Annotated in this window: 56 protein-coding genes (2 of these 56 cut by a window edge); 36 read left to right on the top strand and 20 right to left on the bottom strand. The window is 70.7% G+C overall.

The features are described 5' to 3' along the window. The 8 genes from ACN27J_RS13945 to ACN27J_RS13910 form a co-directional block, all read left to right on the top strand. Positions 1–351, top strand: the 3' portion of a protein-coding gene (locus ACN27J_RS13945) for a F0F1 ATP synthase subunit B (protein ID WP_123603393.1). Its footprint begins 192 nt before the window's first position; the window shows 351 of its 543 coding nt (coding positions 193–543); its start codon lies beyond the left edge, outside the window; its stop codon occupies positions 349–351. After that, positions 351–1,175, top strand: a complete 825-nt coding sequence (locus tag ACN27J_RS13940; RefSeq protein ID WP_421366628.1) for a F0F1 ATP synthase subunit delta — start codon at positions 351–353, stop codon at positions 1,173–1,175. The genes ACN27J_RS13945 and ACN27J_RS13940 overlap by 1 nt, the downstream gene beginning before the upstream one ends. 56 nt (positions 1,176–1,231) lie before the next feature. Continuing rightward, positions 1,232–2,878: a F0F1 ATP synthase subunit alpha gene (gene atpA / locus ACN27J_RS13935; protein ID WP_421366626.1), complete on the top strand. Its 1,647-nt coding sequence runs from the start codon at positions 1,232–1,234 to the stop codon at positions 2,876–2,878. Between the two features lie 11 nt (positions 2,879–2,889). Next, on the top strand, positions 2,890–3,819 hold the full coding sequence (locus tag ACN27J_RS13930) for a F0F1 ATP synthase subunit gamma (RefSeq protein WP_421366623.1): 930 nt from the start codon (positions 2,890–2,892) through the stop codon (positions 3,817–3,819). Next, the gene (gene atpD, locus ACN27J_RS13925; RefSeq protein WP_278171181.1) at positions 3,819–5,273 is read left to right on the top strand and encodes a F0F1 ATP synthase subunit beta; all 1,455 of its coding nucleotides are present in this window, start codon (positions 3,819–3,821) and stop codon (positions 5,271–5,273) included. Before ACN27J_RS13930 ends, atpD begins: the two co-directional genes overlap by 1 nt. A 216-nt stretch (positions 5,274–5,489) precedes the next feature. Then, positions 5,490–6,632 (top strand): LCP family protein, encoded by a 1,143-nt coding sequence (locus ACN27J_RS13920; RefSeq protein ID WP_421366621.1) that lies wholly within the window; start codon positions 5,490–5,492, stop codon positions 6,630–6,632. Between the two features lie 85 nt (positions 6,633–6,717). Next, positions 6,718–7,008 (top strand): F0F1 ATP synthase subunit epsilon, encoded by a 291-nt coding sequence (locus tag ACN27J_RS13915; RefSeq protein ID WP_123603387.1) that lies wholly within the window; start codon positions 6,718–6,720, stop codon positions 7,006–7,008. 13 nt (positions 7,009–7,021) lie between these two features. Beyond that, the gene (locus ACN27J_RS13910) at positions 7,022–7,459 is read left to right on the top strand and encodes a DUF2550 domain-containing protein (RefSeq protein WP_278171179.1); all 438 of its coding nucleotides are present in this window, start codon (positions 7,022–7,024) and stop codon (positions 7,457–7,459) included. Positions 7,460–7,481: 22 nt separating this feature from the next. Here the strand turns inward: ACN27J_RS13910 and ACN27J_RS13905 are convergent, their stop codons facing one another. Together ACN27J_RS13905 and ACN27J_RS13900 are read right to left on the bottom strand one after the other, a co-directional pair. Then, on the bottom strand, positions 7,482–7,871 hold the full coding sequence (locus tag ACN27J_RS13905; RefSeq protein WP_421366619.1) for a VOC family protein: 390 nt from the start codon (positions 7,869–7,871) through the stop codon (positions 7,482–7,484). 25 nt (positions 7,872–7,896) lie between these two features. Further along, positions 7,897–8,469, bottom strand: a complete 573-nt coding sequence (locus ACN27J_RS13900; RefSeq protein ID WP_278171177.1) for a cob(I)yrinic acid a,c-diamide adenosyltransferase — start codon at positions 8,467–8,469, stop codon at positions 7,897–7,899. On the opposite strand from ACN27J_RS13900, the gene murA reads away from it, so the two are divergent. From murA to ACN27J_RS13880, 4 genes are all read left to right on the top strand, one after another. Further along, positions 8,468–9,901 carry a UDP-N-acetylglucosamine 1-carboxyvinyltransferase gene (murA, locus tag ACN27J_RS13895; RefSeq protein WP_421366616.1) on the top strand — a complete coding sequence of 478 codons (1,434 nt, stop codon included), beginning with the start codon at positions 8,468–8,470 and terminating at the stop codon, positions 9,899–9,901. The two genes, ACN27J_RS13900 and murA, sit on opposite strands and share 2 nt — an antisense overlap. 123 nt (positions 9,902–10,024) lie before the next feature. Then, a complete protein-coding gene (locus tag ACN27J_RS13890; RefSeq protein ID WP_421366614.1) occupies positions 10,025–10,873 on the top strand; it encodes a 3-hydroxyacyl-CoA dehydrogenase family protein in 849 nt (282 codons plus the stop codon). A gap of 40 nt (positions 10,874–10,913) precedes the next feature. Then, complete coding sequence (locus tag ACN27J_RS13885) at positions 10,914–11,201, top strand: type II toxin-antitoxin system Phd/YefM family antitoxin (RefSeq protein ID WP_421366612.1); 288 nt, start codon at positions 10,914–10,916, stop codon at positions 11,199–11,201. After that, the gene (locus ACN27J_RS13880) at positions 11,198–11,485 is read left to right on the top strand and encodes a type II toxin-antitoxin system RelE family toxin (RefSeq protein ID WP_421366610.1); all 288 of its coding nucleotides are present in this window, start codon (positions 11,198–11,200) and stop codon (positions 11,483–11,485) included. The genes ACN27J_RS13885 and ACN27J_RS13880 overlap by 4 nt, the downstream gene beginning before the upstream one ends. Before the next feature lie 13 nt (positions 11,486–11,498). Here ACN27J_RS13880 and ACN27J_RS13875 read toward each other — a convergent pair whose 3' ends face one another. Both ACN27J_RS13875 and ACN27J_RS13870 read right to left on the bottom strand, forming a co-directional pair. Continuing rightward, positions 11,499–11,795, bottom strand: coding sequence for a GNAT family N-acetyltransferase (locus ACN27J_RS13875; RefSeq protein WP_421372226.1), 297 nt, complete (start codon positions 11,793–11,795; stop codon positions 11,499–11,501). A 364-nt stretch (positions 11,796–12,159) separates the two neighbouring features. Beyond that, positions 12,160–12,564 (bottom strand): DivIVA domain-containing protein, encoded by a 405-nt coding sequence (locus ACN27J_RS13870; protein WP_421366608.1) that lies wholly within the window; start codon positions 12,562–12,564, stop codon positions 12,160–12,162. Between the two features lie 326 nt (positions 12,565–12,890). Here ACN27J_RS13870 and ACN27J_RS13865 point away from each other — a divergent pair, with 326 nt between their 5' ends. The 4 genes from ACN27J_RS13865 to ACN27J_RS13850 all read left to right on the top strand — a co-directional run bounded on the left by ACN27J_RS13865 (position 12,891) and on the right by ACN27J_RS13850 (position 14,588). Then, positions 12,891–13,085, top strand: coding sequence for a hypothetical protein (locus ACN27J_RS13865; protein ID WP_421366607.1), 195 nt, complete (start codon positions 12,891–12,893; stop codon positions 13,083–13,085). Positions 13,086–13,532: 447 nt separating this feature from the next. After that, on the top strand, positions 13,533–13,751 hold the full coding sequence (locus ACN27J_RS13860) for a winged helix-turn-helix domain-containing protein (RefSeq protein ID WP_281551357.1): 219 nt from the start codon (positions 13,533–13,535) through the stop codon (positions 13,749–13,751). 340 nt (positions 13,752–14,091) lie between these two features. After that, on the top strand, positions 14,092–14,232 hold the full coding sequence (locus ACN27J_RS13855; protein WP_421366605.1) for a hypothetical protein: 141 nt from the start codon (positions 14,092–14,094) through the stop codon (positions 14,230–14,232). Positions 14,233–14,357: 125 nt separating this feature from the next. Continuing rightward, positions 14,358–14,588 (top strand): winged helix-turn-helix domain-containing protein, encoded by a 231-nt coding sequence (locus ACN27J_RS13850; RefSeq protein ID WP_278171165.1) that lies wholly within the window; start codon positions 14,358–14,360, stop codon positions 14,586–14,588. Between the two features lie 284 nt (positions 14,589–14,872). On the opposite strand, the gene ACN27J_RS13845 is transcribed toward ACN27J_RS13850, so the two are convergent. Together ACN27J_RS13845 and ACN27J_RS13840 are read right to left on the bottom strand one after the other, a co-directional pair. Beyond that, positions 14,873–15,673 (bottom strand): ABC transporter permease, encoded by an 801-nt coding sequence (locus ACN27J_RS13845; protein ID WP_421372225.1) that lies wholly within the window; start codon positions 15,671–15,673, stop codon positions 14,873–14,875. 71 nt (positions 15,674–15,744) lie between these two features. Beyond that, positions 15,745–16,605 (bottom strand): ABC transporter ATP-binding protein, encoded by an 861-nt coding sequence (locus ACN27J_RS13840; RefSeq protein WP_421366603.1) that lies wholly within the window; start codon positions 16,603–16,605, stop codon positions 15,745–15,747. A 146-nt stretch (positions 16,606–16,751) separates the two neighbouring features. Between ACN27J_RS13840 and ACN27J_RS13835 the strand changes: the two genes are divergently transcribed. Genes ACN27J_RS13835 through ACN27J_RS13815 form a run of 5 tightly spaced genes read left to right on the top strand, consistent with a single transcriptional unit; the run spans position 16,752 to position 20,417 of the window. After that, positions 16,752–17,141 (top strand): GntR family transcriptional regulator, encoded by a 390-nt coding sequence (locus tag ACN27J_RS13835; protein ID WP_421366600.1) that lies wholly within the window; start codon positions 16,752–16,754, stop codon positions 17,139–17,141. After that, positions 17,138–18,031, top strand: coding sequence for an ATP-binding cassette domain-containing protein (locus tag ACN27J_RS13830; RefSeq protein ID WP_421366597.1), 894 nt, complete (start codon positions 17,138–17,140; stop codon positions 18,029–18,031). The genes ACN27J_RS13835 and ACN27J_RS13830 overlap by 4 nt, the downstream gene beginning before the upstream one ends. Then, complete coding sequence (locus ACN27J_RS13825; RefSeq protein ID WP_278171158.1) at positions 18,028–18,753, top strand: hypothetical protein; 726 nt, start codon at positions 18,028–18,030, stop codon at positions 18,751–18,753. Before ACN27J_RS13830 ends, ACN27J_RS13825 begins: the two co-directional genes overlap by 4 nt. A 21-nt stretch (positions 18,754–18,774) precedes the next feature. Further along, entirely contained in the window at positions 18,775–19,677 is a 903-nt protein-coding gene (locus tag ACN27J_RS13820; RefSeq protein WP_421366594.1) for an ABC transporter ATP-binding protein, read from the top strand. Then, a complete protein-coding gene (locus ACN27J_RS13815) occupies positions 19,674–20,417 on the top strand; it encodes an ABC transporter permease (protein ID WP_421366592.1) in 744 nt (247 codons plus the stop codon). Before ACN27J_RS13820 ends, ACN27J_RS13815 begins: the two co-directional genes overlap by 4 nt. Positions 20,418–20,423: 6 nt before the next feature. Here ACN27J_RS13815 and ACN27J_RS13810 read toward each other — a convergent pair whose 3' ends face one another. Both ACN27J_RS13810 and ACN27J_RS13805 read right to left on the bottom strand, forming a co-directional pair. Further along, positions 20,424–21,383: a polysaccharide deacetylase family protein gene (locus tag ACN27J_RS13810; protein ID WP_421366590.1), complete on the bottom strand. Its 960-nt coding sequence runs from the start codon at positions 21,381–21,383 to the stop codon at positions 20,424–20,426. A gap of 104 nt (positions 21,384–21,487) precedes the next feature. Next, positions 21,488–22,105 carry a DUF4126 domain-containing protein gene (locus ACN27J_RS13805; RefSeq protein ID WP_421366588.1) on the bottom strand — a complete coding sequence of 206 codons (618 nt, stop codon included), beginning with the start codon at positions 22,103–22,105 and terminating at the stop codon, positions 21,488–21,490. Positions 22,106–22,174: 69 nt separating this feature from the next. Here ACN27J_RS13805 and nucS point away from each other — a divergent pair, with 69 nt between their 5' ends. Both nucS and ACN27J_RS13795 read left to right on the top strand, forming a co-directional pair. Beyond that, positions 22,175–22,831 (top strand): endonuclease NucS, encoded by a 657-nt coding sequence (gene nucS / locus ACN27J_RS13800; RefSeq protein ID WP_421366586.1) that lies wholly within the window; start codon positions 22,175–22,177, stop codon positions 22,829–22,831. 50 nt (positions 22,832–22,881) lie between these two features. Further along, a complete protein-coding gene (locus ACN27J_RS13795) occupies positions 22,882–24,267 on the top strand; it encodes a DUF2786 domain-containing protein (RefSeq protein WP_421366584.1) in 1,386 nt (461 codons plus the stop codon). 7 nt (positions 24,268–24,274) lie between these two features. On the opposite strand, the gene ACN27J_RS13790 is transcribed toward ACN27J_RS13795, so the two are convergent. Continuing rightward, positions 24,275–25,777 (bottom strand): aldehyde dehydrogenase family protein, encoded by a 1,503-nt coding sequence (locus tag ACN27J_RS13790; RefSeq protein ID WP_421366582.1) that lies wholly within the window; start codon positions 25,775–25,777, stop codon positions 24,275–24,277. Between the two features lie 330 nt (positions 25,778–26,107). Here ACN27J_RS13790 and ACN27J_RS13785 point away from each other — a divergent pair, with 330 nt between their 5' ends. The 4 genes from ACN27J_RS13785 to ACN27J_RS13770 all read left to right on the top strand — a co-directional run bounded on the left by ACN27J_RS13785 (position 26,108) and on the right by ACN27J_RS13770 (position 29,628). Then, on the top strand, positions 26,108–26,650 hold the full coding sequence (locus ACN27J_RS13785) for an FHA domain-containing protein (RefSeq protein WP_421366580.1): 543 nt from the start codon (positions 26,108–26,110) through the stop codon (positions 26,648–26,650). A 95-nt stretch (positions 26,651–26,745) separates the two neighbouring features. Next, positions 26,746–28,374, top strand: coding sequence for a 3-hydroxyacyl-CoA dehydrogenase family protein (locus ACN27J_RS13780; protein WP_421366578.1), 1,629 nt, complete (start codon positions 26,746–26,748; stop codon positions 28,372–28,374). Positions 28,375–28,409: 35 nt separating this feature from the next. Further along, entirely contained in the window at positions 28,410–28,769 is a 360-nt protein-coding gene (locus ACN27J_RS13775) for a hypothetical protein (protein WP_278171146.1), read from the top strand. Positions 28,770–28,812: 43 nt separating this feature from the next. Continuing rightward, complete coding sequence (locus tag ACN27J_RS13770; protein ID WP_421366576.1) at positions 28,813–29,628, top strand: alpha/beta hydrolase; 816 nt, start codon at positions 28,813–28,815, stop codon at positions 29,626–29,628. A 55-nt stretch (positions 29,629–29,683) separates the two neighbouring features. On the opposite strand, the gene ACN27J_RS13765 is transcribed toward ACN27J_RS13770, so the two are convergent. Beyond that, positions 29,684–30,658, bottom strand: a complete 975-nt coding sequence (locus ACN27J_RS13765) for a glycosyltransferase family 2 protein (RefSeq protein WP_421366574.1) — start codon at positions 30,656–30,658, stop codon at positions 29,684–29,686. After that, a complete protein-coding gene (locus ACN27J_RS13760) occupies positions 30,655–31,584 on the bottom strand; it encodes a WecB/TagA/CpsF family glycosyltransferase (RefSeq protein ID WP_421366573.1) in 930 nt (309 codons plus the stop codon). The genes ACN27J_RS13765 and ACN27J_RS13760 overlap by 4 nt, the downstream gene beginning before the upstream one ends. A 114-nt stretch (positions 31,585–31,698) precedes the next feature. Here ACN27J_RS13760 and ACN27J_RS13755 point away from each other — a divergent pair, with 114 nt between their 5' ends. From ACN27J_RS13755 to ACN27J_RS13720, 8 genes are all read left to right on the top strand, one after another. Further along, complete coding sequence (locus ACN27J_RS13755; RefSeq protein WP_421366572.1) at positions 31,699–32,628, top strand: glycosyltransferase; 930 nt, start codon at positions 31,699–31,701, stop codon at positions 32,626–32,628. Between the two features lie 459 nt (positions 32,629–33,087). Then, entirely contained in the window at positions 33,088–34,995 is a 1,908-nt protein-coding gene (locus ACN27J_RS13750) for a DUF4082 domain-containing protein (RefSeq protein WP_421366570.1), read from the top strand. Between the two features lie 305 nt (positions 34,996–35,300). Continuing rightward, a complete protein-coding gene (locus ACN27J_RS13745; protein ID WP_421366568.1) occupies positions 35,301–36,539 on the top strand; it encodes a hypothetical protein in 1,239 nt (412 codons plus the stop codon). 19 nt (positions 36,540–36,558) lie between these two features. Further along, positions 36,559–37,929, top strand: coding sequence for an O-antigen ligase family protein (locus ACN27J_RS13740; RefSeq protein ID WP_421366566.1), 1,371 nt, complete (start codon positions 36,559–36,561; stop codon positions 37,927–37,929). Positions 37,930–38,449: 520 nt separating this feature from the next. Then, on the top strand, positions 38,450–42,910 hold the full coding sequence (locus ACN27J_RS13735) for a DUF4082 domain-containing protein (protein ID WP_421366565.1): 4,461 nt from the start codon (positions 38,450–38,452) through the stop codon (positions 42,908–42,910). Between the two features lie 67 nt (positions 42,911–42,977). Continuing rightward, complete coding sequence (locus ACN27J_RS13730) at positions 42,978–44,192, top strand: glycosyltransferase (RefSeq protein ID WP_421366564.1); 1,215 nt, start codon at positions 42,978–42,980, stop codon at positions 44,190–44,192. Then, positions 44,182–45,759: a lipopolysaccharide biosynthesis protein gene (locus ACN27J_RS13725; protein WP_421366562.1), complete on the top strand. Its 1,578-nt coding sequence runs from the start codon at positions 44,182–44,184 to the stop codon at positions 45,757–45,759. Before ACN27J_RS13730 ends, ACN27J_RS13725 begins: the two co-directional genes overlap by 11 nt. Positions 45,760–45,770: 11 nt before the next feature. Then, the gene (locus ACN27J_RS13720; protein ID WP_421366560.1) at positions 45,771–46,886 is read left to right on the top strand and encodes a glycosyltransferase family 2 protein; all 1,116 of its coding nucleotides are present in this window, start codon (positions 45,771–45,773) and stop codon (positions 46,884–46,886) included. Between the two features lie 119 nt (positions 46,887–47,005). Here the strand turns inward: ACN27J_RS13720 and ACN27J_RS13715 are convergent, their stop codons facing one another. Beyond that, entirely contained in the window at positions 47,006–48,079 is a 1,074-nt protein-coding gene (locus ACN27J_RS13715) for a glycosyltransferase (protein WP_421366558.1), read from the bottom strand. Positions 48,080–48,316: 237 nt separating this feature from the next. Here ACN27J_RS13715 and ACN27J_RS13710 point away from each other — a divergent pair, with 237 nt between their 5' ends. Continuing rightward, on the top strand, positions 48,317–49,714 hold the full coding sequence (locus ACN27J_RS13710) for a hypothetical protein (protein WP_421366555.1): 1,398 nt from the start codon (positions 48,317–48,319) through the stop codon (positions 49,712–49,714). An 8-nt stretch (positions 49,715–49,722) separates the two neighbouring features. On the opposite strand, the gene ACN27J_RS13705 is transcribed toward ACN27J_RS13710, so the two are convergent. The 8 genes in view from ACN27J_RS13705 to ACN27J_RS13670 are tightly spaced (at most 19 nt apart) and all read right to left on the bottom strand, a layout consistent with a single transcriptional unit that may run on beyond the window. Beyond that, positions 49,723–50,589 carry a DUF6492 family protein gene (locus ACN27J_RS13705; RefSeq protein WP_421366553.1) on the bottom strand — a complete coding sequence of 289 codons (867 nt, stop codon included), beginning with the start codon at positions 50,587–50,589 and terminating at the stop codon, positions 49,723–49,725. Positions 50,590–50,608: 19 nt separating this feature from the next. Further along, positions 50,609–51,628, bottom strand: a complete 1,020-nt coding sequence (locus ACN27J_RS13700) for a hypothetical protein (RefSeq protein ID WP_421366551.1) — start codon at positions 51,626–51,628, stop codon at positions 50,609–50,611. After that, the gene (locus ACN27J_RS13695; protein WP_421366549.1) at positions 51,628–52,905 is read right to left on the bottom strand and encodes an MFS transporter; all 1,278 of its coding nucleotides are present in this window, start codon (positions 52,903–52,905) and stop codon (positions 51,628–51,630) included. The genes ACN27J_RS13700 and ACN27J_RS13695 overlap by 1 nt, the downstream gene beginning before the upstream one ends. A 14-nt stretch (positions 52,906–52,919) precedes the next feature. Next, entirely contained in the window at positions 52,920–54,050 is a 1,131-nt protein-coding gene (locus ACN27J_RS13690) for a DegT/DnrJ/EryC1/StrS family aminotransferase (protein ID WP_421366547.1), read from the bottom strand. After that, complete coding sequence (locus ACN27J_RS13685; protein ID WP_421366546.1) at positions 54,047–54,814, bottom strand: acetyltransferase; 768 nt, start codon at positions 54,812–54,814, stop codon at positions 54,047–54,049. The genes ACN27J_RS13690 and ACN27J_RS13685 overlap by 4 nt, the downstream gene beginning before the upstream one ends. Further along, a complete protein-coding gene (locus tag ACN27J_RS13680; protein WP_421366544.1) occupies positions 54,811–55,959 on the bottom strand; it encodes a DegT/DnrJ/EryC1/StrS family aminotransferase in 1,149 nt (382 codons plus the stop codon). Before ACN27J_RS13680 ends, ACN27J_RS13685 begins: the two co-directional genes overlap by 4 nt. Further along, entirely contained in the window at positions 55,956–57,011 is a 1,056-nt protein-coding gene (locus tag ACN27J_RS13675) for an NAD-dependent epimerase/dehydratase family protein (protein ID WP_421366543.1), read from the bottom strand. Before ACN27J_RS13675 ends, ACN27J_RS13680 begins: the two co-directional genes overlap by 4 nt. After that, a protein-coding gene (locus ACN27J_RS13670) for a Gfo/Idh/MocA family protein (RefSeq protein ID WP_421366541.1) crosses the window boundary here: on the bottom strand, positions 57,008–57,073 show its 3' end. The gene runs 990 nt beyond the window's last position; 66 of the gene's 1,056 nt are visible here — the last part of the coding sequence; the start codon falls outside the window, past its right edge — the gene reads right to left on this strand; its stop codon occupies positions 57,008–57,010. Before ACN27J_RS13670 ends, ACN27J_RS13675 begins: the two co-directional genes overlap by 4 nt.

The following is a 57,073-nucleotide window of genomic DNA, read 5'->3' as shown; positions in this document are numbered from 1 at the left end:
GAGGCCGCCCAGGCCGAGGCGAACCAGCTGCTGGAGCAGTACAAGGCCCAGCTGGCCGAGGCGCGTACCGACGCGGCCCGCATCCGCGACGACGCCCGGGCCGACGCCGAAGGGATCCGGCAGGACATCCTCGCCAAGGCGCGGGAGGAGTCCGACCGGATCATCGCGGCCGGCAAGGAGCAGCTCGCCGCCGAGCGGCAGACCATCATCCGGGAGCTGCGCGCCGAGGTCGGCACGCTCGCGGTCGACCTGGCCGGCCGGATCGTCGGGGACGCGCTCGCCGACGAGGCCCGCCGCAAGGGCACCGTCGAGCGGTTCATGGCCGACCTGGAGAACGCGGGGGCCCGCTGATGCAGTCCGCCACCAGCCGGGAGTCCTACGCCGCGGTGACCGAGCGACTGGTCGGTTACGTCGCCGGTGCCGCCCCGACGGCGGTCGCGACCACGGCCGACGAGATCCTCTCGGTGGCCGACCTGCTGCGCCGTCAGCCCCGGCTGCGGCGGGCGCTGGCCGACCCGGCCCGGCCCGCCGACGACCGGACCGGGCTGCTGCGCGGCCTGTTCGAAGGGAAGATCGGCGCGGACAGCCTCGACCTGCTCGACGCGGTCGTCGCAGCCCGCTGGTCGGCGCCGTCGGAGCTGCTCGACGCCACCGAGCGACTCGGCGTCGACACGGCACTGGCCGGTGCCGAGTCGGCCGGCGAGCTGGCCGAGGTGGAGGACGAGCTGTTCCGGTTCGGCAAGATCATCGACGGCGACCCGCAGCTGGGTGCCGTGGTCGGTGACGTCGCCGTGCCGGCCGACCGGCGGGTCGAACTGGTCCGCACGCTGCTCACCGGAAAGGCGCTGCCGGCCACGGTGCGCCTCGCCGAGCAGGCGGTCCGGGGCTTCGGCGGGCGATCCGTCGGTGCCGGGCTGGGCCGGCTGGTCGAGCTGGCCGCCGCCCGGCGGGACCGTCAGGTCGCGCACGTCACGGTCGCCGCACCACTGACCCAGCCCGAGGAGCAGCGGCTGGGCGCCACGTTGGCCGAGATGTACGGTCGGGAGGTATCCGTCAAGTTGACGGTCGACCCCGCCGTACTCGGCGGGATGAGCGTACGGATCGGTTCCGACCTGTACGACGGCACCGTTCGGCGCCGCCTCATCGACACTCGCAAGGCGCTCGCCGGGCGCTGATTCAGTCCATGCCGTTCCGGGTTCATCCGGGCCACTAGACATAGAGGAAGCAGAGGATGGCCGAGCTGACCATCTCGTCGGACGAGATCCGTGGTGCCCTAGAACGCTACGTCTCCTCCTACACGCCGGAGCTGTCTCGTGAAGAGGTCGGCACCGTGGCGGACGCCGGGGACGGCATCGCCCACGTCGAGGGCCTGCCCTCGGCGATGGCAAACGAACTGCTGGAATTCGAGGACGGCACGCTGGGCGTGGCGTTGAACCTCGACGTACGTGACATCGGTGTTGTCATCCTGGGTGACTACGCCGGCATCGAGGAGGGCCAGCGCGTCAAGCGCACCGGCCGGGTGCTGTCCGTCCCGGTCGGCGACGCCTTCCTGGGCCGGGTGGTCAGCGCGCTCGGTGAGCCGATCGACGGCCTCGGGGACATCGCCAACGACGGCTTCCGTGAGCTGGAGCTGCAGGCGCCGAACGTGATGGCCCGCCAGTCGGTGTCCGAGCCGCTGCAGACCGGTATCAAGGCGATCGACGCGATGACCCCGATCGGTCGCGGCCAGCGGCAGCTGATCATCGGCGACCGCAAGACCGGTAAGACCACCGTCGCGCTGGACACGATCCTCAACCAGCGGGCCAACTGGGAGTCCGGCGACCCGGCCAAGCAGGTCCGCTGCATCTACGTGGCGATCGGGCAGAAGGCCTCCACCATCGCCTCGATCAAGGGCGTGCTGGAGGAGCACGGCGCGATGGAGTACACCACCATCGTCGCCTCGCCCGCCTCCGACCCGGCCGGCTTCAAGTACATCGCTCCGTACACCGGGTCGTCGATCGGCCAGCACTGGATGTACGCCGGCAAGCACGTGCTGATCGTCTTCGACGACCTGAGCAAGCAGGCCGAGGCGTACCGCGCGGTGTCGCTGCTGCTGCGCCGTCCGCCGGGCCGTGAGGCGTACCCGGGTGACGTCTTCTACCTGCACTCCCGGCTGCTGGAGCGGTGCGCGAAGCTCTCCGACGAGCTGGGCGGCGGCTCGCTGACCGGTCTGCCGATCATCGAGACCAAGGCCAACGACATCTCGGCCTTCATCCCGACCAACGTCATCTCGATCACCGACGGGCAGATCTTCCTGGAGACCGACCTGTTCAACCAGGGCCAGCGGCCGGCGATCAACGTCGGTACGTCGGTCTCCCGGGTCGGTGGCGCCGCGCAGGTCAAGCCGATGAAGAAGGTCGCCGGCCGGCTGCGGCTGGACCTGGCCCAGTACCGCGAGCTGGAGGCGTTCTCCGCGCTCGCCTCCGACCTGGACAAGGCGTCGCGCAACCAACTGGAGCGCGGTGCCCGCCTGGTCGAGCTGCTCAAGCAGCCGAACTACTCGCCGTTCCCGGTGCAGGAGCAGGTCGTCTCGGTCTGGTCCGGCACCGAGGGCAAGCTCGACGACATCCCGGTCGGCGAGATCCGGCGGTTCGAGTCGGAGTTCCTGGAGTACCTGCGGCACTCCCACTCCGGCACGCTGGACTCGATCGCCGCGCACAACTGGGACGACGAGATCATCGCGACGCTGTCCGACGCGGTCGAGAAGTTCAAGCAGATGTTCCTGTCCAAGGACCCGGAGCGGGTGGTCAACGAGGCGCCGGCCGAGGCCCTGGAGGGCGAGCAGGAACGCGAGAGCGTCACCCGGTACGTCGCCGACGCTGACGCCGAGAAGGAATAGGGCGGTTCCGGATGCCAGCGCAGGTTCGGGTACTCCGCCAGCGGATTCGCTCGGCGAAGTCGATGAAGAAGATCACCAAGGCGATGGAGCTCGTCGCGACGAGTCGGGTCGCCAAGGCCCAGGCGCGGGTGGCGGCCTCGCTGCCGTACGCCAACGCGATCACCGGTGTGCTCACCGCGCTGGCCTCCAACGCCTCGGTCGACCATCCGCTGCTGACCGCGCGCCCGAAGGTGCGCCGGGCCGGCGTGCTGGTGATCACCAGTGACCGGGGCCTGGCCGGCGGATACAGCACCAACGCGATCAAGACCGCCGAGTCGCTGATCGCGCGGCTCAAGGCCGACGGCAAGGAACCGGTGCTGTACGTGATCGGCCGCAAGGGCGTCTCGTACTACCGGTTCCGTAACCGGCCGATCGAAGCGAGCTGGACCGGCTTCTCCGAGCAGCCCGGCTTCGCCGACGCCCGCGAGGTCGGCCAGACGCTGATCGCGGCGTTCCAGCGCGGCGCGGACGACACCGACGGCGGTGGGGCCGACCAGGTGCTCGGAGTGGACGAACTGCACATCGTCTCCACCGAGTTCAAGTCGCTGATGACGCAGACCCCGGTGCCCCGGATCCTCGGCCCGATGGAGGTCAAGGACAAGCCGAGGGAGGGTACGGAAGTCCTGCCGGCGTACGAGTTCGAGCCGAACGCCGAGGCGTTGCTCGACGCGTTGCTGCCGAAGTACATCAACACCCGGATCTACGCGGCACTGGTCGAATCGGCGGCGAGCGAATCGGCGGCCCGGCGGCGGGCGATGAAGAGCGCCACCGACAACGCCGAGGAAATGATCGAGAAGTACACGCGGCTAATGAACTCGGCGCGTCAGGCCGGGATCACTCAGGAGATCAGCGAGATCGTCGGCGGCGCCAACGCGCTCGCGGCGGCGGGAAGTGAAGTGTGATGACTGCCTCTGTAGAAACCCAGGCAACCGGAGCGACCGCATCGGCTACCGGCCGCGTGGTCCGGGTCATCGGCCCGGTCGTCGACGCCGAGTTCCCGCGCGACGCGATGCCCGACATCTTCAACGCCCTGCACGTGGACGTCGCGCTTGCTGGCGGCGAGCGGACCCTGACCCTCGAGGTCGCCCAGCACCTCGGCGACAACGTCATCCGGGCCATCTCGATGCAGCCGACCGACGGCATGGTCCGGGGCGCGGAGGTCCGCGACACCGGTTCGCCGATCATGGTGCCGGTCGGTGACGGCATCAAGGGCCGGGTGTTCAACACCATCGGTGAGTGCCTCAACCTGGCCGAGGGCGAGACGCTGCAGGTCACCGAGCGTCGGTCGATCCACCAGAAGGCGCCGGCGTTCGCCGACCTGGAGCCGAAGACCGAGATGCTGGAGACCGGCATCAAGGTGCTCGACCTGCTCGCCCCGTACGTCAAGGGCGGCAAGATCGGCCTGTTCGGCGGTGCCGGCGTGGGCAAGACGGTGCTCATCCAGGAGATGATCATCCGGGTCGCGAACAACTTCGGTGGTACGTCGGTCTTCGCCGGCGTCGGGGAGCGGACCCGTGAGGGTAACGACCTGATCCACGAGATGACCGAGTCCGGCGTCATCGACAAGACCGCGCTGGTCTACGGCCAGATGGACGAGCCGCCGGGCACCCGGTTGCGGGTCGCACTCGCCGCGCTGACCATGGCCGAGTACTTCCGGGACGTGCAGAAGCAGGAAGTGCTGCTGTTCATCGACAACATCTTCCGGTTCACCCAGGCCGGTTCCGAGGTCTCCACGCTGCTCGGCCGGATGCCGTCCGCGGTGGGTTACCAGCCCACCCTGGCCGACGAGATGGGTGAGCTGCAGGAGCGGATCACCTCGGTCCGGGGCCAGGCGATCACCTCGATGCAGGCGATCTACGTGCCCGCCGACGACTACACCGACCCGGCGCCGGCCACCACCTTCGCTCACCTGGACGCCACCACCAACCTGGAGCGGTCCATCTCCGACAAGGGCATCTACCCGGCGGTGGACCCGCTGGCGTCCTCGTCGCGGATCCTCGCCCCGGAGTTCGTCGGCCAGGAGCACTACGCGGTGGCCTCCGAGGTGAAGCGGATCCTGCAGAAGTACAAGGACCTGCAGGACATCATCGCCATCCTCGGTATGGAGGAGCTCTCCGAGGAAGACAAGATCACCGTCTCCCGGGCCCGCCGGATCGAGCGGTTCCTGTCACAGAACACCTACGCGGCCGAGGTCTTCACCGGCATCAAGGGTTCGTACGTGCCGGTCAAGGACACCATCGAAGCCTTCCGCAAGATCAGTGAAGGGGAGTACGACCACTTCCCCGAGCAGGCCTTCTTCATGTGCGGTGGGCTCGACGACCTGGAGCGCAACGCCCAGGAGCTGATGAAGGGCTGACGACGGCGAAGCCGTCGGCCTGGAGGAAGGGCTGACCCGCTCTGCGCCTGACGAGCGCCCCGCCATCGCGGCGGGGCGCTCGTCGCGTTTCACCCGACGCCCGTCGGAGACTCACCCGACGCCCGTGGCGTTTCACCCGACGCTCACCTGTGGCCCGCGTTTGTCGGCAACCGGCCGGGGTACCCGACCGGCTCTGCGGGGGACGGGGGTCGGAGCATGACGCAGCCGGATCGGAGCCGGGCACGCCCAGCGAGGCTGAGCCGTCCGGAACGGCTGGCGCTGCTCGCCGTACTCGTCGGGTTGCTTCTCGCCGGTGGGGCCGTGGTGGTGCTGAGCCGCACCGTTGCCGACCGGTACGCGGCCGCCGTACCCACTGCGGACCTGTTCGGCGACGTCGGCGTCGGCACCGGTGTGGACAGCGCTCCGGACGACCGGCTCACCGGCCCGGTCAACCTGCTGGTGGCCGGCATCGACCGGCCGACCGACCAGCCGGAGAAGGTGCCTCGAGCGGACACCGTGCTGCTGGTGCACGTGCCGAGCGGGCTGTCCCGGGCGTACCTGATCTCGCTGCCCCGGGACCTGCTGGTGGACGTCCCGGCGTTCGGTGTCAGCGGCCATCCGGGCGGCGTCGACCGGATCAACGCCGCGATGGCGTACGGCAGCCGGGTGCCCGGTGCCGAGCACCCGGACCCGGTGACCGGCTTCCAACTGCTCGCGGCGACGGTCTCGGCCCGCACCGGGATCGACCGGTTCGACGCCGGTGTGATCGTCAACTTCGCCGGCCTGGAACGCCTGGTCGACGCGGTCGGCGGGGTACGGATGACCATCGACGTCGATGTGCGCTCGGCGCACCGCCAACCGGACGGCCGGCTGCGGCCGGGCAATCCCGACGGCCCCGGGTACGTGGGTCCGCAGGCCGAGTACAAGCAGGGGGAGCAGCGGCTCAACGGCTGGCAGGCGCTGGACTACGTCCGGCAGCGGGAGAGCCTGCCGGACGGCGACTACGGCCGGCAGCGGCACCAACGGCAGCTCGTCCGGGCGTTGGCCGAGCAGGTGATCACCCGGGATCTGATCACCGAGCCGGGCCGGCTGACCGCGGTGCTGGAGGCCGCTGGCGAGGCGGTGGTGGTGGGCACCCGGGGCCGGTCGCTGGTCGACTTCGCGTTGGCGCTGCGCCAACTGCGTGCCGACGACATCGTCATGCTGGACCTGCCGGGCGTGGCTGTCACCGACCCGGGCGGCGGGTATCAGGGGGAGCGGTTCACCGACGACGCCGACGAATGCCTCGCCGCGTTGCGGGCCGGCACTCTCGACCAGTTCGTGTTGACCCGTCCTGAACTGGTCAATCGCGAAAAGTAACCGGTGCTCCGGCGGGCACCCGGCTGGGAGTCCGCGCATCGCCCCGATTAAACTCGGGTGGTCCTCGCCATCAAAGGAGTCCGCGTTGGCCAAGCAACTGCACGTCGAACTCGTCGCCGTCGAGGAGATGGTCTGGTCCGGTGAGGCCGAGATGGTGATCGCCCGCACCACCGAGGGTGAGCTCGGCGTACTGCCCGGCCACGCGCCGATGCTCGGCCAGCTCGCCGAGCCCGGCCAGGTGCGGATCACGCTGCCGGGGCGGGAACAGCTCGCCTACGACGTCGCCGGCGGGTTCCTCTCGGTGACCACCAACGGAGTGACGATTCTCGCGGAGGAAGCCACTCCGGCCGCCCCCGCCACCGCATCCGGACACTGAGCGGGCTGCGTCGATGTCGACCATCCAATGGTTCGGGATCGGCGTACTGATCCTGCTCGCCGCGATCCTGGTGCTGTTCGTCCGGCGGGCGCTGGTCGTCCGGGTGCGCGGCACCATCAAGTTGAGCTTCCGGGTCTCCACTATGGTCGACGGCCGTGGCTGGTCGTCCGGATTCGGCCGTTTTGCCGGTGATGAGCTGCGCTGGTACCGGATGTTCAGTTTCGCGCTGCGACCCAAACGTGTGCTGTCCCGGCACGGCCTGGCCGTGGAGAGCCGGCGCAGCCCGCGGGGGCAGGAGCGGCTCGCGTTGCCGCACGACTGGGTGATCCTGCGGTGCACCAGCCACCACGCGCCGGTCGAGATCGCGATGGCGGAGTCGACGGTCACCGGCTTCAGCTCCTGGCTCGAGGCCAGCCTGCCGGGCGGGAGTTCGCGCAGCCTCGCCGCCTGACCTCTCAAGGCGCATCCGGCGGTTACCCGTCGGCGACGAGCTCGACCTCGTAGCCGTACCGGTCGGCCAGGTACCCGGCGTAGGTGTCCGGCCCGCCCGCGTACGGATGCCGGTCGGCGAACAGCAGCGACCACCCGTGGGCCGGCGCCGCCGCGACCAGCTGGTCCACCCGCTGTCTGGGCCCGGCGTGAAACGCGACATGGTTCAGCCCCGGCGCGCACCGGTCGTGCCGCCGGGTGGTGAGCGCTGGGGACTCCTCCAACACCAGGTACGTCGTGCCGCACCGCCAGGAGCGGCCGGCCGGCCAGCGTTGGTACGCCTGCCAGCCGAGTTCACCCAGCAGCCAGGACCAGCCCGGTTCAGCCCCGGACAGATCGGGTACCCACAGCTCCACGTGGTGCAGTCCGGCCATCGGCTGATTCGCGATCTTGTCAGGATCAGCGCCCGCCGCCCGGTTTCCACAGCACGTCGCCGTCCGGGTTTGCGGTTCTGGACAAGATGAAGAGCAGATCCGAGAGACGATTGAGATACTTTGCCGGAAGAGCACTAGTTCGTTCCGGTTCGTGGGTGATCAGCGCCCATGCCGAACGCTCGGCCCGCCGAGCGACGGTGCGGGCCACGTGGAGCAGCGCGGCACCGGGGGTACCGCCTGGCAGGACGAAGGAGTCGAGCTTGGCCAGCCGTGAGTTGTGCTCGTCGCACCACCCCTCCAGCCGGGTGACGTACGCCTCGGTCACCCGCAGTGGCGGGTACGCCGGTTCCGGCTCGACCGGGGTGGCCAGGTCGGCGCCGACGTCGAACAGGTCGTTCTGGATCTGCCCGAGCATCCCGCGCAGCGTCTCGTCGAGATCACCGAGGGCGAGGGCGACACCGAGCGCGGCATTGCATTCGTCGACATCGGCGTACGCGCAGATGCGTGGGTCGGTCTTGGCGACCTGTTCGTTGTTGCTCAACCTGGTCGTGCCGGTGTCCCCGGCCTTGGTGTAGATGCGGGTGAGGTGGACGGCCATGAGCGACAGGGTACGGATTCTCAGCCGCGCCGGCAGCGCCACCGTCGAGCCGGCTCTGCTGCCGGCCGCGTCCGGGGACGTCATCCGGGTCGGCGGCGGTAGTCGGCTCGCCGGGATGGTGCCGGTGGAGGGCGCGAAGAACTCGGCGTTGAAACTGATGGCGGCGGCGTTGCTGGCACCGGGCCGGACGGTGATCGGCAACGTGCCGCGGATCACCGACATCGCCATCATGGCCGACGTGCTGCGCGGACTCGGCTGCGAGGTCACCATGAGCGAGTCCGACCCGCTGTCGGTTGCCGGACCGTCGTTGGCCGCCGGCTCGCGGTCGGCTGCTGGTTTGCGGCCGGTTGCCGGCTCGCCGCGCGCCGACACCGTGGTCATCGACGTACCGCCGGCACCCAGCTGTCAGCCCGACGTCGATTTGGTCCGCCGGCTGCGGGCGTCGATCTGCGTACTCGGCCCGCTGCTGGCCCGGTGCGGACGCGTCACCGTCGCCCAACCGGGCGGCGACGCGATCGGCTCGCGCGGGCTCGACATGCACGTGGCCGGCCTGGCCCGGATGGGTGCCGAGATCTCCGCCGCCGACGGCCTGGTCGTCGCCTCGGCCGCGCGGGGCCTGCACGGCGCGACGATCTGGCTGGACTTCCCGAGCGTCGGCGCCACCGAGAACCTGGTGATGGCGGCGGTACTGGCCGACGGGATCACCGAGATCGACAACGCGGCCCGCGAGCCGGAGATCGTCGACATCTGCGCGATGCTCACCGAGATGGGCGCCCAGATCGACGGTGCCGGCACCGCCACCCTGCGGATCGAGGGCGTGCCGGAGCTGCGGCCGGTCCGGCACTCCACCATCGGCGACCGGATCGTCGCCGGCACCTGGGCGTTCGCCGCCGCGATGACCCGCGGCGACGTCACCGTACGCGGCGTCGACCCGTCGTTCCTGGCGGTCGCCCTCGACAAGGTGGCGGCCTCCGGGGCCACCGTCGACACCAGCGGCGACGGATTCCGGGTACGCATGGAACGTCGGCCGAGGGCGGTGGACGTGGTCACCCTGCCGTTCCCCGGCTTCGCCACCGACCTGCTGCCGATGGCGATCGGCCTGGCCTCGGTCAGCGAGGGCGCGTCGCTGGTCACCGAGAACATCTTCGACGGCCGGTTCCAGTTCGTCGACGAACTGCTGCGGCTGGGCGCGGACATCAGGACCGACGGCCATCACGCGGTGGTACGCGGCCGGGAACGGCTGGTCGGCGGCCGGGTACGGGCGACCGACATCCGGGCCGGAGCCGGGCTGGTGATCGCCGGGCTGTGCGCCGAAGGGGTCACCGAGATCGCCGACGTGCACCACATCGACCGGGGCTACCCGAACTACGTGGCCGACCTGTGCTCGCTCGGCGTCCAGGTGCAGCGGCTGTCCGGGGCGCCGGCCGGCTGACCGCTGGGTGTGCTGTACGGCCAGCGGCCGACCGCCCCTACCGGGTTAGCGATCGTTCAGGTGCGCCGGATAAGCTGCCAGCTGGCACATCCGGTCGAGGCGCGTGGACGAGGAGATGCAGAGATGGCAGGTCAGCTGGCAGTGATCGGCGCGGGGTTGATGGGCTCGGGCATCGCCCAGGTTGCCGCCCAGGCGGGCTGGCAGGTCATCCTGCGCGACCTGGACGACACGGCGACCTCCCGGGGCGTCACCGGCATCCGCGCCTCGCTGGACAAGTTCGCCGGCAAGGGCGTGATCAGCGCCGACGACGTCGAGTCGACGATGGGTCGGATCGCCACCACCACCGAGCTGGAGGCGGCGGCCGACGCGGACGTGGTCGTCGAGGCCGTCTTCGAGCGCATCGAGATCAAGCACGAGGTGTTCCGGGCACTCGACAAGATCTGCAAGGCGGACGCGGTGCTGGCCACCAACACGTCGGCGATCCCGGTGACCCAGATCGCCGCGGTCACCGAACGCCCCGAATCAGTGGTCGGTACCCACTTCTTCTCCCCGGTGCCGATGATGAAGCTGTGCGAGCTGGTCCGCGGCTACAAGACCTCGGACGCGACGCTGGCCACCGCGAAGGCGTTCGCCGAGGAGATCGGCAAGACCTGCGTGGTGGTCAACCGGGACATCGCCGGCTTCGTCACCACCCGGCTGATCGCCGCGCTGGTCGTCGAGGCGGTCAAGCTCGTCGAGTCCGGCGTGGTCTCCGCCGAGGATCTCGACACCGCCTGCAAGCTGGGCTTCGGTCACGCGATGGGGCCGCTGGCCACTACCGACCTGACCGGCGCGGACGTGTTGCTGCACGCGGCGAAGAACATCTACGCCGACACCGCCGACGAGAAGTTCTTCCCGCCGGAGCTGCTGCAGCGGATGGTCACCGCCGGCGACCTGGGCCGCAAGACCGGCCAGGGCTTCTACAGCTACTGACATGGCCACGTGACCGAGGTTCGTGACTAGAATAGTAGTCATGACTACTATTCCGCTCGCGGACGCCAAGGCAAGGCTGTCTGCCGTTCTCGATGAGGTCCGTGATACCCATGAGCGGGTGGTGATCACCCGAAACGGACGACCTGAAGCGGTCATCATGTCGGTGTCTGACCTGGAGGCCCTCGAGGAGACCCTCGACCTGTTGTCCACGCCTGACGCAGTGGAGGAGATCCGGCAGGCTGAGGCTGACATCGCCGCTGGCCATGGCGTCGACGCTGACGAACTACTGCGCCAGCTTGCTGACCGCGCGCAGCGCGAACAGCAGTGAGCGACGAGGCGTACCGACTTTCCGTAGCGCCCGCTGCCCGGCGAGCCCTGACCGAGGGACCGCCTGTCGGTCTGCCGCTGGCCGTCGCGGCGGCTGTCGGTGCGTTCCTCACTGGCCCGTTGCTGGAAAGGCCCCATGTGGTCGGCAAGCCGTTGACCCGCGAACTGACCGATTATCACTCGGCACGACGCGGCGCGTACCGGGTGATCTACCGGATCGACGAGGACAACCGAACGGTGCATGTCACCCGCATCGATCACCGAACGGATGTCTACCGCCCGTAACGATCGCATCGGTTCAGCTGACGCGTAGTGCTGCTGCCAGAGGTGGTTGGTCGACCGGGTCGCCGGAGCGGCGCATGGCCCACAGCGGCGGCCCGCCGGCCGGCAGGTGCGCCACCCGGACGATCCGGTAGCCGTTGCGCAGGTGGAACGCCTGGGACCGTGGGCTGCTCGCCTCGACCACCGCGGGCATGCCGATCCGGTCGAGCCGGGAGTGGTGGGCGGCGAGCAGCGCCGACCCGATGCCTTGGCGGCGTAGCCAGGGCGCGGCCGCCAGGAACGCCAGATGGTGGTGTCGGCCGGTCGGTTCCAGGCGGTCGGCGGTGAAGGTGTAAGTGCGCGTACGGGCCGCCGGTCACCGCAGGCCCGCAACCGGCGCCGCTGATGTTCCGCCGACAGGAGCCGGTCTGCCGGGTGCGGGTACCAGATCGCCACGCCGTCGCAGTGCCCGACCACGTCGACGATGCCGTGCCGTACGGCGTACTCCAGCTCGGCGGTGAAGAACCGGTGCATCGTCAGGTACCGCAACGCGTGGTCGTCGATCAGCCAGGACACCACCGGGTCCAGTACGCACGCCTGTGCCAACAACTCCGCCAACGGCTCGACGTCGCCAGCGGTGGCGGCCCGTACGGTCAGCGCCGGACCGCCACTGCTGCCGGCCGCTGGCGTCGACCCAGTCACCGGCGCGCGCCGGCCTGGTAGACGCCGTGCCGAGTGGGCGTTGCCTGCGTGGACTGCCAGCGGCGCAGCGCGTCCTTGATCCGGTCGTTCTGTTCCCAGGTGCGTTCGAGTTCGGCGTACACGATGCCAAGATCGTGAGCGACGCGGTCGAGGAACGCGGCGACCTCGCCGGGGTCCAGGCCCCGGCCGCCGCCACGCCGGGGGACCGTCGGGAAGCGGTGGCTGCGGACCTGCCAGGGCCGGATTGGCCGGTACGCCGACCCGCGTTGGTTGTGGCCGGCGGGGTTGCCGGGTGTCCGGTAGACGCCGGTGGCGCTGCCGGCGGGCCAGCTGGCCGGTGGTGTGGCGGCCATCGCGCGTCGTTGCCGGCGAACCTGCCACCGGCGCCACAGTTTACGCATCTCGTCTTCCTCCCCATTGCTCGCTGCTGCTGGTGGTTCCGCTCATCCGTTGTGCCGGGTTGCCGGTGACGGGTGGACGGGGTGACCCTGCCGCTTGCCGATGCCGGCGGGACCACCCCCACCCCGATCACCGCAGCCCTCCTCGGCGGTACGGCGACCAGGGCGAACCTTGGTGGCCGGGACGCCCAGCGGCGTGACTCGCTACACGCCCCGACCGCTGCCACTCACGGGCTCATCTATGTGCCCAACAGCCTCACTTATCACTTCGACAGTGTCAAGTCGGTAAGTGCTGAAGTAGTAACACCTTGCCGACCTACGTTCAGGTCGTGAAGCTCGTCGCCCTGGCAGACATCGCCACGATGCTCGGCGGCGTGTCGAGGACGAGGGCTGTGGAGATCGTTCGCCGGCCAGGCTTCCCTGAGCCGATCGATGTGGTGGGCAACGGCCGGATGCGCATTTGGAGCCGCGTCGAGGTGGCGGCCTGGATCGCGGCCAACCGGCCAAGCCAGCGCGAGGACTGACCTCGCCGGGGTCGAGGCCCCGACCGCCGCCGCGCCGGGGGACCGTCGGGAAGCGGTGGCTGCGGACTTGCCACCGGCGCCACAGTTCACGCATCTCGTCTTCCTCCCCATTGCTCGCTGCTGCCGGTGGTTCCGCTCATCCGGGTTGCCGGTGACGGGTGGACGGGGCGGCCCTGCCGCTTGCCGATGCCGGCGGGGCCACCCCCACCCCGATCACCGCAGCCCTCCTCGGCGGTACGGCGACCAGGGCGAACCTTGGTGGCCGGGACGCCCAACGGCGTGACTCGCTACACGCCCCGACCGGAGGTGACCGCCCCAAGAGCCATCCGGGGGGCGTTCGCCATCAACCTACAATCGCCACCAGTTGTAGGTCAACGAGCAACGTACAACTGGTTGAGGTCGGAGGTAGAAGCGTGATCAAATGGGCATGCCATCCGGGGAGTGTGTATGCCCAAGCAGCAGTACCAAGTTCTGGCCGACGAGCTACGAGCGAAGATCGAGTCTGGCGAGTGGCCACCGGGCACAAAGCTGCCCAGCCGCTCACAGCTCTGCCGCGAGTACGACGTCTCGGACACCGTCGTCGGCAAGGCGATGATGATCCTCCGTGCCACCGGGCTGACCGAGACCCTCGAAGGAGTCGGAGTGTTCGTGGCCGAACCAAAGTGACTGCGTGTCGGCGTTGGGCGGGCCGGGGTGGCTCGGGCGGCCGTAGTTCATGATCAGGTGAGGCCTACGCACGTTAAAACGCGAAAATAACGCGCGTAGGCCTCACCTCGATAGCGTTCGGCAAGGCGAGGATGATCATCCGCGCCACTCGGCGGGGTGTCGGTGGCCAGTTCGGATCCCCGCTGGTGGCCAGGCGGCCGGTGGTGTGGCGGACATGGTGCGTCGTTGCCGGCGGACTTGCCACCGGCGCCACAGTTCACGCATCTCGTCTTTCCTCCCCATTGCTTGCTGCTTCCGCTGGTGTTGCTGCTGGTTCCGCTCATCTGGGTGTCGTTGGTGGGTGGACGGGGCGGCCCTGCCGCTTGCCGATGCCACCCCCACCCCGATCACCGCAGCCCTCCTCGGCGGTACGGCGACCAGGGCGAACCTTGGTGGCCGGGACGCCCAACGGCGTGACTCGCTACACGCCCCGACCGGGTGAAACCGCTCAGCGCCGACCGAGCAGCTCCGTCCACAACTTACGTTACTGGGTAACGTAACGCTACCCCGTAACGCATCTTTCCCCCGGCGTGTGGTGTCTTGTGGCTGCCGACCGAGGGAGCGCCGATGGCTACGCCGCTGTACCAGCAGATCGCCACCGACATCGCCGAGCAGATCCGCAGCGGAGTCCTCAAGCCTGGCGACAGGTTGCCGACCACCCGTCAACTCATGGCGCACTATGACGTGAGCGAGACGGTCATCCGTTTTGTGATGATCCAGCTCAAGGCAGAACGCCTCGTGTACGGCCAGCAGGGACGCGGCGTCTATGTCAGCGACTCCACTGGCCCATCGAGGTGAGGCCTACGCACGTTAAAACGCGAAAATAACGTGCGTAGGCCTCACCTCGATAGCGGTACGGCAAGGCGAGGATGATGATCCGCGCCATCTGGGTGCCTGGGGCGACTACGAGATCAAGAGACCGTAGACCCTTGACACGCGCCACTTCGCAGTGTCGACGGCTGGGGTGTCGGCGGTTGTGTCGCCTCGCGGGGTTGGTGGTATCGGTTGAGCTTGATGCCTCAGGTGCATCAAGATGCACCTGAGGCATCACGTCTTCGGCGCGCACCTTGGTGCCCCGGGAGTCAGCCGTCGCGTTTGGTGGTCCAGCGGAACGTGGTCAGGCAGAGCACCAGGCCGATGACGCACCAGACGCCGAGCACCAGCGCGACCATGCCCAGCTCGAACGAGCCGCCCGGCTCCTGGGTGCCGAACGCCTCCGGCAGGAAGACCGAGCGCAGCCCCTGGCACATCCACTTGAGCGGGAACAGCGCGGCGATCTGCTGCATCCAGCCGGGCAGCGCGGTGAAGACGAAGAAGACGCCGGAGGTGAACTGCAGCACCAGTGACACCGGGGTGGCCACCGCCGAGGCGCTGCGACCGCTGCGGGCCAGCGACGAGAACGCGATGCCGCACAGCGTGCAGGCGGTGATGCCGAGCACCGACACCCAGCCCAGGGTGAACCACTTGAACGCCGTATCCGGTAGCTGCAGATCGAACAGCAGGGTCGCGACGGCCAGCAGGAGCACCGTTTCGGCGAACCCGATCACCGCCACCATGATGACCTTGCCGGCGAAGTAGACCCATTTCGGCATCGGGGTGCCACGCAGCCGCTTGAGCACACCCCGGTCCCGCTCGATCGGGATCTGGATGGCCAGGCTCTGGAAGCCGACGGTCATCAGCCCGGTGGCGATCATGCCGGTGATGAAGTACTGGGTGAACCGTACGCCGTCGGTGATCTCCCCGGTGAAGATCGACGCGAAGATCAGGATCATGATGACCGGGAAGGCCATCGTGAAGACGACCGACTCGCGGCTGCGCATGAACTGCCGGATCTCCAGCTTGCCCTGCCGCAGCCCGAGCCGCGCCGGGCCGACCCGGGACACGGCCGCCGAGGTGCTGGAAGCGCCCGCCGACGGCGAGGTCACAGTGCCGGCGGTGCCGCCGGTGGTCGCGTTCACTTGTGTCCAATCATCCGCAGGTAGACGTCTTCCAGGGTGGGTCGGGTGACGGTCAGGCCGGGGACCTCGCCGTCGAAGCGCGCGGCCAGGTCGGCGATCAGCTTCGTCGGCGTCGCGCTCTCCTCGCGATGCGCCGTCCCGTCGGCGGTACGCCAGGAGACGGTGGCCAGGGCGTCGCGCCGGCCGCCCAGCTCGGCCGGCGGTGCGACCTCGACGAGCCGGCCGGCGGCGATCACTCCGACCCGGTCGGCGAGGGCCTCCGCCTCGTCCAGGTAGTGGGTGGTCAGCAGGATGGTGGTGCCGGCACCGGCGAGTGACCGGATCAGCTCCCAGAACTCGCGGCGGGCCTCCGGGTCGAATCCGGTGGTCGGCTCGTCGAGGAAGAGCAGCTCCGGTCGGCCGACGATGCCGAGCGCCACGTCGAGGCGACGCTTCTGCCCGCCGGACAGGGTGTGGGTGCGGGCCTTCGCCTTGTCGGCCAGGCCGACCCGGTCGATCACCGTCGCCGGGTCGTCCGGTGCCGGGTAGAAGGCGGCGAAGTGGCCGACCACCTCGGCGACGGTCAACTCGTCGAACTCGCCGGTGCCCTGCAGCACGATGCCGATCCGGGAGCGCCACTGCGGCGTACCAGGGTCGGGGTCGACGCCGAGCACTCGGACCTCGCCGGCGTCGCGGCGGCGGTAGCCCTCCAGGATCTCGACGGTGGTGGTCTTGCCGGCGCCGTTCGGGCCGAGCAGAGCGAACACCTCGCCCCGCCGCACGGTCAGGTCGACCCCGTCCACCGCCGGTGTCCCGGCGTACATCTTGCGCAGCCCGTGTACCTCGATGGCCGGCGCGTCCGCCGCCTTGTCGCTCATGGCGTCAACTATCGCCCCTGCCGTGCGAGGGGAGGCGTCCGGGTGTCGTGGTGGTGACGGACACCGCTGGCGGGCTGGACCGCACTGGTTCCTCGGTGCTACGGTTCATTACACGAGTAACGAACCAGTGAACCAGAGGTGCTCCCGTGTTCGATGATCGAAGTCCGATCTATCAGCAGATAGCCGACAAGATCAAAAACGACATCCTGAGCGGGGCGCTGCAGGAGGGCGAGCAGGTCATGTCCACCAACCAGTACGCCAGCTACTACCGGATCAACCCCGCCACCGCCGCCAAGGGCTTCCACCAGCTCATCGACGAGGGCGTGCTGTTCAAGAAGCGGGGCATCGGCATGTTCGTCAGCCCCAACGCCCGCGAGACGCTGCGCGGCCAGCGCCGCGACCGGTTCTTCACCGAGGTTGTCGACCCGATGGTCACCGAGGCCCGGATCATCGGCATCCCGTTGACCGAGGTCGTCGCCCGCATCCAGCAGACAGGGACTGCTTCGGACCAGCAGACAGGGGAGGAACACCAGTGACCGGCCTGGGCATCGAGACCCGCAACCTCACCGTCCGCTACGGCGACACCGTCGCCGTCGACTCGCTCGACCTCACCCTCGCCCCGGGCAAGATCTACGGACTGCTCGGCCGCAACGGCTCCGGCAAGACCAGCCTGCTCGCCGTACTGTCCGCTTTCCGGGCCGTCACCAGCGGCACGGTACGCATCGGCGGCGCTGACCCGTTCGAGAACGCGGCGGTCATGTCGCAGATCGCGTTCGTCCGGGACAAGGTCGATGCCCAGGACACCGACCGGGTCAGCTGCATCCTGGACCTCGCCGCGACACTGCGTCCGAACTGGGACGCCGACTACGCCGCCCGCCTGGCCGAGCGGTTCGACCTGCCGATGCGTAAGCGGCTCAACGGGCTGAGCCGGGGCATGAAGTCGGCGCTCAGCGTCACCCTCGGGCTGGCCGCCCGGGCACCGCTGACCATATTCGACGAGGCCTACCTCGGCCTCGACGCGCCCAGCCGGTACGCCTTCTACGAGGAAGTGCTCAACGACTACCTCGCGCACCCGCGCACCATCGTGCTCTCCACCCACCTGATCGAAGAGGTCGGGTCGCTGTTCGAGGAGGTGGTGGTGCTGCACCGGGGCCGGCTGGTCGCCCACGAGGAGACCGAGACGCTGCGGGCCCGGGGGACCGCGGTGACCGGCCCGGCCGCCGCCGTCGACGCGTTCGTCACCGGACGCACCGTGCTCGGCAGCCAGCAGCTCGGCGGCACCCGGTCCACCACCGTCTTCGGCGCCATCGACGACGGCGACCGGGCCGCCGCCCGCGCCGCCGGCCTGGAGCTCGGCCCGATCGGGCTGCAGGACCTGTTCGTACACCTCACGGCGGACACCACGGACAAGGAGGCCCGGCGATGAACGCCACCGCCTGGAAGGTCACCCGTACGCTGCTGCGCCGGTCGCTGCCGCTGGCCGGGTGGTACTGGACGATCATCTACCTGGTCTGGGCCGTGGTCATCGGCCTGATCGCCCGGTTCGGCACGGTCGAAGCGAGCATGTGGCAGAACATGGGCCTGCAGGCACCGCGCTGGTTCACCTTCGTGTTCGGCATCATCGCCGTCGGCACCTACCTGCCGATGTTCGTCGCCCACGGCGTCACCCGGCGGGACGCGCTGATCGGCTCCTGGGGCTTCCTCGTGCCGTACGCCCTCGGCTTCTCCACCCTGACGACGCTCGGCTTCGGCCTCGAATACCTGACCCTCGACGTCTTCGGTCTGCTCGACGGGCTCACCGAGCCGTACCTGGTCGGTTCGGCAGGCGACGCCGCCGCGATCTGGCTGGAGTACAGCCTGGTCAACCTGGGCTACATGGCGGCCGGGGTACTGACCGCGATCGTCTACCACCTGCTCAATCCGTGGTGGGGGACGTTGCTGCTGCCAGTGGTGCTGCTGCCGGCGTTCGTCGTCGAGATCGGCTTCCGTACCGAATGGACCGGGTTCGGCCTCGCCCGGATGCTCGGCCTTGACGACGAGGCACACGCTGGCACCGGGACGGCGATCGCGCTGCTGACCCTGCTGGTCGCCGGTGCCGTCACCTGGCTGCTGGTCCGCCGGCTGCCACTGAAGAAGATCTCCGGCTGAGGAGAGCTGAGGAGCGACGCCATGTCCGTCATCGAGATCGAGCATCTGCACAAGCGGTACGGCGACCTAATCGCGGTGGACGACGTGTCGTTCACCGTCGATGAGGGGGAGATCTTCGGGATCCTCGGCCGTAACGGTGCCGGCAAGACCACCACTGTGGAGTGCGCGCTCGGGCTGCGCCGGCCGGACCGGGGCACCGTACGGGTGCTCGGCCTGGACCCGCAGCGCGACGGCGCGCGGCTGCGCCAGCAACTCGGGGCGCAGCTGCAGGAGAGCCAGCTGCCGGAGCGGATCAAGGTGTGGGAGGCGCTGGAGCTCTACAGCTCCTTCTACCGGCAGCCGGCCGACTGGCGGGAGCTGCTCGACCTGCTCGGCCTGTCCGCCCGGCACGACGCCCGCTTCGGCCAGCTCTCCGGCGGGCAGAAGCAGCGCCTGTCCGTCGCCCTGGCCCTGGTCGGCGACCCGAAGGTGGCGTTCCTCGACGAGCTGACCACCGGGCTGGACCCGGCGGCCCGCCGGGACACGTGGGGACTTGTCGAATCGGTCCGCAACCGGGGCGTCACCCTGGTGCTGGTCACGCATCTGATGGAGGAGGCGGAGCGGCTCTGCGACCGGGTCGCGGTGATCGACGCCGGCCGGGTGGTCGCCCTCGACACCCCGGCCGGGCTGGCCGCCAGCGTCGACAGCGGGCAGCGGATCCGGTTCGTCCCGGACCGACCGCTCGACCTCGCCCTGCTGACCGAGCTACCGCAGGTCACCGCCGCGACCATCGACGGTCGTGAGGTCGTCGTCGACGGTGGTGCGGAGCTGTTCTTCGCCGTCGCGGCGGTGCTGTCCCGGCACGGCGTCACGCCACGCGAGCTGCGCCTGCAGCAGGCGACGTTGGACGACGCGTTCCTCGCCCTCACCGGAGGTGACCGGTGACCGCGCTACGCCGGCTCACCGTGATGGAGGCCAAACTGTTCCTGCGGGACCCGGCGGCGATCGTGATGTCGCTGGCCTTCCCGATGCTGCTGATCGTCGTGCTGGGTGTGGTGATGCCGGGCTTCCGTACCCCCGTTGCGGAGCTTGCCGGCCTGCGTCCGATCGACATCTACCTGCCGGTGGTGGTCGCGCTGGCGGTCGCCGGCGTCGCGATCAACTCCCTGCCGACGACCACGGCCGGGTACCGGGAACGCGGGGTGCTGCGCCGGATGGCCACCACCCCGGTACGCCCGGCGAAGCTGCTCGGTGCCCAGCTGCTGGTCTCGGTGGCCGCGACGACGCTCGCGGTCGGTCTGGCCGTCGCCGCGGCGACGGTCGCGTTCCGGGTGCCGCTGCCCGAGCACCCGGTGAGCTTCCTCGGCGTGTTCCTGCTCGGCGGGGCGGCCACCTTCACGGTCGGGTTGCTGATCGCGGCGCTGGCGTCGACCGGACGGGCGGCGAACGCCATCGGCATGCTGGTCTACTTCCCGATGCTGTTCTTCGCCGGGGTGTGGACCCCCGGGCCGATGATGCCCGAGACGATCCGCCGGTTGAGCGACCTCACCCCGCTCGGCGCGCTGAGCCAGGCCTTGCAGGCCAGCTGGGCCGGGCATGCGGTTCGCCCGCTGCACCTGCTGGTGATGGTCGGCTACCTGGCGGTGGTCGGTGCCCTGGCGGCCCGCTTGTTCCGCTGGCGGTGAGAACCACTACTCGGCGAGCACCTCGGACAGGGCGGCCGGGGTCAGACCCCGGTCGCGCAGGCCGACGAGGATGTGCGGCAACGCCTCGTCGGTCAGCGCCGCGTTGGCCTCGGTGACGTGCAGCACCACCACCGAGCCGGGCCGTACGCCGGACAGGACGGCGTCGACGATTGGCTCCCAGGCGGTGGCGAACGGGTCGCCGCTGATCACGTCGCCGTCGACCACGGTCAGCCCGATCGGGGCCAGCGCGGCCAGCGCGGCTCCGTCGTGGCACAGGCCCGGAAACCGGAAGTAGCGGGTCTGGCGGCCACCGTACGGCTCGATCACGTCGAACGTCCTCGCCACATCAGCGGTCATCGCGGTCGGCGGTAGCTGCGGCAGGCCGTAACAGTCGGCGGTGAACGCGGTATGGCCGTACGTGTGGTTGGCCAGCTCGAACCGGGGGTTGCCGGCGAGCCGTCGGGTCAGCTCCGGGTACTGCTCGACCCACATCCCGGTGAGGAAGAAGGTCGCCGGGACCTGCTCACGCTCCAGCAGCTCGATGACGGCCAGGTTGGCGTACGAGCGGACCGCGCCGCTGCGCAGGTCGTAGCGCATCGCCTCGGTCATGTCGGCGTCGAAGGTCAACGCGACCAGGTTGCCGGTGCGCGGTCCGTGGTCGACCACGGGTGGTCGGGTACCCGGACGGGTCGCGCCGGGCACTGTCCGCGGCGGCCCCGCCGGGTCGGCCGGCGGCGGCGATCCGGCGGGTCGGTTGCCGGCGACGGCCGCCGGAGCGGTCGGTACCATCGCCGGACCGGTCGGTACCGTCGCCGGACTGACGGTACCGGTGCTGCTGACGGCGGGTGGTCCGGCGGTCGCGCCGCAGCCGGTGACGACCGGTACGGCAGCCCCGGCCAGGGCGATCACGGTCGCCACCGCCAGGGCGACCGGACGCGATTCCGAAGTGGTCGAACGTGAGCGCACGGCGCAGATCGTCGCAGGCGACCCGGACCGGTGTCGGGCCGCCCGCAGGATCCCGACCGTTCGGGCCGCACGTCGACGCGATCAGACCGGCGCAGGGTGTCCGGTCAGACCCGGTATCCGGCGGCCCGGGCCGCCCGCCGCTCCCGGCGGCGCTGCCCGGCCCGGCGGATCAGCAGCGGCCCGCCGATCAGCAATGCCACCAGGAAGACCAGCACCAGGACGGGCAGCAGGATCGCGACGACCGACATCACCACGCTGGTGGCGTCCTCGGCGGTGCTCGCCACCGGCGCGCCGATCCCGGCGGTGGCGGTGTTGATCACCGGTCGGGCGGTCGCCTTGAGTAGATGTATGCCGAGCGCGATCAGCACACCGACCAGCACCGGAACCCACTGGTCCGAGGAGAAGAACTCCCCGGGGTCGCTGACCGTCACCGTCTCCGACGCCGACCCCGCTCCGAACGCCAGCCCGCCGGCGGTCGGCCGGACGACCGTCTGCACCACGTCGTTGACGTGGTCGACGACCGGCACCTTGTCGGCGACGACCTCGACAACCAGCAGGACGGCGAGGATGCCCAGCACCCATTCGTCGGACATCCACTGCCAGCCGTCCGGCAGCGTGATCAGGCTGGTGTAGCGGGCGAGCACGCCGACGGTCAGCAGCGGGATGTAGGCGTTGAGCCCTGCGGATGCGGCCAGCCCGGTCCCGGTCAGCAGTTCGAACACGTCACCAGGATCGCACCGCCACGCCAGCCCTGCGCGGTACGCGGGCACCGCTGGCGCTACCCTCGTCGGGTGCGGCTGGTGATTGCTCGATGCTCGGTGGACTACGTCGGTCGGCTCTCGGCACATCTGCCGCCGGCCACCCGGCTGTTGATGGTCAAAGCGGACGGATCGGTCTCGATTCACGCCGACGACCGGGCGTACAAGCCGCTGAACTGGATGAGCCCACCATGCCGGCTGGAGGAGACGCCGGGTATGTGGCGGGTGGTCAACAAGGCCGGCGAGGAGCTGCGGATCACCCTGGAGGAGATTCTTCAGGAGATGTCGTACGACCTGGGTGTCGACCCCGGTCTGCGCAAGGACGGGGTGGAGGCGCACCTGCAGGAGCTGCTCGCCGCCAACCCGACTACCTTCGGTGACGATTTCACCCTGGTGCGGCGGGAGTTCATGACGGCGATCGGCCCGGTGGACCTGCTCTGTCGTGACGGCGGAGCGAGCGTCGCGGTCGAGGTGAAGCGTCGGGGCGAGATCGACGGCGTCGAGCAGCTGACCCGCTACCTCGAACTGCTCAACCGCGACCCGCTGCTGGCGCCGGTGACCGGCATCTTCGCCGCACAGGAGATCAAACCGCAGGCCCGGGTGCTGGCCGAGGACCGTGGCATCCGGTGCGTGGTGGTCGACTACGACAAGCTACGGGGCATCGAACGGGACGAACTCACCCTGTTCTGACCAGCAGAAACCTTTGACCAGCTCCGACACCATGTTCCTGGAGTCCGCCGATGGGTATGCGCAACCAGCAACGTCGAGCCGCCAAGAAGAAGGCCAGGGAGCAGCGGCAACGCCAACGGGCGCAGGCCGCCGGCGCGGCGTACCCCGACGGGTTCGGCTTCTACGCGCCGCCGACCGAGGCGCAGCGGATCGACGAGCTGCTGCGCCGGGCGGCCCGAATGGCGACGGTCGACCGACCGGACGACCTCGACGAGTGCGTGGCCGAGCTGGTCGCAGCCGACGACCGGCTGGTGGACCAGTCGGTGGACGAGGCGTTGCGGCAGGTGGCCGCCGGGCTGTGGGGCCACGGCTGGATGCCGGCCGACGTGCTGCGGGTGGCCGGCCGCGAGCTCGGCAAGCGGGCGGTGAGCCTGACCGCCGGGTACGTCGCGGCGCAGCTGCGCGGGTACGCGCCGGCGACGGTCGCCGACCGCTGGCACCGCCAGCTGCGTGATCTCGACCTCGACGTGTGGGGTGCTGCTCCGCCCGACCACCGGCTGACCGCCTGGGCGGCCGGGTCCAAGCTGGACCGGGCCGCTGCCGTGCTGCTCGCGGTGCGGGTGGCCGGGCTGCTGATCGGCCTGCCGAGACTGGAGCTGGTGGCCCCGCTGCCCGGCACGGTCCGCCCCGGCGACGACGGGCCGCAGCAGCGTCGGCGGCCGACCCCCGCCGGGGCGGTCGGGACCGACGATGTGGACGAGCGCCAGCTCGGCCGGATCCGGGCGTTGCTGGCCAAGGCCGAGTCGACCGAATTCGCGGAGGAGGCCGAAGCACTGTCGGCCAAGGCCCAGGAGCTGATGACCCGGCACCGCATCGACCACGCGCTGCTCGCCGCGCAGCAGACCGGTGCCGGCGGGCCACAGGCCGACCCGGTGGCCGTACGGATCGGCCTGGAGGCACCGTACGAGCAGGCCAAGGCGTTGCTACTGCAGCAGGTCGCCGAGGCGAACGGCTGCCGGTCGGTGTGGTCCAACAATCTCGGCTTCGCCACCGTCGTCGGGTTCGCCGCCGACTGCGAGTCGGTCGAGTTGCTGCACACCTCGCTGCTGGTACAGGCCACCGCGGCGATGCTGCGCAACGGCCCGCAGCGTGGCCGGGGCGGGCAGTCGACCACCCGGTCGTTCCGCCAGTCCTTTCTGGAGGCGTACGCGGTGCGGATCGGGCAGCGGTTGCGTACCGCCGCCGACGACGTCGGCCGGGAGGCGGCCGCGCGGACCGGCGCCGCGCTGGTGCCGGTACTGGCGGCCCGCGACGAGCAGGTGGACCGGGCCACCGAGCGGCTCTTCCCGACGGTGACCAGCCGGTCGATCGCCGGCCACAACCGGGCCGGGTGGATCGCCGGCACCACCGCCGCCGACCAGGCCAGCCTCGGCGCGCACCAGCCGATCGCCGGCTGAGGAGCGATCAGTCGCGGCCGTACCGCAGCTTGATCACCTTGACGATACGGGCCATGTCGGTCGGGGTCCGCTCGAACGTCATCGTCGGCAGCACCGACGGTGCCCGGCGTCGGGTGATCGCCTTTGACCGGGAGAACTCCCGCAGCCCGTCTTCACCGTGCACCCGGCCGAAACCCGACTCACCGATCCCACCGAACGGCAGCTCACTGAACCCGACGAAGGTGAGCACCGAGTTGATCGACACCATTCCACTGCGGATCCGGCGGGCGACGGCGATCCCCCGCCGCTTGCCGAAGACCGCGCCGCCCAACCCGTAGCGGGTGTCGTTGGCCGCCGCGATCGCCTCGTCGATGGTTTCGACCCGGTGGATCGTGACGGTCGGTCCGAAGGTCTCCTCACGGACGGCGGCGCAGTCGGGCGGCACGTCGACCAGGACGGTCGGATGGACGTACGGCGGCTGTACCGCGGCGGCACCGCCGAGCACCGCCCGCCCACCGGCGGCCAGCGCGTCGTCGATGTGCCGTCGGATGACGTCGAGTTGGCCGGGCATGGCGATCGGCCCGACCTGGTCCTCCGGTCCGCTACCGACAGTCAGTCGGCCGGCCCGGTCCGCCACCGCGGTGACGAACGCGTCGTACACCGGGGCCAGCGCGTACACCCGCTCGATGCCGATGCAGCTCTGCCCGGCGTTGGTCATCGCCCCCCAGACGCAGGCCTCCGCCGCCGCGTCGATGTCGGCGTCGTCGTCGACGATCATCGCGTCCTTGCCGCCTGCCTCGATCACCACCGGGGTGAGCGTCTCGGCGCAGGCCGCCATGACCAGGCGGCCGGTCCGTGGTGAGCCGGTGAACGAGAGCTTGTCCACGCCGGACCGGCACAACGCGTCGCCGACGTCGCCGAGCCCGTGCACGGCGGTCAGGACCGACTCCGCGCCGACCGCCTCGGTGAGCGTGTCGACCAGCCACTGTCCGGTCACCGGGGTGTACTCGCTGGGTTTGAAGACCACCGTGTTGCCGGCGGCCAGGGCGTACGCGATCGGGCCGATCGGAATGAGCACCGGATAGTTCCACGCGCCGATCACCCCGACCACGCCGAGCGGCTGGTACTCCAGGTGGCCGCTGAACTCGGCGGTGATCAGCCGGGTGCGGGTCCGCCGCACCCCGAGCACCCGCCTTGCGTGCTGGGCCGCCCAGTCGATGTGTTCGATCGCGGCGGCGATCTCGACGATCGCCTCGGCCACCGGCTTGCCGCACTCCCGGTTGACCAGATCGGCGAGTTCGGTGATCCGGGTGGCGAGCAGCGACCGCCAGCGCAGCAGCCGGCGGCGGCGTTGCGCGTGGCCGATCCCGACCCACCAGTCGGCCGCGGTCCGGGCCGCCGCCACCGCCGCCGCGACCTGATCGCGGTCGGCGATCGGGACCCGGCCCACCTGCGCACCGGCCGCCGGGTGGGAGGAGAGAAGATGCCCGTCGTCGACCACCGGTCGGCCTGGGATCCGTACCACTGTCACCATGGCCTCCTTCGCCAGCTGCGGCTGCGCACCGGCCCCGGATCGCTTCGCCCGCCCGCTGCGCAGTATTGTCCGAGGTTAGCCGTGAAGGGTACTCGCGGGTAGCGAGACTTCGATTCCTGGCGATGTAATGACAGCCTTGGCCACCTGGCGTCAGGGCGGGTGTCCGGTTGTCGCGGACCACCGTCGAACCGGTGGCGCGGACCTGACCCGGCCGGCGACCAACACCGGACAAGGGACCATGTCCTGGGTCGGCGCGAGCTGGCAGGCTGCTGCAATGGGTGGCGCGACGTGCGTCGCTGTCGAGGGGGGAAGGCACTTCACCAGCTGATGTCCGAACACCAGTCGCTGCTACCTCTCCTGCAGGTGATCACCGGCCCGACTCCCGGGGCCAGCTACCGGCTGTCGCCCGGCAACCGGGTGATCGGCCGGGATGCCGGCCTGGACATCACCATCGACGACATCAAGGTCAGCCGGTGCCACGCGGTGATAGCGGCCGGCGGCGGCCGTACGGTGCTGACCGACCAGGAGTCGACGAACGGGACCTGGGTCAACGATCTGCGGATCCGGCAGCCGACCGAGTTGCGCGACGGCGACCGGATCCGGATCGGCGGCGTGGAACTGCGGTTCTACGATCCGGCCTCGGCGCTCACCGACCCGGTCGGCACCCGGATCCCTCGGCCGGCCACGGCGGCACTGCCCGGCGCACCGGTGCGGCCGACCACCGGACCGGGTTCCCCGCTGCACACCGCGCTCGGTGAGCCCACCCAGCCGATGCGTCCCCGACGCCGGCCCAGCACGCTGCTGATGGCCGGGCTGGCCGGGGTCTTCCTGGTCGGCTGGTTGACCTGGCTGGTCGTGGTGCTCTCCTGAACGACGCCGGGTCGTGGTGCTCCTGACGATGGTGTGGCGGTTCGTGACAGACTCGCGTCGCACCAGGGCCGGCGCAGGTGACGGACGGAGACCAGATGGCGCGCGAGTTCAAAACTGTGGGAGTGGTCGGGCTCGGCACGATGGGTGCCGGGATTGTCGAGGTCTTCGCCCGCAACGGCGTCGACGTGGTCGCCGTCGAGGTGGACGGGGCGGCGCTGGACAAGGGCCGGGCCAACCTGACGGCTTCCACCGACCGGGCCGTCGCCCGCGGCAAACTCGACCCGGCCGACCGGGACGCACTGCACGCCCGGGTGACCTTCGCGGTCGGACTCGACGCACTCCGCGACGTCGACCTGGCCGTCGAGGCGGTCCCGGAGCGGCTCGATCTCAAGCGACGCCTGCTGGCCGAGCTCGATCGGGTGTGCCCACCGGGGGCCGTCCTGGCGACCAACACCTCGTCGTTGAGCGTCACCGAGATCGCTGTCGCCACCGAACGTCCCGGCCAGGTGATCGGGCTGCACTTTTTCAACCCGGCACCGGTGATGCGGTTGGTCGAGGTGATCAGCACCGTGGTGACCGCGCCGGAGGTGGCCCGCGACGTCCAGTCGCTCTGTGCCCGGCTCGGCAAGGTCGGGGTGAGCGTCACCGACCGCGCCGGCTTCATCGCGAACGCGCTGTTGTTCGGGTACCTCAACCAGGCGATCGGGATGTACGAGGCCGGGTACGCCAGCCGGGAGGACATCGACGCGGCCATGCAGCAGGGCCACGGCCTGCCGATGGGCCCGCTGACGCTGCTCGACCTGATCGGCCTGGACACCGCGTACCAGGTGCTGGAGACGATGTACCAGCGTGGTGGCCACGACCGCCGGCACGCGGCCGCGCCGCTGCTGCGGCAGATGGTCACCGCCGGGCTGCTCGGCCGCAAGTCCGGCCGGGGCTTCTACACCTACCAGGCACCGGGCTCGTCGCGGCTCGCCCCGGACGAACTCACCCCGGTGGCCGGCGCCGAGGCCGGTGCGCCGGCACCGCGTACGGTCGGGGTGGTCGGGTCGGGCACGGTCGCGACCGACGTCGCCGAGGTCCTCACCGCCGCCGGAGTCGACGTCGTCGCGGTAGCCGACCCCGGTGGCGTCCCGGCGGCCGGCCCCGGCGACCGGGTCGTGCGTGACCGGGTCGTGCGAGACCTGGCCGCCGTCGACCTGGTGGTGGTGGCCGGCCCGTCGACGGCACCGGTGATCGACGTGGCGATGGCCACCGGCCGGCCAGCCGACGTGGTCGGGCTGCACTTCGTCGGCGGTCTGGCGGCGCAGGCCCGCCTGGTCGAGGTGGTGCGTAGCGTCCGGACCTCGCCGACCGCGGTGCGGGCCGCGCACCAACTCTGCGCGGCACTCGGCAGGACCGCGGTGACCTGCGGCGACCGGGCCGGCTTCATCGCCGACGCGTTGCTGTTGCCGTACCTCAACGACGCGGTCCGGATGCTGGAGAGCAACTATTCGACGGCGGACGACATCGACGCGGCGATGAAGCTCGGCTGCGGCTACCCCGCCGGGCCGTTCGAGCTGCTCGACACCGTCGGCCTGGACGTGGCGCTGGCCGTCCAGACCGCCATCCACCGGGAGCTGCCCGAGCCCGGTCTGGCACCCGCCCCACTGCTGCGCAACCTGGTGACCGCCGGTCGGCTCGGCCGGCGCACCGGTGGCGGGTTCCGCGACCACGTCGGCTGAGCAGGGCGCCGCGCCGGCGACGTACCCTTGCGATCATGAGTCCGCGCCGCAACCGCCCGACCCGCCGGTCCGCCGGTCGCGCCGGCCACGGCGATCCCGGCCAGCCCGAGCCGGTCGACCCGGAGCGGGTGCGCCGGGGCGTCGCCGCCGTGCAGTCGTTCAGCGACGGCGACTGGATGGTGCGCTCGGTGCCCGGTCCGGCGGCGACCAAGACGTACCGTTGTCCGGGCTGCGTGCAGGAGATCCGGCCGGGCGTGCCGCACGTGGTCGCCTGGCCGGCGGACGGCCGGGGCGACCTGACCGACCGGCGGCACTGGCACTCCGGCTGCTGGCGGGCACGCGAGCAGCGGCGGCCGGCGGTCGAGCGGTCCCGCTCCGCGCCCCGCTACGGCTGATCCCCGACGGGCCGGCTGGTCAGGGCAGTGCGAGACTGGCCGGGTGAGCGAGCCGATCAGGTCCATGTCGATCCTGCCCGCCGAGCGCCGCGACATCGAGCTGCACACCGCCGACGGGCTCACCCTCGTCGGTGAGCTGGCGTTGCCAGCCGATCGTCCGCCGGTCGCCACGCTGGTCTGCCTGCATCCGCTGCCGACCCACGGCGGGATGATGGACAGCCACGTGTTCCGCAAGGCCGCCTGGCGGCTGCCGGCGCTGGCCGGTGTGGCCGTGCTCCGGTTCAACACCCGGGGCACCAGCAGCGAGCGCGGCACCAGCGGCGGCAGCTTCGACTCGGCCGAGGGGGAGCGGTTCGACGTCGCGGCGGCGATCGAGTACGCCGAGTTCGCCGAGCTGCCCAGGGTCTGGCTGCTCGGCTGGTCGTTCGGCACCGACCTGGCGCTGCGCTACGGCTGCGACCCGGCGGTCGAGGGCGCGATCCTGTTGTCGCCGCCGCTGCGCTTCGCCACCGACGCCGACCTGGCCACCTGGTCGGCGTCCGGCAAGCCACTCACCGCGCTGGTCCCGGAGCTGGACGACTACCTGCGGCCGGACGAGGCGACCCGGCGGTTCGCCGTGGTCGGTCAGGCGGAGGTGGTCGGGGTCGATGGTGCCCGCCATCTCTGGGTCGGCCAGGTGGAGCGGGTGCTCGACGAGGTGGTCCGCCGGGTCGCGCCGCAGGTCACGGTGCCGCTGCCGACCAGCTGGGACGGCCCGATGGAGTTCGGCGACGCCAACGCGTACGCCGACCGGACGGTGGCGGCGTTCGCCGATGTCCCGGTCGCCGGACCGGCGCAGCGGCAGGCCGACGAAGGATGACCGCACGGGTGCGGCCGACGCACGACGTGCCTGCGGGGTGGGCCGGCCGGGGCGGTCAGCCGGCCGGTTCGAGCCGTTCGGTGGTCGGCCGATCCTCGTCGACCGGCGGGTAGCCGGCCGCCCAGTCCCGGCGGGAGCGCCAGACCTCGATCCAGTCGACGCCCCGGGACCGGTCCCGGCCGAGCAGCGTCTTGCCCACCGCCCGTAGGCCGACCCCGGCGACCAGCAGCCGGACGGCGGTCCAGGCCCGCAGCGGCGACCAGTGCCGCCGGACGTAGGTGGCCTTGCCGCGCAGAATCCGGATCCGTTGCCCCTCGGAGCTGGACGAGGCGCCGACCAGGTGCACCACCTGAGCGGTCGGGGTCAGCACCGGGCGGGCACCCAGCGCCCGGGCCCGGGTGCTGAGGTCGATGTCCTCGCTGTAGAGGAAGTATTGCGGGTCGAAGCCGCCGAGTCGGCCGAACAGGTCCCGCTCGATGAGCAGCATGCAGCCGGACAAAGCCGGCACCTCGCGTACCGACTGGCGGTCGTAGCCGGGCAGCGCCTCCGGATCCGCCCAGGCCCGGCCCCGGAACGCGGTCGACAGCCCGCTGGCGAAGCCGAAGATGCTCCACACCGTGGGCATGCCCCAGCAGGAGTAGTTGTCGTCGGTGCCGTCGGGGTGCAGGGTGCGCCCGGTGTACAGGCCGTGACCGGGGTGCCGGTCGGCGAAGGTGACCAGTTCGGTGACCGGATGGCCGACCGGAACCGTGTCCGGGTTGAGACAGAGCAGGTAGCGCCCGGTGCTGACCGCCGCACCACGGTTGATGCCTCGGCCGAAACCGACGTTTTCCGTCAGCCGTACCAGGCGGACCTGCGGGAACCGGTCGGCGATGGTGTCGGCGGAGCCGTCGGTGGAGGCGTTGTCGACCACCACCACCTCCGCTGTGACGTCCGGGGTCAGGCTTGCGTACAGCTCGGTCAGGCAGCGCACGATCAGCTGGCTCGTGTTGTACGAGACGATGACGACCGAGACGTCGGGGCGGCTCACGGGCGGTTCCCGGAGCCGACCGGGTCGGGACGGTTGGCGTCCCGGCTGTCCTGGCTGTTCTGGCCGCCCCGGGGGGCCGGGATGTGCCGGGTCGGCGGGAGCGCCGGCACGCCGCCGGTGTTCGTCGCCTGGTCACCGCGCCGCAACCGGGTCCGGACGCTGCCGCCGAGTAACTGCAGCGCGAACGGTACGTCGTGCAGCAGGTAGCGGCGGGTGAGCCGGTGTGGCTCGCGGAGCAGCCGGTGCATCCACTCCAACCCGGTGCGCTGCATCCACCGGGGGGCCCGACGGTGTACCCCGGCGACGAAGCCGATCGCCGCTCCGCAACCCATGAACCAGGTGTTCGGCAGCATCGGCCGGAGCCGGGCGATGAGCCGTTCCTGTTTGGGGAAGCCGAGCCCGACGAAGATCAGGTCCGGTCGGGCGGCGGCCACCTCGGCGCAGATCTGGGTGAGTTGCTCCTCGGACCGGTCGAACCCGAACGGCGGGCTGAGCTGGCCGGCGATGGTGAGCTGGGGAAACTCGCGGCGGAGTACTGCGGCGGCCTGCACCGCCGTGCCTGGCTCGCCACCGAGCAGGTAGACCGACCGGCGCTGTTCGCCGAGCGCCCGGGACAGGCTCCAGATCAGGTCGGATCCGGGGACCCGGGCCGGCAGCGGGTCACCGCTGATCCGGCTGGCCCAGATCAGTGGCGCACCGTCCGCGACCACCAGAGTTGATGACTCTATGTGTCTGTGGCACTCCTCTTCGCGGTTGGCGCGGCGCAGAATGTCCACGTTCGGGGTGATGATCTGGCCGCCGGTGCCGGCGTCCAGTGCGGCGACGACGTGGCGGATGACGTCTTCTTCCCGAACGGGATCAAAAGCGACGTTGCTCAGAGTGATCCGATGCCTATTTGCGGTAACGGGGTACTGGTCACGAGGCACAAGCTGCACCGTACTCGGCGTAGTGGTCCACCGGATGGGCCAATCGGTGTCAGCTAGGCGATAGTGAGGTTGCCCATTCGACTGGTTGTCGCATCGTCCGTGAATGGAAGCATCGTGGTTGTGCAGATTACCGTCATCATGCCGGCCTTCAACGAGGAAGAAGGGATCGGCCCGGTCTTGCGTGCAATGACCGAATCGCCGTCCTTCGGGCCGGACGTCGAGATCATCGTGGCCGCCAACGGCTGCACCGACCGGACGGCGGCGGTCGCCCGGTCCTGCGGCGCCCGGGTGCTGGAGATCACCACGCCGTCGAAAATCGCCGCGCTCAACGCCGCCGACGAGATCGCCGGAGGAGACGTCCGGATCTATCTGGACGCGGACATCGCGGTATCGGTGGAACTTCTACGCGCGCTCGCCGCAGTGATCGCCGAACCCGGCGTGGAGGCGGCGGCGCCGCGACCGGTGATCGACACCTCGGCGAGTACCTGGCCGGTGCGGGCCTACTACGCGATCAATGCGCGGTTGCCGATATTCAGCGGCCGCCTCTTCGGCCGTGGGTTGATCGCGATCTCCGCCGCTGCGCGGGCGCGATTCACCAATTTTCCGGACATTATCGCCGACGACATGTTTCTCGACGCGGTGGTCAGAGCCGACGAAAAGCGGGACGTTGACCTGCCCGTACGGGTGGTGGCACCGCGGCGCACGGGTGAGTTGGTCCGACGAGTGGCCAGGTCTCGGGCCGGTAACGCAGAGTTCTGGGAGTTCGTCCGAACGGATCCACAGGGCACCGAGTTGGCGCTCGATCCGGTGCCCGGTTCCCGTCCGTGGTCCTGGTTGCGGCGGGTCGTACTCACAGCGCCACACCTTGTTCCGGCCGCGTTCTGTTATGTGGCGATCACCGTTGCCGCAGAGTTAAGGCGGCGTTCTCCTGGTTGGAGCGTGCGCTCCGGTTGGGGGCGGACCACTGCCGCTGTGCCGACCGGTGGTGCCGCTGATCCACATTCGGCGGTCGACGCCTCCGGAGCCGGCCCGAGCGGCCGGTAAACGATCTCGATCTGTCGATGTTCGAGGTGAGTGAATTTCACCATTCACGTCGGCTGCGGGTGAGCTCAGGGCCGTGCCGGCTTGCCATAAGAGAGCATTAAGTTCCTTGGGAAGGTTCGTGGCCTGGGTTAACGTCAGCCTCGGTCCCGACGGGGCGGCGTAGCGCGCTGCGATCGGTCGGGACGGGGAGTGCCTGGGGGAGATCCACCGAACGTAGTACCGACAACGGACCATGTCCCGAGAGGTGTACATCTCGTGGTGAGCAAGGATTCTTTCGAGCCGGACGGGGGGCGGGACGATCCGTTCCCGGGATCGTTTACGGCAAGTTCGCCCGGTTTACCCGGGTCGCCGCGTGCCCGTCGGGCTGGTCGCCCGTCGCCGCGCCCCACCGCCGAATCCGGCCCGGGCGCGACCGGCCGGCACGCGAGCTCGGCGGGGTCGGGTCGCGGCCGGCGTCGGATGCTGCGTCGCCCCACCGGCCGGCGCGGCCGGCTGGTGATGATCGGCGCGGTGGTGGTCAGCTTCCTCGCCACCGCGACGGTGGTCACCGCCTCGGTCGCCGGGGAGCAGGTCGACGGCTTCACCCTGTTCGCCGAGACGGACGTGTCCCGGGTGCCGGTCGACCCGGACACCCGGCCGGTGGAGCTCGGCGTGCGGTTCACCGCCGACCGCGACGGACTGGTCACCGCGGTGCGTTTCCTCAAGGCCAAGGGCGACCGCGGTCGACACCGGGTCAACCTGTGGACCGCGGACGGCGAGCGGCTGGCGACCGCCGTACCGAAGCGGGAATCCCGCTCCGGGTGGCAGCATGTCGCGCTGCCCGAGCCGGTCGAGGTCGAGGCGGGCGAGGTGTACATCGCCTCCTACCACACCAGCCGGTACCGGGCCACCCAGCGCTACTTCGAGCGGCCGATGTCCGCCGGGCCGCTGCGGGCCGACGGCACCGCCGGCGTCTACGCCTACGGATCGGGTGGCTTCCCCCGCCAGACCTGGAAGGCCAGCAACTACTGGGTCGATCTCGCCTTCGAGCCGACCGGGTCGCAACAGCCGGAACCGACGCCGTCGCCGACGGCCTCCGCTGAGCCGTCGCCGTCGCTGTCGCCGTCGGCCAGCCCGACCGCTACCCCGTCGGCCAGCCCGTCGGCCTCGCCGACCGGCGGTACGCCGGCCGTGCTCGACCTGCCCCGGGTGCCGTGGGAGGGTGGCCCCGCGTACTACGCGAACTTCCCGCAGGCCCGTGCCTCCGGCTGGACCGATCCGTCGTTCTTCCCGATCGGCGTCTGGTACGAGGGTGTGTACACCCAGCAGGACATCGACCGGGACAAGGCGGCCGGCCTCAACACCTACGTCATGCTGACCGATCAGTCGGATGTCGCGCTGATCAGGCGCAACGACATGTACGCCTTTATCCCGCAGCCGTTCAGCGACCGGGGCAACGAGAGCGTCGGCTGGGTGATCGGCGACGAAGCGGACATGTGGGGCGGGCCGGGCAACGGTACGTGGACCGGAAACTACCCCGGCCAGGGCCCGATCTGCACGTCAAGCCGGGACGGCTGCGGACTGGACGTGATGAAGAAGGAGTCGGGCACCGTTCCGTCCGGTGACCGTGGGTTGCGCTACGCCAACTACGGCAAGGGCGTGATGTTCTGGCAGTCCGACTCCGACGCCGGCAAGTTCGTCAACGGCTTCAGTTCGGTCGTCTCCAACGACATCTACTGGTACACCGACCCGCACGTCTGCACCGCCCCGGCGGAGGGCCCGACGTACGGCGTGAACAAGGACAACTGCCGGCGGGCGGCCAACTACGGGCTGACCATGCAGCGGATGCGTGAACTCGACGCGATGGACGGCAAGCGGCAGCCGGTGTGGGCCTTCGTCGAGGTGGGTCACCCGTTCACCGAGGACTGGGCGCCGACCATCACCGGTGAGCAGATCACCGGTGCGGTGATGAACTCGGTGATCAACGAGGCGCGGGGCATCCAGTACTTCAACCACAACTTCGGCGGGTCGTGCATCTCCCAGCACGTGCTGCGGGAGCGGTGCGGCGACGCGGTCCGGCCGGCCGTCGCTGAGGTGAACAAGCGCATCACCAGCCTGGCGCCGGTGCTGAACACCCAGTCGTACGAGTGGGAGTTCAACAACGGGCTGGACACGATGCTCAAGGCCCACGATGGCTCGTTCTACGTCTTCGCGATGCTCGGCAAGGACACCCCGACCGGGGGCCACTCGCTGGCGCTGCCGCCCGGCGTGACCGGTGACACCGCCGAGGTGCTGTTCGAGAATCGCTCGGTGCCGATCAGCGGTGGTGCGATCCGGGACACCTTCGCGAAGGAACACACGTACCACATCTACAAGATCACGCCGTAAGGTTCGATCCGACGGGCCGGGTGGACGCTGCAGGGCGTCCACCCGGCCCATTGGTTGGTCCCCCTGACGGCCGAGTCGGCGCTGTCGTGTTGGCGACTCAGGGCGCGGCTCGGTCGTTCGGTGCGGCGTAACAGGACATATGTCCGGGATGGGACGGCGGTCGGAGGCTTGCGGAGGCGCCGCGCCCGGCCGGACACTGAACCCGGCGGAGGGCTCGACGTGCCACGCCGTACCTTCATGCTTCTCGGCTGGCCATACGATGGAAGACGAGCGCCCCGACCTCGCCACCCAATGGAAGGACAGCAGTGGACTTTTGGGATCTCACCAAACTGCTGTTCCGGCGCTGGTACGTTGCGACGCCGCTGCTGCTCATCTCGGTAGCGGCTGCCGGATGGACCCGGATGAGCGTCGAACCGGACTATATCGCGACATCCTACGTTCAGCTGATCCCGCCCACCGCGGCCAACACCGCCCCGGACGAGGACGCCCCGGTTACGCCCCGTAACCCCTGGTTGGAGCTGGGGCTGGGATCGCTGAGCCGGGCCGCTGCCCTCACCGTGCAGGACCAGGCCGTGCTCAAGCAACTGGACGGCGCCGGCCTCAGCGAGAACGTCGCGATCACCCTCGACAACCAGCAGCCGATCATGACGATTGAGGTGGTCGGCGAGTCCGAGGACCAGGCCACCGAGACGACCGAGGAGGTCGTCCGCCGGTTGGAGGCGAGCGTGGTCGGGCTGCAGGCCGACTACGGCGCGAGCGAGGAGAGCTTCATCACCGCTCGCCGTCTCGACCGGGGCGACAACATCCAGGAGGCCAACTCCAAGGTCAACCGGGCGATGATCGCGGTCGCCGGGGTCGGCGTCCTGCTCAGCGCGGCGCTCACCATCGGGATCGACGGCCTGCTGCGGCGCCGCCGGCCGCGACCCGCGGCCGGTGTGCCGGTCACCGCTGGCACCGAGTTCACCGCTGGCACCGATGAGACGATCGCCATCCCACCGATGGCCGGGCGGGTCGATCAGACCCGGTCGGTGTCGCGCCCGCAACCGGTCCCGCGCCCGAGGGCGAGCGACCGCGACGGCGCTAGCAAGCCCGGCGGTGTCTACAGCTCCGGCAACGCCTCGCAGGGGCGGCAGGAAGGCCGGCGGGAGAACCGTCCGGAGGAGCGCCAGGGTGCCGGGTCTTCATCAGGCGAGGCACCGGTGGCCGGTAGCGGACTGGCCGGCGGTCAGGTACCGGTCGGCGGGTTGGTCGGCAACGGTTCGTTGACCTTCCGCGCGGTCGACGACCGGGCCGACGGGGCAGGCGAGGAGCGCACCGGATCGAAGCCGGCCACGCCGCAGCCCGGCACACCGTCGCCCGGCACACCGTCGCCCGGCACGCCGCAGTCGGCCTCCCACCAGCCGGCTGCGCCGTCGGCCAACGACGAGACCGCGGTGATCCGCGCGGTCCGCGACGACGCGACGATAATCCTGCCCAAGGCCGGAGCCGGCCGTGAGCAGTGGACGTCGCCGGAGACGTCCAAGAACGGCAGCCAGGCACGATGACCGAGGCCAGGACCCGGTGATGTCATCCGGGGTGCACCCGGCAGACCTCGAACCGGCGTGGATCAGCGAGCGCACCTATGTGACCCGCCGCCGGCTGACCAGGATCGACGCGCCGGTCATGTTGTCGCTCATGGTCTGTCTGCTGACGCTGATCCCGTCGCACCTCATCGTGCCCGGAATGACCGATCTGGGGCGTCCGGCGCTGGTCGTGGCGATTCTGATGTGGTTCTGGTGGATGACCGCCCGGCTCAACTCCCGGTTGGTGCTCACCGGCCCGCAGCCGCTGCGGTGGGCGATCCTGGCCTTCCTGCTGTCGATGCTGCTGTCGTACGCCGTCGGCTTCCTCCGCGGGCTGACCGTGATGGAGGCGAACTCGGCGGACCGCTGGATGCTGACCGCTGCGGCGATCTCCGGGGTGATCCTGTTGACCGCCGACGGCATGCCCAACTGGGACCGTCTCGACGGCGTACTGCGGGTGTTTGTCTACTGCTGTGCCTTTGTCGCCGTGGTCGGGCTGATTCAGGCGTTTTTGTACTTTGATCTGACCCAGTACATGCGGGTGCCCGGTTTGCAGATGAAAGGGTGGGTCGTCGGTCTGGAAATCCGTGGCGGCGGCGTACGGGTGCCCAGCACAACCTTCCACTACATCGAGTTCAGTCTGTTGATGGCGATGGCGCTGCCGTTCGCGATCCACTTTGCGCGCTTCTCGGCCACTTCCCGGCAGCGGCAGATGTTCGCATTCCTGGCATTGCTCATCGCGGCGGCGATCCCGGCGACGATGTCCCGGACCGGATTCGTGGCGTTGGCGATCGTGCTGCTCGTCCTGATGCCCACCTGGGCGTGGCGGATGCGCTACAACATGATGGCGCTGGGTCTGGTCATGTTCGCCGGAATGGCGGTGGTGAAGCCGTCCCTCGTCACCACGATCACCAACATGTTCCTTGGGGCGAGCACCGACCCGAGCATCACCTCGCGGACCGAGCGGTATGAGATGGTCGGGTACTACTTCGCGCAGCGACCGTGGCTCGGCCGGGGGACCGGGACCTGGGTCTCCCCGCAGTACCAGTACCTCGACAACCAGTGGCTCGCCTTCGCGCTCACCAACGGCGTGATCGGGGTCGCGGTCCTCGTCGCGCTGCACGTCACCGCGATCGTCGTCACGCTGCTCGCCCGGCGCAGGTCGACGTCGGAGCGTGACCGGCACCTCTGTTCCATCCTCGTCGCGGTGCAGCTGGTGGCGATCGCGGCAGGCTTCACCTTCGATTCACTGAGCTTCAGCACCTATGCCACGGCGATGTCACTCATGGTGGGTATGTGTGGTGCGGTGTGGCGACTCAGCCACCCGGCGCTCAAGGTGCGCACGTCGACCCCTCGGTGGTTCGGTTCGTAGCGTCGGCACCGGCGCCCGCGCCCGGGGCGGTCAACCGCCGTCGGTCGTCGATCCGTCATCTCAAAGATTGTCTATCGATTAACCGTGTGAATGCAGATCATTACGCATTGCCTGGGGCCAGTTGTCCGAATGGGCGATGGGTGGGCTGTCCGGGTCGCGTCGAGGGTCAGATACATGCCCGGTTGTGAGCTTGACTCACGCTGGTAGCGTCGGCGCTGCGTAGCTGGGGGAGGCACGCGGTATCGCGTCGGGCTGGCTCCTGAAGGGACATTCGGTGAGGGCGGGCGTATTTAGATTTTTTGATCGTGGCAGTCGGCACTTCGTCGCCGTCGCGACCGCCATCGTCATGATGGCGACCCTGATGATCGCGATGCCAGCGGCATCCGCGTCCACTGATCCGTGTGCACCTCCGGTCAACGTGATTGCCTGTGAGAACAGCAAGTCGGGAACGCCGAGTTCGGTGTGGGACATTTCCGGGGTCGGCGATCCCACGATCCAGGGCTTCGCGACCTCGATAAGCGTGAACGTAGGGGAACAAATCGGCTTCAAGGTGCGCACCGAGGCGTCCGCGTACACGATCAAGGTCTACCGGCTCGGCTGGTACGGCGGCGACGGCGCACGGGAGTGGGCCACGCTGACCCCGAGCCTGCCGTTGGCGGCCAACACCGACGCGGACTGCGTGCGCGCCACCGACACCCAGATTTTCGACTGCGGCACCTGGCAGGTCGGCGCTACCTGGGACGTGCCGGCCGACGCCGTCTCCGGGGTCTACATCGCCCGACTCATCCGCTCGGACACCGGCGGTGACAGCCACATCCCGTTCATCGTGCGAGACGACACCAGCACCTCGCAGCTGGTGTTCCAGACCTCCGACACCACCTGGCAGGCGTACAACCGCTACGGCGGAGCGGACTTCTACTGGGGCGAAGGTCCGGCGTACCGCGCCTACAAGCTGAGCTACAACCGGCCGTTCGCCACCCGCGGCGCTCAGCAGGGGCGCGACTTCCTCTTCGCCAACGAGTATCCGATGATCCGCTTCCTGGAGCGCAACGGATACGACGTCAGCTACATCAGCGGGCTCGACGCGGACGTCCGCGGTGAACTGCTGCTCAACCACGAGGTGTACGTCTCCGTCGGGCACGACGAGTACTGGTCCCCGCAGCAGCGGGCCAACGTCGAGGCGGCCCGCGACGCCGGAGTGCACCTGGCGTTCTTCACCGGCAACGAGGTCTACTGGAAAATCCGCTGGGAGGACAGCGTCGACGGCAACGGTACGCCGTACCGCACCCTGGTCTGCTACAAGGAGACCTGGAACAACGCGCGGATCGACCCGTCGGACGAGTGGACCGGCGTGTGGCGTGACCCACGCTTCCCGACCGGCGAGGTGCGCGAGCCGGAGAACGCGCTGGTCGGCAACCTCTACATGGCCAACAACACCGACCTGGCCATGCAGGTCCCCGCCGAGCAGGGCAGGCTGCGGTTCTGGCGGCACACCGGCGTGGCCGAGCTGGCTCCGGGCCAGACCGCCACCCTGGCGCCGCACACCGTCGGCTACGAGTCCAACGAGGACCTGGACAACGGCTTCCGACCGGCCGGCACCTTCCGGCTCTCCACCACCACCGGCCATACCCCTGAATACCTGGTCGGTTACGGCCCGGAGAACAAGCCGGGGGAGACCACCCACCACATGACCATGTACCGGGCACCGAGCGGTGCGTTGGTCTTCGGGGCCGGCACCATCCAGTGGGCGTGGGGGCTCGACGCCTACCACGACGGTGGCTCGGGTGCGCCCGCCGACGACGCGATCCAGCAGGCCACGGTCAACCTCTTCGCCGACATGGGTGCGGCGCCGACCACCCCGATGAGCGGCATCGTGGTGACCAGCCAGTCCGCCGACGTGCTGGCACCCACCGCGACGATCACCGGACCGACCGACGGCAGCTCCGTGGCCCACGGCGCGCCGGTCACGGTCACCGGTACCGCCTCCGACGCCGGCGGCGGGCTGGTCGCCGGCGTCGAGGTCTCCACCGACGGCGGCGGCACCTGGCACCCGGCCACCACCGGCACACATACCTGGACGTACGAGTTCCTGCCCACCGACATCGCCACCCAGGTGGTGCTGGCGCGGGCAGTAGACGACAGCGGCAACCTCGGTGCCCCGTCCGATCCGGTCGCCCTGTCGGTCTCCGGGCCGTACTCGCTGTTCGGCCAGGCGGTGCCGGACACCCCGGCGTTCGTCGAGACCGACAACGGCAGACCGGACGGCGAGCCCTTGAGCACCCAGCCGGCGGTCGAGGTCGGCGTGCGGTTCACCCCCCAGATCGACGGTCTGATCACCGGCCTGCGCTTCTACAAGGGCGAGGGCAACGGGGGCGAGCATCGCGGCACGCTCTGGACCAACGGCGGTTCGGTGCTGGCCACGGCGGTGTTCACCGACGAGACCGAGACCGGCTGGCAGCAGGTGAGCCTGCCGACCCCGGTCCCGGTCTCCGCCGGCACCAGCTACGTGGTCTCCTACTTCGCGCCGGAAGGGCGGTACGCCAGCGACGGCGGCTACTTCCTGGCCGACCACGTCTCGGGTCCGCTGCTGGCGCCCGCTACCGAAGGCACGGTGGGCAACGGCGTCTACCGGGAGGACGGGCCCGGCTTCCCGAACAACTCGTGGGGTTCGACCAACTACTACGCCGACGTGACCTTCGTGACCGCCGACGACGCGCCGCCCACGGTGTCGTCGACGGTGCCGATCGCGGACGCGGCGAACGTGCCGGCGGACGTGACCCCGTCGATCGTGTTCAGCAAGCCGGTCGACGAGACCACCATCGACTTCACACTGGTCGGCCCGGCCGACGAGCCGGTGCCGGGCGCCGTCAGTTACGACGGTGCAGCCCGGCGGGCTACCTTCACCCCGGCGGTGCCGCTGACCGAGCAGACCGCCTACACCGCGACGGTGACCGCGCGCGACGAGGCCGACGTGCCGATGAACGCGCCGTACTCGTGGTCGTTCACCTCGACCTTCTCCGATCAGGTGGTGACCCTGTTCGAGACCGGGGCCACCCCGCAGACCACCGCGTCCGGCGAGAGCCTGCCGGTGGAGGTGGGGACCAAGTTCACCCCGTCGGTGGACGGTCAGGTGGTCGGGATGCGGTTTTACCGGGGGCCGGGGAACGTGGGTAGTCAGGTCGGCCGGTTGTGGCCGGTCGGTGGTGGTGCGCCGCTGGCGGAGGTGACGTTCCCGGAGGGCAGCGGTACGGGTTGGCAGTCGGCGGCATTCGCTGCGCCGGTGGCGGTGTCGGCGGGTACGACGTACGTGTTGTCATATTATGCGCCGAACGGCAACTATGCGTTCGATGTCGGGTTCTTCGGGTCGGAGTACGTGCGGGGTCCGTTGCGTGCGCCGGCCGGGGACAACGGTGTCTACCAGTACGGCTCCGGGGGCGGATTCCCGACCGACACGTACGGTTCGGCGAACTACTGGATCGATCCGTACTTCCTGCCGACCGGTGACGGCCCGTTCCCGACACCTTCCCCGTCGCCGACCGGCCGGCCGGACGAGACCGGACCGGCGGTCACCGCGACCGTGCCGACGCCCGGGGCCACCGGTGTGGCGGCCGAGGCGGTGGCCTCCGCCCTCTTCAACACCGACATCGACGAGTCGTCGCTGGAGTTCCAGCTGGTCGACGCGGCGGCCGAGCCGGTCGCCGGCGCGGTCGCCTACGACGGCGCGACCCGACTCGCCACGTTCACCCCGGACACCCCGCTGCGGTCGCTGCACACCTACACCGCATCGGTACGGGCCAGCAGCGACGGGACGACGATGGCACAGCCGTACACCTGGTCGTTCACCACGACCTACGGCGACGACGTGGTGACCCTGTTCGAGCCGGACGCGGTTCCGCAGCAGTCCTCGGTCGGCGAGAGCGACCCGGTGGAGGTGGGGTTCAAGTTCACCCCGTCGGCGGACGGTGAGGTGATCGGGATGCGGTTCTACCGTGGCCCCGGGAACACCGGCAGTCAGGTAGGCCGGTTGTGGCCGGTCGGTGGTGGTGCGCCGCTGGCGGAGGTGACGTTCCCGGAGGGCGGCGTCACGGGTTGGCAGTCGGCGGCGTTCGCTGCGCCGGTGGCGGTGTCGGCGGGTACGACGTACGTGTTGTCATATTATGCGCCGAACGGCAACTATGCGTTCGATGGCGGTTTCTTCGGCTCCGGCTACAGCCGTGGCCAGTTGAGCGCCCCGGCGGGGGACAACGGGGTTTACCGGTACGGTTCCGGCGGCGGGTTCCCCACCGGGACGTACAACTCGGCGAACTACTGGGTCGACCCGCTCTACGTCCCCGGTACCGGCGACGCCGACCCAGACCCGACGCCGACCACCAGCCCGTCGCCGACTCCCGGCCCGTCGCCGTCGCCGTCGACCGAGCCGAGTCCGACCGGGTCACCGACCCCGACCGGGTCGCCGTCGCCGAGCCCCGAGCCGACCCCGAGCCCCACCGAACCGTCGGCGCCGCCGGTCAGCATCTTCGGCCCGCAGGACGTGCCCGCCGCAGTGAACTGGGCCGACCAGGACGCGGTCGAGGTGGGGGTGCGGTTCCGCGCCGACGTCGCCGGCCAGGTCACCGGCGTCCGGTTCTACAAGGGGCCGGCCAACACCGGCACGCACCGTGGCTCGCTCTGGACGGCGGACGGTGTCCGGCTGGCCACGGCCGTGTTCACCGACGAAACGGAGTCCGGCTGGCAGACGGTCACCTTCGACCAGCCGGTGCCCATTCTCGCGAACACCACCTATGTGGCCTCATACCACACATCGGTCGGCCAGTACGCGGTGACGGCCAACCAGTTCGCCGAGACCGAACTGGACCGGGCGCCGCTGCACGTGCTGGTCGGCGGAGGCGTCTACCACTACGACCCGTACGGCTGGGTGTTCCCCGGCCACTCGGTCAACCACAACTACTGGGTAGATGTCGTGTTCACGCCTAACTCTTGAGGGCAGTCGCGGCGAAGCCGTTGAATCATCGGCAGGGCGGCTTCGCCGCGACTGAAAGGGACACTAGGTGCGTATCCTCACTTGCCTGCACACGATGGAGATCGGCGGGAGCCAGATCAACGCCATCGAGATCGCGGCGACAGTGGCCGGGCTCGGGCACGAGGTGATCATCTACGGTCCGGACGGCGAGCTGCGGAGCATGGTCGACGAGTGGGGCCTGGAGTTCGTCCAGGCACCGCCGAAGGGCGAGGCGCCGTCACCGCGCAACGTCGCCGCCATCGCCGACGTCGTCCGGCACCGCCGCATCGACCTGGTGCACGCCTACGAGTGGGCACCCAGCCTGGAGGCAGCCTACGGCGCGTACCTGCGCCAGGGGGTGCCGCTCGTGGTCACCGTGCTCTCCATGGAGGTCCCGGCCTGGGTGCCCCGGCACCTGCCGCTGATCGTCGGCACCGAGCAGATCGCCGCCCAGGAACGCCCACACCGGGCCGAGGTGCACGTCATCGAACCGCCCATCGACACCGACGCCAACGCTCCGGTCACCGATCCCGGGCCGGCCCGGCATGCCCTCGGCATCGCCGCCGACGAGATCGCTGTGGTGTCGGTGTCCCGGTTGGCGGCGGCACTCAAACTCGAAGGACTGCTCGCCGCGACCCGGGCGATGGTCGGCATCGACCCGGCGCTGCGGATGCGGCTGCTGATCGTCGGCGACGGCGAGGCCCGCGCCGAGATCCAGCAGGCGGCCGACAAGGCCAACGCCGAGCGGGGCGCAGAGGTGGTCACCCTCACCGGCGCGATGCTCGACCCGCACGACGCGTACGCCGCCGCCGACATCGTCATCGGCATGGGGTCGTCGGCGTTGCGGGCAATGGCCTTCGCCAAGCCGGTCGTCGTGCAGGGCGAGCAGGGGTTCTGGCTACCGCTCACCCCGCAGACCCTGCCGGTCTTTCTCGACCAGGGGTTCTACGGTCTCGGCGACGGCACCGACGGCACCGGCCGGGTCGCCGCCGCGCTCACCGAACTCGGCACCGCCGACCCGCGGCAGCGGGCCGAGCTGGGCGAGTTCGGCCGCCGTACCGTCGTCGAGCGGTTCAGTCTGCAGGCCGCCGGCCGGCGGCAGACGGACATCTACGCCCGCGCCGTGGAGCAACGGCTGAACCTGCCGCGCCGGGCCGGAGCCATGGCCCATCCGACCGCCCATCTGCTCAACTTCAAGGCGAGTCTGGCCCGACAGCGGTTCGCCGCCGGGCGGACCGCGGCCGGGAGCGGTAGTGACAGCTGACGCAGCCGCACCGGCCCCGCTCGGTGCCCGGGTCAAGCGCGCCCTCGCGTGGAGCACCCTGAACAGCATCGCCCTGCGGATCGGCAGCCTCGGCGTCGGCGTCCTGCTGGCCCGGCTGCTCGCTCCGGAGGAGTTCGGTGTCTTCGCGGTCGCGCTGACCGTGCAGACCATCGTGATGTCCCTGGCCGACCTCGGGATGAGCGCGGACATCATCCGGCACGGGGTGCAGGGCCGCGCCGGCACCGTCACCACCATCTCGTTGCTGACCAGCCTGGGCCTGGCCGGTGCGATGTCGCTGGCCGCCGGGCCGGTGTCGGCGGCGATGGACAGCCCGCAGGCCACCCCGGTGGTGCAGGTGATGTCGCTGACCCTGGTGCTCAGCGGCCTGTCGGTGGTGCCGTACGCGGTCATGCAGCGGGAGTTCCGGCAACGGGCCCAGCTTGGCCTCGACGGCGCCAGCCTGGTGGTGAGCACCACGGTCACGGTCGCCCTGGTGCTGCTCGGGTTCGGGGCGATGTCGCTGGCGATCTCCCGGGTGGTCGCCCAGTCGATGGTCACCGTACTGCAGTTCGTGCTGACCCGGTCCCGGCCGACGTTCGGGTTCGACTCGGCGGTGGCCCACAGCCTGATCCGGTTCGGCGTGCCGTTGGCCGGCGCCAACGTACTGTCCTGGGTGGTGATGAACGTCGGTCACCTGACCGTCGGCGCCACCGCCGGAACGGTGATGCTCGGCCTCTACACCCTGGCGTTCAACATCTCCACGTGGCCGATGAGCGCCCTCGGGGTGGCGATCCGGGCGGTGGCGCTGCCGGCCTTCGCCACCGTGACCGACCCCCGGCGTAAGGCCGCCGGATTCGTCTCGGCCGCCGCGTTGACCTGGACCGTCGCGCTGCTCGTCGGCGTACTGCTGTCCGGGTTGGCCAGTGTCGTGGTGCCGTTGCTGTACGGCCAACGCTGGTCGATGGCGGCCGACGCGTTGGCCGGTCTGGCCTTCTTCGGGGCGTTCCGGGTGCTGTTCGACCTGGTGGCGACCTTCCTGATCGCGGTCGGCGCGAGCCGGGCGTTGTTCGTCGCCCAGGTGGTCTGGCTGGCCGCGCTCTTCCCCGCGGTGATCTTCGGGGTGCGCTGGTACGGCCTGGTCGGCGCCGGGTTCGGGCATGCGCTGGTCTGCGCGCTGATCATCCTGCCGATGTACGCGTTCGCGCTGCGTCGGCACGGGGTCCGGCTGCGGGCGTTGGCCGGCGCGCTGGTGCTGCCGCTGGCCGTGGCGGTGCCTGCGGTGGCGCTCGGCCTGCTGGTGGTGCGTACCGTGCCGGGCGCGCTGTGGCAGTTGCTGGCCGGCGGTGCCGTGATGACCGTGGCGTTCGCCGGGCCGTTGCTGCCCTGGCTGCGGCGCCGGCTGCGGGACCTCAAGGCGGCCGGCCAGGTCGCCGACCAGGTGGCCGACCAGCCGGGCGGCGGCGAGCCAGACGACCGTGGATCGAGTGACGGCGGCCCGGCAACGGATCCGCCCCCGCCGGTGCCGCCTGCCCCGACGACGCCGCTCGCCACGGCGGTCCGACCCTGAGAGAGGTGTACGTGTCTCTGCCAGCCCGCCGCGCGCTGCTGCCCCGCACCCGGGTGCCGGCACCGGTCCCGGCCGGTGATCCGGCCCGTACGCCACGGGTGTCGGTGATCATCCCGAGCTACAACTACGGGCGGTTCCTGCCGTCGAGCATCGGCAGCGCGCTCTCCCAGCAGGGCGTCGAGGTCGAGGTGGTCGTCGTGGATGACTGCTCCACCGACGACACCCGGCAGGTGCTGGCCACCCTCCGGGCCGACGAACCTCGGCTGGTCGTGGTGCACAACGAGACCAACCACGGGCCCTGCGTGGCGTTCAACGACGGGTTGGCGGTGGCGACGGGGGAGTTCGTCGTCCGGCTCGACGCGGACGACCTGCTGACCCCGGGGGCGCTGACCCGCGCGACGCGGCTGTTCGACGAGTTCCCCGAGGTCGGTCTGGTGTACGGCCATCCGGTGCACTTCCACGGGGCGGTGCCGACCGAGTTCCGGTCCGAGGTCACCGGTTGGACGATCTGGTCCGGCGAGGACTGGATCGCACAGCGGTGCCGGTTGGGCGTCAACTGCATCACCACTCCCGAGGCGGTGGTCCGGGCCAGCGTCTACGCCGAGGTCGGCCCGTGGGACAGCCGGATGCGCTACGCCTGCGACATGGAGGCCTGGATGCGGGTGGCGGCGGTTTCCGACGTCGGCCACGTCGACGGTGCCGACCAGGCCTGGCACCGGGAACACGCGGCCAGCGTCAGCGTCACCGCCGCGTCCGGCCGGCGGACCGACCTGATCGAGCGGCGGACCGCCTTCGACGTGCTGTTCGACGGTCCCGGTGGCGGCTTGCCCCGGGCCCGGGAGCTGCACGACCTGGCCCGTCGGGCGTTGGCCACCGAGGCTCTCGAATCGGCATGCCACGCCTACGACCGGCGGCTGACCGACCGCGAGCCGGTCGAGTGGTACGTGGAGTTCGCCCGGGAGACGTATCCGGCTGCGGAGCAGTTGCCGCACTGGGCCGGGCTGCAGCGGCGCCGGGCGGTCGGTCCACGGTTCGCCCCGCTGGTGCCGGGCTTCGCCGCCAGCGTGGTGCAGCGTCGACTGCGCAACGACGCCCGTTACCGCACCTGGACCCGGCACGGCATCTGACGACCGAGCGGGCCGGTGCGGCCCCGGTGCCGGGCGGGGGACCGGCAGGGCGGGCCGTGCGGGGGACCGGCAGGGCGGGCCGTGCGGGGGACCGGCAGGGCGGGGGCCGTGCGGGGCGGTCAGCCGGGGGTCAGCAGCGGGCGGTAGAAGGCGGTCAGGTCGTCGCGCAGGCCGGCGACGGTGTAACGGTCGCGAATCGCCGCCGAGGCGGCCGCCGCCCGCTTGGCCAGGGTCTCCGGTTCACTGGCCCAGGCGGCGCAGGCGTGTTCGACGGCGCGGGCGAAGGCCAACAGGTCTCCGTCGGGCACCGGCGCGCAGTGGGCCGGGTCGAAGAACTCGCGGCCGGCCAGGCCGGGGTAGCCGACCACGTACGCGCCGCAGGACATCGCCTCGGCCGGCGGCATACCGAACCCCTCCCGGTCGCTGAAGCTCAGAAAGATGGCGCAGTCGCGCATGATCTCCGCGGTCTGTTGCTCGGTGCGTCCGGCTATCCGGGTGACCTCCCAACCGTCCAGCACCCGGCGGGACCGCAGGATGTGCAGCAACTGGTCGCGTTCGCCGGCCCGCCGGTGCCCGACGTACGCGATGTGCCGTCGCCGGGGCCAGCTGCCGAGAGCGAACACGTCGGGGTCGACCACGTTGCGGGTCAGCCGCACCGGGATGTCGGGGAAGGCGTGGCTGAGCAGTTCGACGTTGTCGTGCGAGACGGCCAGCAGCGCGGTCATCCCGGGCAGGCCGGCGTAGGGCGCACCGGGGCTGGTATCCGGGTACGGGATGTGGTCGAAGGTGTCGTACGCCCGTTGGTTGAACACCACGAGGCGTGGCCCGCGCGGGATCGTGGTCAGACCGGGTCCGTACCACTCGGGGACGACGAGGATGTCGGTCGGGCCGAGGGTGGCGTTCGTGGCCGCGACGACGGGTGTCTGGTTGGCGAACCAGGTGCAGCGGAACGCCGGGTCCTTGTGCATGACGTACGCCCGGATGCCCATGTCGTTGAGCAGGTCGACATGGCGATAGATGACCCGTACCCCGCCGCTGGGCCGCGGGTTGTCCGGCGCGAGGTAGTAGACGGTCGGTGTGCCGGTCCGTACGTCGGTGGTCCGGAAGGTCGGGACCTGCCGCCGGTTGAGCTCTGCCGCCGTAAGGCGGGACCGGACCAGGCCCTTGGCCTGGTCCGCGAGACGGTTGATCACGTGAGAACTCCGCAGCGGGGGTCGGGTACCGGCGTGATCGTACCCGGCCGCCACCACCGCTTCGACTACTGTCGGTTGCCGGACAGGTGGCCACCGAACACGGACTGTAGTGGACAAAGCGGGCGGTTGCCGACGCCGGCTGTTGTTAGCATCGGATGTTCCGCTCAGGGTGGTTGTCCGACTACTGCTGGTCGGCGCCGCCCTCGGTGCTGGCAGGTACCGTTCGAAAGGTCGTCCATGGTCGTCGCTACCGGACCCCGCCCGCGCCGGCGCTGGATCCTGATCGCCAGCATCGTCGTCGGCGCGCTCGTCGTCGCCGGTACAGCGTGGGCGATCGGTGGCACCGTCCGCGGTCCGGTCGCCGCCGGGATCGCCCCCGGTACGGTCGCCACCGCGGGTGGCGCCGGTGCGACGCTGCACCCGGTCGACGGCGGCCCGGACTTCTACGACCGCTTCTCCCCGTCACTGCCCACCGGTCCCGAGTTCTTTCCGATCGGCGTCTGGCTGGAGAGCGTCACCGACCCCGCCGACACCGCCAAGGACGCCGAGATCGGCCTCAATACCTACGTCGAGCTGACCGGCACCACAAACCTCGACCTGGTCCGGGCCGCCGGGATGCACACGATCACCAGCCCGATCGGCGAACACGGTGACGAGACCGGCGGCTGGCTGATCTCGGACGAGGCCGACATGTGGGCCGGGCCCGGCGACGACCCCTGGACCGGCAACTTCCCGGGGCAGGGCGACATCTGCCAACCGGCCGACGGCGAGTGCGGCTACACCGTGCAGCGTGACATCCTCGACCGGCTGCCGGAGGACCAGCGGCTGCGGATGGTCAACTACGGCAAGGGCGTAGCGTTCTGGCAGAGCGACGCCGATGCCGCCCGCTTCGTCAACGAGTTCGCCGACATCGTGTCGGTCGACACCTACTGGTTCACCGACCGTGGCATCTGCGGGCACAGCGAAGGCGGCCGGTTCTTCGACCCCGATCAGCTCACCACCGTCGACGGAGCCGAGCGGCTGCCCGCCGAGCTGTGCCACCGGGCCGCGAACTACGGCCGTACCGTCGACCGGGTCCGGTCCCTGGTCTCGCCGCCCGGCAGCCGACCGGTCTGGAGCTTCGTCGAGGTCGGGCGTCCGTTCAACGAGGAGCACTATCCGACGATCGCCCCGGAGCAGGTCGTCGCGGCGGTCTGGAGCAGCATCATCCACGGCGCCCGGGGCATCGTCTACTTCAACCACAGCTTCAGCGGCCCCTGCCAGAGCCAGCACGCCCTGCGGGAACCCTGCTACGCGCCGGTGCGGTCGGCCGTGGCTGCGGTCAACGACCGGATCACCCGGCTCGCGCCGGTGCTCAACGCCCCGTACGCCGACGGGGTGGCCAGCGTCTCCACCGGAGTCGACCTGGCCACCAAGTGGTACGACGGCCACTTCTACCTGCTTGCCAGCTCGGCCGGCGGCAGCGTCGCCGAGGCGACGTTCCAACTGCCGTGCGTCGGTGACGCCCGGATCACCGTGCTCGACGAGGACCGCACCCTGCTCGCCGACGACGGCCAGTTCACCGACTCGTTCATCGACGGCAACGCCGTGCATGTCTACCGGGTCGACGGCGGCTCGAGCTGCGGCGCGTACTGACCGGCCGCTCAGCCGGTGAGCGCGGTGATCGCCGCGCGGCGCAGCTCCAGCGGCGTCCGCGACTTCGCCGAGATCATCACGGCCACGTCGTCCGGGCCGATCCCGGCGACGAAACGGGCCACCGACGACTCGTCGAGCGGCACCTCTTCCCAGTACGCGTGGCACCGGCTGTCGGTGGTGGCGAATCCGGTCGCGGCCTGACCGCCGAGCACCTCGTCGACGTAGACCCCGTACAGCGTCCACTCGGAGAAGTGCAGCTGTGCCCCGACGACATCGGCCCACCGTCGCCCGGTGACCGACTCGATCCGCTGCAGCAACCCCCGGACGATCACCGGATCCCAGGCCAGCAGGGACGAGACGTAGTCCGGGTACGGTGGCGACTGCGCCGGCAACCCCAGCAACGCGCGGGCCACCTCGTGCCATCGGACATGTCGGGGCAGCCGCTGGTCGACCTCGTCCGGTTGGCGGTAGAACCGTACGACGTCGTCGCGGCGGAAGGTCGCTGCGGAGAACGGCCGGACGAACTCGATGTCCGAGTCGACCAGCACCACGACGTCCGCCGGGATCCGGGCCGCCGCCGACAACTTGATCACCTGCTGCAGGATCCAGCCGCGTAGCGGCGGGAACGGCCGGCGCAGGTTCACCGAGTATTTCGTCCCCGGCAGCGACCGGACCGACGACGGCAGGAACTCGGCCTCGTCGTGCAGCACCGTGCGGTCGCCCCGCAGCGCCCCGAAGCGGGGCAGGTCCGCCCGGGGCACGATGATGTGATGCCGCACCGAGGCGGGGGAGTGGGCCAGCACCGAGCGGTGCAACGCGGCGCACAACTCGAAATCCGGGCCGAAGCTCGGGGTGACCACGGCAAGCTCCGTCAAGATGATCTCCTTCGTCGGGTCACCGGACCACCGCCGGTGACCAGGCATCGTGCACCAGTACCTGCGGTGCGCCCGAACCGTCCGCCGGGACCTGCCACACGTCACTGGTCGCTGCACCGCCGTCCGCGTCGCGGGGCAGCCCGTAGACGACGTTCCCGTCGTCGAGCCACTCGACCTGGTCGTCGACGCTGCGGGTCTCGGCCAGCATGGTCTCGGCGCCGGTGGCCAGGTCGTATACGGCCAACCGCCACTGGCCCGGCGGCAGGTCGCCGCGCTTCTTGAACACCACCCGGGTCCGGTCCGGCGACAACGACGGGCACTCGGCGTCCTCCCGCAGCGCGTCGACCCGGCGCTCGCCGATGCTCCCCTCGACCAGCCAGGTCCGGCCGCCCGACGCGGCGGTGGCGTAGAACCGGTCGTCGTCGGCGAAGGTGACCCCCCACAGGTTCTTGTCGACCGCGGTGACCGGCTCGCCGTCGACGTAGAGCGGGAACTGTTCGATGTCGCCGACCACCTCGCCGTCGGTGCGGCTGATCACCGTACGGGTGGAGAACTCGCCCGGGTTGGCGTAGGAGTCGCCGGCCACAAAGGATGTGGTCGCGGCCAACGTACCGTCGCGCGACAGCCGGGCCCGGGACGGGATCCCGGTCAACGGCAGGTCCAGCCTCGGCTCGAACCCCGCGTCCAGCAGCCGCGCCCGGTACACGGTGAGCAGCCCACGCTCGGCGGAAAGGCAGAGAGTCTGCGAGTCGGTGGCGTACACCCGCTCGCAGCTCGCCCCGGTCAGCGCCCGTGGACCGTCCGGGTCGCTCAGCGGTGTCATCGCGACCTCGCCGTAGCCGGTGCCCAGCGCGGTGGAGCGGAACACCAGGTGCGCCTCGGCGCGTACCGCAGCCACGTCGGCCCGCACCGGCACCGGGCTGGCGTCGGCCTGCACCCGGGCCTGCGACTGCCGGACCTGCCACACGTACCCGCCGGCGCCGAACGTCACCAGCAGCACGATCGCGACGAGGACCGTCAGCCGGACCCGCAGCCCCATCAGGACCTCCCACCCGCCGGTACGACGGCGTCGCCGGCTGCCGGAGCGCGGTCCACGCCACGCAGCAGCCACCAGGCCACCGGGATGCCGCCGGCCAGGAGCGCCGCGAAGACCAGCGCCGCACCGGCCGGACCGGTCACCGACCACAGCAGACCGAACGCGATCGACGAGACGAACCGGGTCAGCACCACCACCGTCTGCGCGGCGGCGATCCCACTGCCCCGGGCCGGGGCCGGCACCAACCGGGCGATCAGCGCCGGCAGTACCCCGTCGGTGGCGGCGTAGAAGACGCCGAGCAGCAGCAGCACCGCGACGGTCAACCCGACGCCGCCGGCCGGCGCGGCGGCCAGCAGGTAGCAGACGAGCAGCGCGCCGTGCCCGGCGACCATCACCTTCGCCCGGCCGACCCGGTCGGCCAGCCGGCCCATCGGCACCGCCAACAGCAGGTACGCCACGTTGGTGCCGACGAACAGCAGCGGGAAGTACAACGCGGCGAAGTCGTCGCGGTCCTGCAACGTCAGGTAGAGGAACCCGTCGCCGACGGTCGACAGGCCGAGCAGGCCGGCGGCGAGCAGCGGCCGGCGCAGCCGGGCCCCGGTCACCTCGGCCACCATCCGCCGTACGCCGAAGCGCACCGCGCCCACCGTGGTCGACAGGTTCGGCACGAACAGCACCAGCACCGCCACGCCGACCACCGCGAACGCGAACGACACCAGGAACACCGAGTCGTAGCTGCCCGGGACTGCGGCGAGCAGGGCGAACGCCACCAGCGGCCCGAGCGCGGCGCCGAAGGTGTCCAACGCCCGGTGCACGCCGAACGCCCGGCCCAGCATCGCCGGGTCTGACGAGGCGGCGATCAGCGCGTCCCGGGGCGCGGTGCGCAGCCCCTTGCCGAGCCGGTCGGTGGTGATCACCGCGGTGATCGCGGCGAACCCCTGCGCCGGCAACATGGCGATCCGGCTCAGCGCCGACGCCCCGTAGCCGACCACCGCCACCCACTTCGGGTGCCCACCACGGTCCCCGGCGTACCCGCCGGCGATCCGGACCAGCGCGCTGACCCCCTGGTAGACGCCGTCCACGAAGCCGTAGGCCACCGGGCTGAGCCCGACCACCGCGGTCAGGTACAGCGGCAGCACCGAGGCGACCATCTCCGAGGAGACGTCGGTGAGCAGGCTGACCGCGCCGAGCAGCAGCACGGTGCCGGACACCCGCCGGCCGACGGCCCGGCCCGGGGCGCCCGGGTCCGCGTCGGGCCGGTCGCGCAGGGTGACATACACGGTGGACTTTCCGGTCAGCCCGCCAGCGCGGCGGCCAGCACCTCGACGACCCGGTCCTGCTGCCCGGTGGTCAGCTGCGGGTAGATCGGCAGCGACAGCAGCTCCGGCGCGGTCGACTCGGCCTGCGGGAACGACCCGGCCGGGTAGCCGAGGTCGGCGAAGGCCGGGGTCAGGTGCACCGGCACCGGGTAGTGGATGCCGGCGCCGATCCCGGCCGCGTTCAACGCGGCCAGCACGGCGTCCCGCCGGGCCGCTCCGCCGGGCACCCGGACACAGTAGATGTGCCAGACGTGCACGTTGCCGTCCAACGTCACCGGCCGGACCACGTCCAGGCCGGCCAGCAGCTCGTGGTAGCGGGCCGCAATGGCGCGCCGTCGGTCGTTCCAGCCGGCCAGCCGGGCCAGCTTGGCCCGCAGCACCACCGCCTGCAGCCCGTCGAGGCGGCTGTTGAAGCCGACCACCTCGTGCACGTACTTGCGGACGCTGCCGTGCGCCGACATCCGCCGGACGTCGGCGGCGAGCTGGGCGTCGGCGGTGACCACCGCGCCGGCGTCGCCGTACGCGCCGAGGTTCTTGCCGGGGTAGAAGCTGGTGGCGGCGATCCCGTCGGCGCCGGCACCCCGGCCGTGCCGGGTGGCCCCCTGGCACTGCGCGGCGTCCTCGACGATCGCGATCTCCTGCCCGGTAGCGGACAAGCTGGCGAGCCCGGCGCGCAGCCGGTCCACCTCGGCGAGCTGACCGTACAGGTGCACCGGGGCGATCGCCCGGGTGGCCGGGGTGACCGCGGCCAGTGCCGCGTCCACGTCGATCAGGTACGTCGCCGGGTCGCAGTCGACCAGCACCACCCGGGCGCCGGCCCGGGCGACCGCCTCGGCGGTGGCGATGAACGTGTTGGCCGGCAGGATCACCTCGCTGCCCGGGCCGACCCCGACCGCCCGCAGGGCCAGTTCCAGGGCGTCGGTGCCGTTGGCCACCCCGACACAGTGCGGCACGCCGCTGAACGCGGCGTACTCGGCCTCGAAGGCGGCCACCTCGGTGCCGCCGATGAACGCGGTGCCGGCGAGGACCCGCTTGAAACCGGCGTCGACCTCCTCGGCCACCTCGGTGTGGGCGGCGGCCAGGTCGACGAGGGGGATGCTGCTCACGCGTGACTCCTCAACTGCGACTCGTTCGTTCGATCGGCGGGGTGACCGGCCGGGGCGTCAACCGGGGCGTCGGCTGGGGCGTCAACCGGGGCGTCGGCTGGGGCGTCAACCGGGGCGTTGGCGCGGCGCAGGAAGCGGGCCGGCGCGCCGACCCACACCTCGCCGGCAGGTACGTCACGTAGCACCACCGAGCCCATGCCCAGCTGCGACCAGGCACCGACGGTGATCCCGTCGCGCAGCAGCGTGCCGGCACCGACGTAGACGCCGTCGCCGAGCCGCACCCCGCCGCCGAGGCGCACCCCGGAGGCGATCGTGGCGTACGGCCCGATCACGTTGTCGTGGGTCAGCACCACCTGCGGCATCACCGCGACGTGCGCACCGACGGCCACCTCGGCGGTCAGGTCCACGCCGGCCAGCAGCACGCTGCCCGGCCCGACGGTGCAGCCGACGCCGATCCGGGCGGCCGGGTGCACGATGGTGGCGTACCGCTGCGGGGGCAGCCCGAACCGCTCGACCAGCCGCCGCCGGGACCGGTAGTTACGCGGGTTGCCGACGCAGACCAGCACGGCCGCGTCGGTCAGCTCGGCGACCAGGTCGGTGCCGCCGATCACCGGTACGCCGACCCGCCGGGTGCCGTGCAACGCCGGATCGTCGTCGAGGTAACCGAGCAGCCGCCAGGTCGGTGCCGCCGCGTTGACCGCCGCGACAGCGGCCGCGGTCTCCCGGGCGAAACCGCCGGCCCCGACGATCAGCAGGTCCCTCATCGGCCGGCCAGTTTGCGCAGCACCGCGACGATGTGGTCCTGGTCGGCCTCGGTGAGCGCGTGGTGCAGCGGCAGGATCAGCGAATCCCGGGTCAGCCGCTCGGTCACCGGCAGCGGGGCCGGGGTGACGTGGGCGTACGCCGGCTCCAGATGAGCGGCCATGATGCCGCGCCGGGCCGACACCCCGGCGTCGGACAGCCCGGTGAGCACGTCGTCACGGCCGACCCCGAACTCCGGGTCGATCCGCACCCAGAACGACTGGAAGTTGGTCTCGCCGTACACCGGGTCGACCACCGGCACCAGCCCGTCGATGCCGGCGAGCAGCCGGTGGTAGCGGGCGGCGAGCGCCCGCCGGCCGGCGACCAGACCGGGCAGCCGGCCGACCTGGACCAGGCCGACCGCCGCCTGGATGTCGGTCATCCGGTAGTTGAACGCCGGCTCCAGGTACGCCTCCAGCACCGGCTGGGCGCTGGCGTGCCGGTCGGCGGCGGAGACGTTCATGCCGTGCTCGCGCAGCCGGCGCAGCCGGGCCGCACCGTCGGCGTCGGCCAGGGTCAGCATGCCGCCCTCGCCGGTGGTGATCACCTTACGCGGGTGGAACGACCAGGCGGAGATCGTCGCCCCGGCGCCCACCGGCTGGCCGTACGCGCGGGAACCGGCCGCGCAGGCACCGTCCTCGATCAGCGGCAGGCCCCAGCCGGCGGCGGCCGTACGCAGCGCGGCCGTGTCGAACGGCATACCGCCCTGGTGGACCGCGATCACCGCCCGGGTACGCGGGGTGCGTACCGCCTCGATCGTCTCGACGGTCAGGTTGCCGGTGGCCAGGTCGACGTCGGCGAAGACCGGCTCGGCACCGGCGTGCCGGACCGCGTTCGCGGTGGCGATGAACGACAGCGACGGCACGACGACCTCGTCGCCGGGGCCGACGCCGTGCAGCACCAGCGCCAGGTGCAGCGCGGTGGTGCAGGAGCTGACCGCCACCCCGTGGTCGGCGCCGACGACGGCGGCGAACTCGCGTTCGAACTGCGCCACCCGGGGGCCCTGGGCCACCCAGCCGGAGCGGATCGCCGCGGCGGCGGCCTGCTCCTCCTCTTCGCCGAGCATCGGCAGCATCACCTGGATGCGGCGCGGACTGGTTTCGCTCATGCCGGCTGGCTCCAGTTCCTGGTCTGCATCCGCTCCAGCGCACCGGGCTGCTCGCGCAGCAACCGCTGGAAGTACTCGAGGGTGTGGCCGATGCCGTCGGCCAACGACACCCGGGGGGCGAAGTCGACCGTCTTGCGCAGTCTGGAGGTGTCCACCCAGAGCCGGGGGACGTCGGCCGGGCGCGGCGGCTCGAACACCGGTTGCAGGTCGGTTCGGCCGACCGCCTCAAGCACTGTGCGGGCCAGCAGGCCGATGGCCAGCTCCTCGCCGTACCCGAGGTTGACCACCTCGCCGACCAGCTCGGTCGACTCGGCGACCCGGGCCAGCGTCTCGACGCAGTCCTTCACATACAGGAAGTCGCGGGTGACGCTGCCGTCGCCGAAGACCACCGGCGGCTGCCCGGCCAGTGCCCGCAGGATGAACCGGGGGATCACCTCGCCGGAGTCACCTTCGAAGTGCGACCGCGGCCCGTAGTTGTTGAACGGCCGGACGCAGACCACCGGCAGCCCCCAGCACTCCAGGTACGAGCGGGCGTAGTGCTCACCGGCGAGCTTGCTGCTGCCGTAGACGGTCAGCGGCCAGGGGGTGGTCTGCTCGGTGATCGGGAACTCCAGGGCCCGGCCGTAGATCTCCGAGGTCGACACGTACAGCAGCCGGGACACCTGCGCGGCCCGCGCCGCCTCCAGCACGTTGAGTGTGCCGAGCGCGTTGACCTGGTGGTTCTCCACCGGGCTGTGCAGCGAGTGGCGTACCCCGAGGCAGGCCAGGTGGAACACCACGTCGACCCCGGCCATCGCATCATGGCAGGTCTGCGGGTCGCAGATGTCGCCCTCGATCACCCGGACCGACTCGGCACCGGGGAACGTCAGATTCTCCCGGGTGCCGTTGCGGAAGTTGTCCAGCACCACGACCTGCGCGCCGAGCGAGACGAGATGCTCGGTCAGGTGCGAGCCGATGAAGCCGGCGCCGCCGGTGACCAGGACGGTGGAGTTGGCCAGGTCGACGGCGGGAGCGGCACCGGGAGTGGACCCGGCAGTGGCTGCGACGGTCATGCGGCGGGCTCCTCGTCCAGCGGGATCATCGTGCCGCCGGCGGCGAGGCTGCGGGTGGCGGC

The sequence above is a fragment of the Solwaraspora sp. WMMB762 genome (assembly GCF_049179115.1).
Lineage (GTDB): Bacteria > Actinomycetota > Actinomycetes > Mycobacteriales > Micromonosporaceae > Micromonospora_E.
The sequence above is the reverse complement of the archived record's forward strand: the minus strand, read 5'-3'. Positions and strand labels throughout refer to the sequence as shown.

Coding starts and splice junctions, on each gene's coding strand:
- ACN27J_RS13940 (WP_421366628.1), top strand. CDS start 351: ATGCAGTCCGCCACCAGCCGGGAGTCCTACGCCGCGGTGACCGAGCGA.
- atpA (WP_421366626.1), top strand. CDS start 1,232: ATGGCCGAGCTGACCATCTCGTCGGACGAGATCCGTGGTGCCCTAGAA.
- ACN27J_RS13930 (WP_421366623.1), top strand. CDS start 2,890: ATGCCAGCGCAGGTTCGGGTACTCCGCCAGCGGATTCGCTCGGCGAAG.
- atpD (WP_278171181.1), top strand. CDS start 3,819: ATGACTGCCTCTGTAGAAACCCAGGCAACCGGAGCGACCGCATCGGCT.
- ACN27J_RS13920 (WP_421366621.1), top strand. CDS start 5,490: ATGACGCAGCCGGATCGGAGCCGGGCACGCCCAGCGAGGCTGAGCCGT.
- ACN27J_RS13910 (WP_278171179.1), top strand. CDS start 7,022: ATGTCGACCATCCAATGGTTCGGGATCGGCGTACTGATCCTGCTCGCC.
- ACN27J_RS13905 (WP_421366619.1), bottom strand. CDS start 7,871: ATGGCCGGACTGCACCACGTGGAGCTGTGGGTACCCGATCTGTCCGGG.
- murA (WP_421366616.1), top strand. CDS start 8,468: ATGAGCGACAGGGTACGGATTCTCAGCCGCGCCGGCAGCGCCACCGTC.
- ACN27J_RS13900 (WP_278171177.1), bottom strand. CDS start 8,469: ATGGCCGTCCACCTCACCCGCATCTACACCAAGGCCGGGGACACCGGC.
- ACN27J_RS13890 (WP_421366614.1), top strand. CDS start 10,025: ATGGCAGGTCAGCTGGCAGTGATCGGCGCGGGGTTGATGGGCTCGGGC.
- ACN27J_RS13885 (WP_421366612.1), top strand. CDS start 10,914: ATGACTACTATTCCGCTCGCGGACGCCAAGGCAAGGCTGTCTGCCGTT.
- ACN27J_RS13870 (WP_421366608.1), bottom strand. CDS start 12,564: ATGCGTAAACTGTGGCGCCGGTGGCAGGTTCGCCGGCAACGACGCGCG.
- ACN27J_RS13860 (WP_281551357.1), top strand. CDS start 13,533: ATGCCCAAGCAGCAGTACCAAGTTCTGGCCGACGAGCTACGAGCGAAG.
- ACN27J_RS13850 (WP_278171165.1), top strand. CDS start 14,358: ATGGCTACGCCGCTGTACCAGCAGATCGCCACCGACATCGCCGAGCAG.
- ACN27J_RS13840 (WP_421366603.1), bottom strand. CDS start 16,605: ATGAGCGACAAGGCGGCGGACGCGCCGGCCATCGAGGTACACGGGCTG.
- ACN27J_RS13825 (WP_278171158.1), top strand. CDS start 18,028: ATGAACGCCACCGCCTGGAAGGTCACCCGTACGCTGCTGCGCCGGTCG.
- ACN27J_RS13820 (WP_421366594.1), top strand. CDS start 18,775: ATGTCCGTCATCGAGATCGAGCATCTGCACAAGCGGTACGGCGACCTA.
- ACN27J_RS13795 (WP_421366584.1), top strand. CDS start 22,882: ATGGGTATGCGCAACCAGCAACGTCGAGCCGCCAAGAAGAAGGCCAGG.
- ACN27J_RS13785 (WP_421366580.1), top strand. CDS start 26,108: ATGTCCGAACACCAGTCGCTGCTACCTCTCCTGCAGGTGATCACCGGC.
- ACN27J_RS13780 (WP_421366578.1), top strand. CDS start 26,746: ATGGCGCGCGAGTTCAAAACTGTGGGAGTGGTCGGGCTCGGCACGATG.
- ACN27J_RS13775 (WP_278171146.1), top strand. CDS start 28,410: ATGAGTCCGCGCCGCAACCGCCCGACCCGCCGGTCCGCCGGTCGCGCC.
- ACN27J_RS13750 (WP_421366570.1), top strand. CDS start 33,088: ATGCTGCGTCGCCCCACCGGCCGGCGCGGCCGGCTGGTGATGATCGGC.
- ACN27J_RS13740 (WP_421366566.1), top strand. CDS start 36,559: ATGTCATCCGGGGTGCACCCGGCAGACCTCGAACCGGCGTGGATCAGC.
- ACN27J_RS13710 (WP_421366555.1), top strand. CDS start 48,317: ATGGTCGTCGCTACCGGACCCCGCCCGCGCCGGCGCTGGATCCTGATC.
- ACN27J_RS13700 (WP_421366551.1), bottom strand. CDS start 51,628: ATGGGGCTGCGGGTCCGGCTGACGGTCCTCGTCGCGATCGTGCTGCTG.
- ACN27J_RS13685 (WP_421366546.1), bottom strand. CDS start 54,814: ATGAGGGACCTGCTGATCGTCGGGGCCGGCGGTTTCGCCCGGGAGACC.
- ACN27J_RS13680 (WP_421366544.1), bottom strand. CDS start 55,959: ATGAGCGAAACCAGTCCGCGCCGCATCCAGGTGATGCTGCCGATGCTC.
- ACN27J_RS13675 (WP_421366543.1), bottom strand. CDS start 57,011: ATGACCGTCGCAGCCACTGCCGGGTCCACTCCCGGTGCCGCTCCCGCC.